The sequence below is a fragment of the Mangrovimonas sp. YM274 genome, from assembly GCF_030908385.1.
GTDB lineage: Bacteria > Bacteroidota > Bacteroidia > Flavobacteriales > Flavobacteriaceae > Mangrovimonas_A.
The window spans coordinates 1,005,858-1,050,000 of record NZ_CP133091.1; the positions used below are offsets into that span (position 1 = coordinate 1,005,858).

Sequence of the window (44,143 nt, forward strand, 5' to 3'; positions counted from 1 at the left end):
ACAAAATGTTGCACCAAGATCCGTTTAGTACTTGGTTGGGCATAGAAATTTTGGAATGCGAAATTGGTCGCTGCAAAGTAGGGATGACCGTTAGAAAGGAAATGCTCAACAGCATGGGCAAAGCACATGGAGGCATTAGTTATTCGCTTGCAGATACAGCCTTTGGCTTTGCAGCAAATACCCATGGTAGATTTTCGGTTTCCATTGAAACCAGTATCAATCATATCGAAGCCTTAAACGAGGGTGATTATTTGGTAGCGGAGTCCGTGATAGAAAAAGTAAATAACAAATTAGGCTTCAATATTGTTGAAGTAAAGCGAGGCGATGAATTGGTAGCACTGTTCAAAGGTGTGGTGTATCGCACTCAAAAAGAATGGGAATGAATTCCTGCAAAGGCAGGAATCTCTTAATTCAAAAGAAATATCGAAACCTAAACAGAACAGTATTGTTTAGGAATGAGAAAAAATATAATAGTAAATAGAATTCACACTTTAGTGAGAATTAAACTGAAAAGATACCCACTTTTGTGGCCATAAATATGAAAGAAGCATATATCATAGATGGAGTTCGTACTCCAATAGGAAGTTACAAAGGCACTTTGTCGGCTGTGAGAACGGACGATTTAGGGGCTTTGATAATTGAAGAAATAGTCAAACGAAATCCAAACATTCCAAAAGAGGCTTACGATGATGTGATTTTGGGCTGTGCTAATCAAGCCGGGGAAGACAACCGCAACGTCGCGAGAATGTCTTTGTTGTTGGCTGGCTTGCCATATACGGTGCCGGGAGAAACGGTGAACCGTTTGTGCAGTTCAGGATTGTCGGCGATTATTCATGCCAATAGAGCGATAAAAGCTGGAGATGGCGACATTTTTATTGCAGGCGGTGTTGAAAATATGACACGTGGACCTTTGGTAGTTTCAAAGCCGTCATCAGGTTTTGGAACGGATTCCAAAATGTACGATTCCAGTTTTGGATGGCGTTTTGTAAATCCAAAAATGCACGAGATGTATGGAACAGATGGTATGGGAAATACGGCAGAAAACTTGGTAGAACTGCACGGCATTTCCCGTGAAGATCAAGATAAGTTTGCCAACTGGAGCCAAATGAAGGCGACCAAAGCCCAAGAAAATGGGAGATTGGCAAAAGAAATAATGACGGTTGAAATTCCACAACGCAAAAAGGACCCGATTCTGTTTTTAAAAGATGAATTTGTAAAACCAACAACCACTATGGAAGTGTTGGGAAAATTGCGTCCGGCCTTTAAAAAGGATGGAAGCGTCACAGCTGGGAACTCCTCTGGATTGAATGATGGAGCAGCTGCAACAATCATTGCATCTTCAGAAGCGGTTGAAAAATACAACCTTAAACCATTGGCTAGAATTGTAAGTTCGGCAGTGGTCGGCGTTGAGCCCCGCATTATGGGCATTGGTCCCGTAGAGGCTTCCAATAAAGCTTTAGAAAAAGCAGGTTTAACCATGGACGATATGGATATTATTGAACTTAATGAAGCTTTTGCAGCCCAAGCCTTGGCATGTACACGTGCTTGGGGATTGGCTGACGACGACCCTAGATTGAACCCAAATGGAGGCTCTATTGCTATAGGACATCCACTGGGAGTGACAGGCGCACGTATCGCTTATTCGGCAGCATTGGAATTACAGGAACAAAATAAGCGTTACGCTTTGGTGACCATGTGCATTGGTGTCGGGCAAGGTTACGCAGCAATTATTGAAAGAGTGTAATATGAAAAAAATACAACATTACGTTCAAGGTCAATGGACCGAAGGTAAAGAAGAAGGAATTCCGGTTTTAGATGCTATTACAGGGGAAGCTTTTACCAGTGTTGCCATTGAAGGTTTGGACATTCCAGAAATATTAAACTACGGAAGAACCAAGGGGGGGGAGATTCTTAGGAAAATGACGTTTCAAGAGCGTGGGAACATGCTTAAAAAGTTGGCCTTATATCTTACCAAACGCAAAGAGCAATTTTACGAATTAAGTTACCGTACAGGAGCTACTAGAATAGATAGTTGGATAGACATTGAAGGAGGTTTTGGGAATCTTTTTGCTAATGCGTCTTTAAGAAAATTATTTCCTAATCAACCTTATCACGTTGAAGGGGACCCAATCGATTTATCTCGTGGAGGCCGTTTTATGGCACACCATATTATGGTTCCTAAAAAAGGGGTAGCGGTACATATCAACGCCTTTAATTTCCCAGTTTGGGGAATGTTGGAAAAGTGTGCGGTAAATTGGATGGCAGGGGTTCCTGCCGTCGTGTTGCCAGCCCCATCATCATCTTATTTGGCAGAGGCTGTAGCTAGAGAAATCATAGCCTCTGGTATTTTGCCTGAGGGAGCCTTACAAATTATTAACGGAACCGTAAAATCCATATTGGATACGGTAGAGTCTCAAGATGTGGTGACCTTTACAGGGTCTGCGGCAACGGGACGTTTGTTAAAAGCCCATCCTAGATTGATACAGGAGGCTGTGCCATTTACTATGGAGGCAGATTCTTTGAATGCTTCTATCCTTGGGGAAGATGCTGTGCCAGGGACTCCAGAATTTGATCTGTTCATAAAGGAAGTTCGAAATGAAATGACAGTGAAAGCAGGACAAAAGTGTACGGCTATCCGTCGTATCATTGTGCCTGAAGGTATTGTGGAGGATGTGCAGATTGCCTTAGGAAAAGCGCTGGATAAAGTTACCATAGGAGACCCAAGGTTGAAAGACGTGAGAATGGGATCTTTGGTGAGCAAACAACAGGTGGAAGCCGTGAAGAATTCCATTTCGGATATTGCCAAGGAAGCAGAAATGGTATACGGGAATTTAGATACATTGGACACCATTGGCGCCGATGCCCAGAAAGGAGCGTTTATTAGCCCAGTATTGTTCCGTACGGATAATCCGTTGCAAAACACGGTGGTTCACGAACGCGAGGCTTTTGGTCCGGTAAGTACCATAATGCCATATAAAACTATGGACGAAGCGGTTACTTTGGCCCAAATGGGGAAAGGATCTCTTGTGTCTTCCATAGCGACAAATGATGATAAGATTGCGAAGGAATATGTGATAAATGCAGCTTCGCATCATGGCCGAATATTAGTGTTGAATCGTGAAAGTGCCAAACAAAGTACGGGACACGGTTCTCCATTACCATATTTGGTTCACGGTGGTCCAGGACGTGCCGGAGGTGGCGAAGAAATGGGAGGTATGCGAGGTATCAAACATTATTTGCAGCGTACCGCAATTCAGGGCTCACCAACTACTTTGACAGAAATAACAGGGATATATCAGCAAAAAGCGGCCTATAAGGAAGCAGAGCAGCATCCGTTTAAATACCATTGGGAAGACATCCAACCAGGAATGTCACTTAAAACCCATAAACGAACCTTTACAGATACCGACATTATCAATTTTGCGAATTTGACTTGGGACCATTTTTATGCCCATACAGACATCACCTCGCTCGATGGAAGCATTTTTGAAAAACGCACGGCCCATGGATATTTTATCATTTCCGCAGCAGCGGGATTGTTTGTGTATCCAAACAAAGGCCCTGTGGCAGCAAACTACGGTTTGGAAGAATGTCGCTTCCTACGCCCCTTGTACCATAACGATACGGTATATGTTCGCTTGACTTGTAAGCAAAAAGTAGATCGCGATGTGGCAGGAGCCGAGCATCCTAGTGGGATTGTAAAATGGTTTGTTGAGGTATTTGATGCCAATAATGATGAAATGGTGGCTTTTGCAACCATTTTGACCATGGTTCAGAAGAAACAAGAAACTTTGGTGGAAATGACCGAAGCTAAAATTGCAGAATGTATCAATAAGCTTACCGAAGAGGATAAAGCAAAGTGGGGGAATTTAACACCTCAGTTAATGTTGGAGCATTTGGAATATACCTACAGAATTGCTTCTGGGGAAATTCAGGATTTTGATATAGCGACACCTGAAAAGATTTTGGAAAAAGTGCACGCCACGCTATATAATTATGATAAAATGCCAAGTGGTTATGATTTTCCATTGGCAGAAAGATCTCGAATTACCGATTTAAAATATGCCAGTTTAGAAGAGGCTAAAGATAAATTGAAAGAAGCTCGTGAAGCCTATTTGGCCTATTTTAAAGAACATCCAGAAGCTAAAACCAAAAATGTTGTTTTTGGAGAGTTGAATAGATACGAGTGGTATTTATTGGAGAGAAAACATTTAAATCATCATTTCGAGCAATTCGGATTGATATAATTATAAAAGAAATTGAAGATGGAAAATAGTCCATACGTAAAGTTAAGCATCGAGAATCATGTAGGGTATGTGGAGTTTTTTCACCCAGAACATAATTCGTTGCCAGGAAATGTATTGGCCGATTTAGCCCAAACTATTACCGATGCAGGAAATAATGATGATGTTAAGGTCATCGTTCTTAAAAGTGGAGGCGATAGAACCTTTTGTGCTGGAGCAAGCTTTAAGGAGTTGATCAATATCAATGACGATGCCACAGGAAAGGTATTCTTTTCTGGCTTTGCCAATGTAATCAATGCCATGCGCAAATGTCCAAAGTTTGTCATTGGGCGTATTCAAGGGAAAACCGTTGGTGGTGGTGTTGGTCTGGCAGCAGCAACTGATTATTGTATGGCGACCAAATTCGCCGAAATCAAACTAAGCGAACTTAATATCGGGATTGGTCCGTTTGTGGTTGGTCCTGCCATAGAGCGTAAAATGGGCGTGAGTGCCATGTCGCAAATTGCTATGGATGCTAATAGTTTTTATTCTCCAGAATGGGCTACAGACAAAGGTTTGTTTACTCAGGTTTTTGATACGACTCAAGACATGGATGAAGCGATAAAAGCTATGGCTGAAAATTTGTGTACTTACAATCCAGAGGCCATGAAAGAAATGAAAACTATGTTCTGGCAAGGAACCGAGCATTGGGATGAATTGCTTTCGGAACGTGCTGCGATTAGTGGACGTTTGGTGTTGGGCGAGTTTACAAAGGAAATTTTGAAACGTTTTAAGTAAACCATGATTTACAGTTTTAAAGGATATACGCCAGTAGTACACGAAAGTAGTTTTGTGCACCCTTTGGCTGCCGTAACCGGAAACGTTATCATTGGGAAAAACTGCTATATAGGTCCTGGAGCTGCCATTCGTGGCGATTGGGGACAAATCATTTTGGAAGATGGTGTGAACGTTCAGGAAAACTGTACGGTGCACATGTTTCCGGGGAAATCAATTACACTTAAAGAAAGTGCCCATGTTGGTCATGGAGCCGTGATTCATGGTGCTAATTTGGGACGAAATTGCTTGATTGGGATGAACAGTGTCATTATGGACGATGCCCAAATAGGGGATGAATGCATCGTTGGTGCTATGGCCTTTGTAAAGGCAGAAACCATCATTCCAAACCGAAGTCTTGTTGTTGGAAACCCAGCCAAAGTTGTCAAGGAAGTTTCCGATGACATGATTGCATGGAAGACCAAAGGGACGCAATTGTATCAGCAATTACCTGCAGATTGCCATGAGAGTTTGAAGGAGGTTGCACCTTTAAGGGAGATTCCAGAAAACATGAAAGTTCAGGAGGGTGCCTATGACACGCTTCGTGATTTTATGAAAAAGTAAGTTTAATAAACTAACAAACATTAGTTCATAAGAATGTCGAAATTCGAATTGAAAATGCCCAAAATGGGCGAAAGTATAACAGAGGGAACCATTATCAATTGGTTGGTGAATGAAGGGGATAGCTTTGAGGAAGGGGATATTCTTTTAGAAGTTGCTACAGATAAGGTTGACAATGAAGTGCCAGCAACGAGCTCGGGGACTTTGGTGAAAACCATGTTCCAAGCTAAAGATGTGGTGCCAGTCGGAGAGGTGATTGCTGTTTTGGAAGTTTCCGAAGCGGTAAAATCTTCTGAAAATACGAAGAGTACATCTGATAAGCCAAAGACCGTTACATCCAAAAAGGAAACGAATTCTCAACCTAAAAAAGTAAAGAATATACAGCCATCAGTAATTGATACGGCTAGTTTTTCGGTCAATAACACCAATACATTTTTTTCGCCTTTGGTAGAAAAAATTGCAAGGGAACACCATATCAGTTTTGAGGAACTCTCAAGAATTCCTGCTACTGGTCATGAAGGCAGGTTACGAAAAAGTGATGTCTTCAATTATATCCAAGAAGGCAGACCTTATAAGTTTGCGCAGCCTGTAGTTCAAGATCCAACAGCGTATCGCATTCCGCAGTTAAGTTTTGACAAAGGAAAAGGAAAGATTGTTGAAATGGATCGTATGCGTCAAATGATTGCCGACCATATGGTGTATTCAAAGCACACGTCCCCACACGTGACTGCCTACGTAGAGGCCGATTTGACCAATATGGTGCAATGGCGCAATGACAATAAAAAGGCCTTCCAGGAAAAGTACGGAGAGCGATTGACCTTTACACCTTTGTTTGTGGAAGCTGTTGCCAAGGCTGTTAAGGATTTTCCAAATATCAACGCTTCGGTGGATGGTAAAAACATCATTGTAAAGGAGGATATCAATATTGGGATGGCAACTGCACTGCCTTCAGGAAATTTAATTGTTCCTGTAGTGAAAAATGCCGATACCAAGGATTTGCAAACGCTGGCTCAAAACGTCAATGAAATGGCAGGCAAGGCAAGAGAAAATAAGCTGGGAGGTGACGATATTAAGGGAAGCACCTTTACGATTTCCAATGTGGGAACCTTTGGAAGCGTTATGGGAACGCCAATTATTAACCAGCCAGAAGTAGCCATTTTAGCTTTGGGGATTATTAAAAAACGTCCTGAAGTCATCGAAACCGAAAATGGCGATGAAATTGCTATTAGAAGCATGATGTACCTTTCCCTGTCTTTTGACCACCGCGTGGTTGATGGCTATTTGGGAGGTAGTTTTGTACGTCGCGTAGCCGATTATTTTGAACAGTTTGATACGAATAGAAAAATATAAGTCATGTCTTATAACATACATATAACAACAGTAGAAAAGTCGAAAGTTGATACGGTAGACTTTAACAATATCCCTTTGGGAACCACCTTCACCGATCACATGTTTATCTGTGATTATGAAAATGGGCAGTGGGTTAACCCAAGGATAGAGCCTTTGGCTCCCATAGCAACTCATCCAGCCGCTATGGCCTTGCATTATGGACAGGCCATTTTTGAAGGTATGAAGGCAACAGTAGGCGCCGATGGTTGCCCAAGATTATTCCGTGCCGACAAGAATGCCGCTCGTTTAAATACCAGTGCCGATAGAATGGGAATGCCTCATTTTCCTGAAGATTTATTTATTGAAGGTTTGAAGCAGTTGGTTGCTTTGGAACATAATTGGATTCCGCCAGCCGAAGGAAGCGCTTTGTATTTACGCCCATTTATGTACGCCGATGAACCTTTTATTGGAATGCGTGCCGCAAACCATTACAAGTTCATTATCATGGCATCGCCGTCAGGTCCGTTTTTTAGCAAACGTATCAAGTTGTGGGCAGAGAAAAAGTACGTGAGAGCTGTTGAAGGGGGAACGGGAGAAGCCAAAGCCGCGGGTAATTATGCTGCGGCGATCAGGCCAACAGAACTTGCCAAGGCTAAAGGTTACGATCAAGTACTTTGGTTGGATGCTGTGGAGCATAAATATATTCAGGAGGTGGGTACCATGAACATCTTCTTCAAAATAGATGGGAAATTTATCACACCAAAACGCGATGGAGCCATTTTGGACGGTATCACCAGAATGAGTGTGATGGATGTTTTAAAAGCTAAAGGTTTTGAAGTGGTGGAGCGTCCAATAAGCATAGATGAAATCAAGGAAGCTGCGAAATTAGGAACTTTGGAGGAGGCTTTTGGAACAGGAACGGCTGTAGGAATTGCCTATATCCAGGAAATTGGAATGGGAGATGAGGTAATCCATGTTTCCGATGAAAGCCCTGTTGGTTTGGATGTGAACGATACGCTTAATGCTATCAAAACAGGAAAGATTGAAGATCCTTTTAACTGGATCATTAAAATTGAAAAGGAATTAGTTTAATGAACAAGGATATTTTAGAAAGAGGATTTTCAAATTTATGTACGGCCAAAGCCATGGCCGAATTGTACGAAGCCAATTTTAAGGTCGTTTCCAAATATGTACATGCAACATCAAGAGGGCATGAGGCGGTACAGACGGCTTTAGGGATGCAATTATTACCGCAGGATTATGCCTTTCCATATTACCGAGATGATGCCATGTTGCTTTCGTTTGGATTACAGCCATACGATTTAATGCTACAGGTACTAGCCAAAAAGGACGATCCATTTTCTGGGGGAAGAACTTACTATTCGCACCCTAGTTTAAAGGATTTGGATAAGCCCAAAATCCCTCACCAGTCTTCGGCAACGGGTATGCAGGCCATTCCTGCAACAGGTGTTGCTATGGGGATGCAATATTTGGAAAAGCAAGGGTTGAAAAATCCTGTTCTTGGTGATGTAGAGCTTTCGGATGACGCACCTATTTCGGTATGTAGTTTGGGAGATGCCTCGGTTACCGAAGGAGAAATTGCCGAAGCCTTTCAAATGGCAGCTTTAAAGCAAATGCCAATTCTGTATTTGGTGCAGGACAATGGTTGGGATATTTCCGCCAATGAAGCGGAGACCCGTGCCCAAAGTGCTTTTGAATATGCCCAAGGGTTTAATGGTTTGGAAGCCATTTCTATTGATGGCGCCAATTTTATTGAGAGTTACGAGGCTATTGAAAAGGTAATTGCTACCATTCGTAAGGAACGTAGACCTTTTTTGGTGCACGCCAAAGTACCGTTGTTGAATCACCACACATCTGGGGTGAGAATGGAATGGTATCGCGATGATTTGGAAGAAGCCAAAACAAGAGATCCATACCCTGTGTTGAAACAGCAATTGTTGGATCATGGATTTTCTGCAGAAGAAATTGAGGAAATAGAAGCTGCTGCGAAAGCAAAAGTTGAAGCCGATTATGAAAGAGCCCTACAAGCCGAAGATCCGCAACCGGAAGACTTGTTTACAAACGATTTTGCTGCCGCACCAATCACCGAAGAAAAAGGAGAGCGTACACCAAAAGGGGCCGAAAAGGTTGTGATGGTAGACTGTGCTTTGTTTGCGGTGGAAGAATTGATGAAACAGCACCAGGAGTGTTTGTTGTACGGACAGGATGTTGGAGGAAGATTGGGAGGTGTGTTCCGTGAGGCTGCTACCTTGGCTCAAAAGTTTGGAGACGATCGTGTGTTCAATACGCCTATTCAGGAGGCCTTTATTGTGGGATCTACGGTTGGGATGAGCGCCGTTGGTTTAAAACCTATTGTTGAGGTTCAGTTTGCCGATTATATCTGGCCAGGATTGAATCAGTTGTTTACCGAAGTAAGTAGAAGCTGTTATTTGTCCAATGGAAAATGGCCTGTAAGTATGATTTTACGGGTGCCTATTGGAGCTTATGGTAGTGGAGGACCTTACCACTCGTCTTCTGTGGAGAGTGTGGTAACCAATATCCGTGGGATTAAAATTGCCTATCCAAGTAATGGTGCCGATTTAAAAGGGTTGATGAAGGCAGCCTATCACGATCCAAATCCAGTGGTTATTTTTGAGCACAAAGGATTGTATTGGAGTAAGGTAAAAGGAACGCAAGGAGCTACTTCGGTGGAGCCTGCCGAGGATTATGTGTTGCCTTTTGGGCAAGCTTGGGTACTTCAGGAAATATGGAAACAGGAGGAGGTTGAAACCTTAACAATTGTGTCCTATGGAATGGGAGTGCATTGGGCGATGAATGCTTCGGAAGAATTGGGGATGCAAGACCAAATTGAAGTGATTGATTTACGTACGCTATATCCTTTGGATGAAGAGACCATCATGAAATCGGTGAAGAAGACCGGTAAGTGTTTGGTGGTTACTGAGGAGCCTTCCAACAATAGTTTTGCTAGGGCTTTATCAGGGAAAATTCAGGAGGAATGTTTTAAATTTTTGGATGGACCTGTGATGACCATTGGTAGTGAAAACATGCCAGCCATTCCATTGAACAGTACTTTAGAGCAGACCATGATTCCGTCTACAGAAAAAGTGAAAGAGAAAATTATTCAGTTATTGGAATATTAAAAATAAAAAAGCGACTCGATTGAGTCGCTTTTCTTTTATAGGTTGTATTCTGAGAGTGGTTTAGTAAATTTCTCTGGATCGGCGGCCAGATAATATCTAGGATCGTCGATGTCTTCAATCACCACATCTTTAAATTTAGGATTGGCTTTATATAGCAAGGTTTTGCAATCTTCGCTTAAGTGTTTTAGTTTGATGGATTTCCCTTCAGCTTCATATTTGTTCACCAAATTTGTGATGGCTTCCAAAGCAGAGTGGTCGCTTACTCGAGATTCCACAAAATCAATTTCTACGTTATCAGGGTCGTTTTTTACATCAAACTTCTCGTTGAAATTTTGAATGGACCCAAAGAATAAAGGTCCCCAAATTTCATAAGTTTTGGTACCGTCCGGTTGCATGCGTTTACGAGCTCTAATCATGGTGGCATTTTTCCACGCAAATACCAAAGCCGATAAAATAACTCCAATAAATACCGCAATTGCCAAATCAAAAATAACGGTTACCGCCGATACAATAATCAATACAGCGGCATCTGCCACAGGGATTTTTCTGATAATTCTAAAACTGGACCAAGCAAAAGTTTCAATAACCATCATAAACATAACCCCTACCAAAGCAGCAATTGGTACTTGCTCAATATATTGCGCGGTAAATAGGATGAAGGTCAACAATGTTAAGGCCATCATGATTCCGGAAAGTCGTCCTCTTCCGCCTGCATTAATGTTAATGACAGTTTGTCCAATCATACCACAACCCCCAGTGCCTCCAAACAGACCACTTACAATATTCCCTGCTCCTTGAGCTACACATTCACGGTTTCCGTTTCCTCTGGTTTCTGTAAGTTCATCCACCAAGTTCATGGTCATCAATGATTCAATAAGCCCCACAGATGCCGCTAAAAAAGCATATGGAAGGATAAATTTCAGAGTGTCTAAATTGAAAGGTAGGTTTTGCCAAAGTTCAAGATTTGGAGTCGGGAACTCGCCTTTTAGGCCTTCACCTCCCCCTTCTACGATATAAGAACCAACAGTACTCACATCAAGGTTAAAGAACACTACAATACCCGTGGTAACAAGAATTGCGGTTAGGGCCGCTGGGATTTTGGAGGTCACTTTAGGCAACAACCAAATAATGGCCATCGTAAGTCCAACAAGGCCTAGCATCGTGTAAAGTTCCATGCCTTGCATTGGGATGTCAATATATTTTTTTAGGCCATCGGCCCCAATTTCCAATTGTTTGTGAGAGAACATGCGGACTTGTGCCAAAAAAATTACGATGGCTAATCCGTTTACAAATCCCATCATTACGGGGTGCGGTATCAAGCGTACAAAACGCCCCAATTTAAACACACCAGCCGCTATTTGGATAATTCCCATTAAAATGACGGCAGCCAATAGATAGAAATAGCCCATATTTTCAACAGGCGTATCAAACAACATTCCTTTGGCATGTCCTTCAGAAATAAGATGAACAAAAATAACGGCAACAGCTCCCGCTGCGCCAGAGATCAATCCTGGTCTTCCACCAAAAATTGCGGTGATCAATCCAATAATGAAGGCACCGGACAATGCTACCAAGGGGTCTATCTGTGCCACGAAGGCAAAGGCAACCACTTCGGGAATCATCGCCAATGATACTGTAATACCAGCGAAAATGTCGTTTTTAGGATTTTGGGTAAAGTTCTTGAACATCTTTAAACCGAGTTTCTTGATTTGTTTCTACTAAAAGTCGGCAAAGATAGGGTTTTATAAACGAACACTAAAATAGCTTGTAGAACCCTGATTCATAAGTTGTAAAAAAAGGCGCTGATTATAAATGTCAGCGCCTTTAAGTTTTGCGTGAGGTTATCTTACTTAATCATTTCCGGAGGATATTTTTCCATGATTTTGGCAACAAACTCATTGATGCGTTCTTCTTTTTTATTGATATTTTTAGATAGGTATCCAGTGCCTTGTCCTTGCCAAACTAACTCTTTTTTGGCGTTATCAATAAGATCTATGTACAAAACACCTTCAGTGTTAACAGAGACAGAGTTGTAATTGTTCCAATAGTAAGGGCTCCACCCCCAGCCATAACCGTAAGGTCCAAAGCCATTATTATAGACATTTACTTGTTCCCTCGATTTGGTGAAAATGCTTACCAGCATATCTGGATTTTCAGATTTGGTATAGCCCTTGGCCAGGAGTTCGGCTTCAATGGCTCTTAGGATGCGTTTTTTGTCCAAATCGTTAATTTCGGCTTTGTCAATCCCTGTTTTGAAAAAGGCAAAGGTTTTGTATTGTGCGAAATCTACCTTTTTATCGTAATCGGAAGCAACCTGTACAGAACTACAGGAAGTCGCTGTCAATACTATAATGGCAAGTGTGAGCGTAGTTAAAAAATTTTTCATAGTGTTCTCAATTTTAATTTGGTAATATGGTATTTTGAATGTTCCCAAAACAGAGTTAGTCACTTTTGGTTCAACATTAAACTAATCAATAATCATACCAGTATTTTAATGCAAATATTGGAATATTAGTGATTTATAAAACTAAAATTACGAAATAAAAGGATTTATTTTTTAGTGGTCCCCGTATTTTTATTGTAACCATAGGGGCAGTGTCTACAGCCACTTTGGCAGCAGTAGCCACGTTTTAGATGGTATTGTTCTGTAAAGCAACGGTAGCCTTCCGGGGTGAGGTAGTAATCTCCTTCTTCAATAGGAATTATTTTCTTCATGTGGCAAAGATAATGTAATTTGGAGTGATTTTTGAAAGGGTAACTTCTATGATTTTTGTTTCCAAATATTTAGTTCCGAAAGGTTATACAGGGATGACAATGTACCCTTTTGTATTTTTGAAGGAGAAAGCCTTGAAGTCCGATATAGTTTTGATTAACCATGAATATATTCATTTACGGCAGCAATTGGAATTGTTGATTTTGCCTTTTTATGTATGGTATTTTTTGGAGTATGTGTTCGGATTGATAAAATACAGAAACCACAGAAGAGCCTACCGGAATATTTCTTTTGAACGCGAAGCCTTTTCACAGGAATGCAATATGGAATACCTTAAGACAAGACCTTTTTTCGCCTTTTTGAAGTACCTTTGCAAACATGAAATTTAAACTGGAAGATGCCGTGATTCAAAAGGTGCTGTTGCCACCCGAATACGGTTCTGTTCAATTGTTTGTAAAGCGTGAAGATAGAATTCATGAGCATGTTTCTGGCAATAAATACCGTAAGCTTTTATATAATTTGAAAGCTGCTAAGGATGGGGGATTTGATACCTTGCTCACCTTTGGAGGTGCCTTTTCAAACCATATTGCTGCAGTTGCGGCTGCTGGACAAGCACAAGGATTTAAAACCCTAGGGGTGATTAGGGGAGAAGAGCTTGCCTATAAAGTTGCCGATAACCCCACCTTAAAATTTGCTGAGGAATGTGGCATGCAGTTTCAGTTTGTCACCAGGGAGGATTATAGGTACAAAACTTCCCCTGAGTTTATTCAGCAATTAGAAACTAAATTTGGATCGTTCTATTTAGTTCCAGAGGGAGGTACCAATGAATTGGCGGTGAAAGGCAGCGAAGAAATTTTAAAGGACGTCCAAGAGGATTTTGATTATATCTGTTGTGCCGTGGGCACAGGAGGCACTATTTCGGGTCTCATTAATGGCAGCACTTCAACCCAAAAGATTCTGGGATTTCCCGCCTTGAAAGGTGGTTTTTTGTCCAAGGATATTAGTAAGTTTGCAAGAAATACAAACTGGTCGTTGATTGAGGATTACCATTTTGGAGGATACGCCAAAATAAATGAAGATTTAATCAGTTTTATTAATCAGTTTAAGAAACAATATCAAATTCCTTTAGATCCTGTTTACACGGGTAAAATGATGTATGGTATTTTGGATTTGATCAAAAAAGGATATTTCCCAGAGCCATCCAAAATATTGGCCATCCATACGGGCGGTTTACAGGGCATTGAAGGAATGAACATTAATTTAAAGCGAAAGCAATTACCGATAATAGATTAAATAGTATATGAAGCGCATAGTTTTAGTAGCCTTGACAGGAATGTTTTTAGTAGGATGTGGGTCCAAAAGGACTGTGGTTACCAAAAAGAAAGATGTACCACCAAGAACCGTTTCTGTTCAGGTGGATGTGAAACCTGAAGAGCCTAAAAGTACTCAAGAAACCAGTACCAAGACTCCTCCTAAAACCTACGCCAGTGCTACCGAAGCTTACATAGCTAATTTTAATGCCATTGCTATGGAAGAAATGCGTAAGTATAAAATTCCAGCAAGTATCACCTTGGCACAAGGTATTTTGGAATCTGGTTCCGGTCAAGCACGATTGGCAGTTGAGGCTAATAACCATTTTGGTATCAAATGCCACGGATGGAAAGGGCCAAAAATTTACCACGACGATGATGCTTCACAGGAATGTTTTAGAAAGTATTCGCATGCGGAATCTTCTTTTGAAGACCATTCGGCGTTTTTGACGTCTAGAAGTCGCTATGCCAAATTGTTCGACTATAAACAGGACGATTATAAATCTTGGGCAAGAGGGTTGAGAGCAGCAGGCTATGCTACTGATAGAAAATATCCAGAGAAACTGATCAGTTTGATTGAACGTTACCAATTGTACAAATATGATGAGCAAGTTCTTGGGAAAAGAGGGAGTTACGCACCTCCAACCAAAGAGGTTGTAGCAAGCAATGACAATGTTACCACTCATGAAGTGGTAAAAGGAGATACCTTATATTCAATTTCCAAGCGTTATAATACAACGGTGGAATCCATCAGGGAATTGAATGGTATGAGAAGTAACGATTTAAGTATTGGTCAAATGTTAATTATAAAAAATAACTAAAGATGTTATATCAACGAAGCAGTACACTGTTTAAATTGGCGGAGGAAGTAATTCCTGGTGGGGTGAATTCCCCAGTACGGGCTTTTAAAGCGGTAGGAGGAACGCCAATTTTTGCCAAATCCGCCAAAGGTGCTTATGTATATGATGAAGATGACAATCGTTATATCGATTATATCAACTCATGGGGGCCTATGATCTTAGGGCATGCACACCCACCGGTAGTTGAGGCGGTCATTGACAAAGCTAAAAAAGGGACTTCTTTTGGGATGCCCACGGAGATAGAAACTACAATTGCTGAATTGGCAGTTTCTATGGTGCCTAATATTGATAAAATTCGTTTTGTAAATTCTGGAACCGAAGCTTGCATGAGTGCGGTGCGTTTGGCAAGAGGGTTTACAGGAAAGGATAAGATTATAAAATTTGCAGGTTGCTACCACGGCCATAGTGATTCATTCTTGATCCAAGCAGGAAGTGGTGCAGTCACTTTTGGCAGTCCTAACAGTCCAGGAGTAACGCAAGGCACGGCAAAGGACACGTTGCTGGCAAAATATAATGATATTGAGAATGTAAAAGCGCTTATTGAGGCCAATGCAGGAGAAATAGCCTGTATTATTTTGGAGCCTGTCGCCGGAAATATGGGCTGTGTGCCACCAAGGGATAATTTCCTTCAGAAGTTGAGAGCACTTTGTGATGAACATGGAATTCTGTTGATTTTTGATGAGGTCATGACTGGTTTTAGATTGGCCAAAGGAGGCGCTCAGGAATTATTCAATGTAGATGCCGATATCGTGTGTTTTGGTAAAGTAATTGGAGGTGGTTTGCCGGTAGGTGCCTTTGCAGCCAGAAACGAAATTATGAATTACTTGGCGCCGTTGGGAGCCGTTTATCAGGCTGGAACCTTGAGCGGAAACCCGCTGGCAATGGCTGCTGGTTTAGCTATGCTATCGGAATTGAATGGAACCCCAGAAATATTCACAAGATTAGAAGAAAAGACGGCCTATTTACATAAAGGGATAGCCGAAGTGTTGGAACAACATGAAATCGTGCATACCATCAATAGAGTGGGGTCTATGATTTCGGTGCATTTTGCGGAAGATGCTGTAGTGGATTTTGAATCCTCTGCTAAGGGCAATAACGATACGTTTAAGGCCTTTTTCCATGGAATGCTTAATGAAGGGGTGTATATAGCGCCTAGTGCCTTTGAAACATGGTTTATAAGTGATGCACTTTCTTATGAAGATTTGGATGCCACTATAAAAGCGGTGGATAAAGTAGCCGCAACATTAAAATAAAGCACAAAAAAAGCGATTCAATTTGAATCGCTTTTTTTTATAAATATTCTTGCGTGAAAATTAATTAGCCGAGAGATTTTTATATTGGAAATATTGATCTTCGGTTAATAAGTTCTTCATAGATTGATCCAATTCTTTGTCAATTTTAACTTTAGCTTCCCAGTTGGCTTTCAGGTCGGAACTGATAGCTTGGTACTTAGTCTCATAATCTTTATAAGCTTGGTATACTTCTTCAAGTGTGTCTGTATCAAACTTAATAACCTTTCTAAGGGATTCTGCTTTTTCAGAGGCTATTTTATTAATTTCAATAGTGTTTTGGGCAGCAAGATTTCCTGCTCCAAATAATAGGGTGCCCATAAAAAGGCAAAGCGTAATTATTTTTTTCATAGGTGTGTTATGTTAGTTCAAAATTGAAAATCTAAAGTAATAAAATTTCAAACTTAAAAACAAACAAAAAGCATTGACTTTAAAATCAATGCTTTTTCACTAACTAAAACTAATTAACCAACCAAAAATTATCTATTCCTAGGGGATTTTCCTCTTTGAGCGAGCATTTGTTTTTGATTTTGCCCTCTAATGGTTTCCCATTTTTCATACTGTTCATCGGTCAAAATGCGCTTAACTTTTTTCTTATATTCAATTTGACGGTCCAATCTTTCGTTCATTCTAGCGGCCATGACATCACTGGATGGGCATTGGCCTTGTTGTCTCATGCTTTGTCTGGCAGTCATTTTAGCCTTTCTATATTTGGCTTCTTCCAGATTTATAGCTTGTAGTTCTTTTTGCTGAGCTTCTGTTAAGTCCAAATTAAGGGTCATTCTTTTGGTACGTAATTCTGAAGCCTGCTCGGGTGTTAAATCTTGTAACATGCCCATGCGGTCTCCTCGATTTCCGTTTTGGAAGTTTCTAGGGCCTTGTTGTGCGCTGACCTGAAATGCAATGATTGCAAAGGCCATTAAGAATATTGTTTTCATGGTATTACGTTTTTACGTTACTCTGCTTTTTAGACTTAAGGGTTGGTGGATGGTTTAATGGAGTTGTCAATTTTAACTACTTGTTAACATGTTGGGCCTGCGCTATTAAGTTGAGTGTTGTAGGGTAGAGCGGGGTGGTTTCCATTTTATAATAAACTGTTTCAGACTACACTTTAGAAACGAGAAGCTGTTTTGGACAATAATCAGCCAATTGCCAATTATGTTGAAAACTAATCAGTAATTAGCTAACTTTGGCAGTAAATAAATTCTCTAAACTATATGAAAAACATTGTTACAATGTTAGCACTTATGGTGTTGGCATCCTCATGTAAAAATGAAAAAACAAAAGAAGAAGTAGTCCAAGAAGAACCTCAGGAAGTTACTCAGGTTGATATGACTAAAAAGTTGGGTAAATATGTTTCAGTGAAACTTACTTCGGATATTTCCAAGCTTACCGAAAGCGAGCAAAAAATGATCCCTATTTTAATTCAGGCAGCTGAACGAATGAACGACCTGTTTTGGTACGAAGCCTATGGTGACAAAGACGCTCTACTTAATTCCATTTCAGATGCCGACACTAAAACCTTTACTATTATCAATTATGGGCCTTGGGACCGTTTGGACGGTAATAAGCCTTTTGTAGAAGGTGTTGGGGAGAAACCTTTAGGAGCAAACTTTTATCCGAAGGATATGACGCCAGAGGAATTCAAGGCAGCTCAAATTGACGATAAAAATAGCATTTACAACTTTGTACGTCGTGATGAGAATGGGAAGTTGTATTCCATTCCTTACCACCAACAGTTTGAAGCCGAGTTGAAGGACGTGGCGGCTTTATTGATGGAAGCATCAACATTGGCCGAGGATGAAGGTTTGAAGAAATATTTGGAGTTGAGAGCCGATGCCTTATTGACAGATGACTACCAACCAAGTGATTTGGCGTGGATGGATATGAAGTCCAATACATTGGATATCGTAATCGGGCCTATTGAAACTTATGAAGATCAAATGTTCGGGAACAAGGCGTCTCACGAGGCTTATGTGTTGATTAAAGATCAGGATTGGAGTGCTAAATTGGCGCGTTTTGCAAGCTTTTTACCGGAACTACAAAAGAATTTGCCAGTGGAAGAAGCCTATAAAAAAGAAACTCCTGGAACCGATAGCGACCTTAATGCCTATGATGTTGTTTACTACGCTGGTGATTGTAATGCCGGTAGTAAAACCATAGCAATTAATTTGCCAAATGATGAAAAGGTGCAATTGGAAAAAGGAACAAGACGTTTACAGTTGAAAAATGCTATGCGCGCCAAATTTGATAAGATTTTGGTTCCTATTTCAGAAGTTTTGATAGACGAAAGTCAGCGTAACCACATCACTTTTGATGCCTTTTTTGCCAATACGATGTTTCATGAAGTGGCTCATGGATTAGGAGTTAAAAACACCATTAATGGAAAAGGGACCGTGAGGGAGTCGCTTAAGGAGTTGTCGAGCGCCTTGGAAGAGGGAAAAGCTGATGTATTGGGATTGTATATGGTTCAACAATTGCATGAAAAAGGTGAAATTGATGGGGATATGAAAGATTATATGACCACGTTTATGGCGAGTATTTTCCGCTCAGTGCGTTTTGGTGCATCCTCGGCTCATGGAAAGGCTAATATGATTCGTTTTAACTTTTTTAAGGAGCACGGCGCATTTACAAGGTCGGAAGATGGTACTTATAAAGTAAACTATGACAATATGATTGTAGCTATGAAAGACTTATCTGGTTTGATTTTGAAGCTTCAAGGTGACGGAGATTATGCTGGAGTAGGGGCTTTGGTAGCTGAAAAGGCTGCTATTTCAAACGAGCTTCAAAGTGATTTGGATAGATTGAGTGCTTCCAATATTCCTGTAGATGTTATTTACGAGCAGGGAACTGATGTTTTAGGATTGTAGAAAACAATTTATATAAACAAAAAAAAGCTTCAGAATTACTTCTGAAGCTTTTTCGTTTTGAAGATGTTCTTCGTTTAAGATTGTGGATTCACAATAGCATCGATACGTTCAAGCGCATCTTGCAAATGAATTTTGCTTAATTGGTCACTTGTTCTGTTTAAGCCAGATTTAATAGCGCTTTCCAAAGACTTTAATTCTGCTCTAACAACCGCTCTAATATCCGATTGACTTGTCGTTACAGCAGTCGATTTTTGATAGCCTCCAAAGGAAGGTGCTTTCTTTTGACTGTCGGCCGTCATTAAATAAGCCAATCTATCAATGTGCGCACGTTGTAAGTTGCGTCGGTAGGTTTCAATGGACTTACCGCTTCTTAATTCGCTCCAAACACCGTTTCTTAGATCCTTCATCATGTCGGTTAAAGCATAGGCAGAATTTCCATATAGCGTTTGTGTTTCAATCAAGCGTTGCATTCTACCCAAACTTAAAATGTCATCTAGGATGTCTGATTGCAGTTTTCTAATGCGTTCCACAGCTCCAGAATATTCTATTCTTCCAAAAATATCAGTATCAATTAGCCACTCAGGGGTTGCAAACAGTTGCTCGTTTACAAACTTAAGGGCGTTCTTTTGGTGTTCCTTAGGAACTGGAATGTACACGGGACCTTCTTGTTCTGAAGTTTTGTAGTATTCGTAAATACCTCCAATATTAACAGACACATGGCCCATGTAACGCTTAAACTGCGAAACCACATGACCGTACATTTCATCCAAATCGGAATAATTCTCGCCTGGTTCTGAAGTCCATTTAATTAAGTTAGGAACAATTCTTTTTAAGTTTTTGATTCCGTATTCACTAGCTAAAATTGCATCATCTCCCAAATCTTCTCTTTGCGAACTTGGGTCTACAATATCTCCTACTTGTTGGTGACCAAAACGGTATAAAGGATCACCTGCGTGCTCTAAAATCCATTGGTCTAGGGTTGCTTTTTCTTCCTCGGCAGTTTTGCCTAAGATTGGGCGGTACCCCCAAGAAATAGCATATTTGTCATAGATTCCAATATTAGGCATCAAGGCTACATCTCCGTCCTCTGGTTGTGCTACATAATTGAAACGTGCATAGTCCATAATGGAAGGTGCAGTGCTGTATTTTTTGGTGAATTCTGGATCTCTCAGTTTTTCAACTGGATAGGCTACACTGCTGGCCCAGTTGTGAGGTAATCCTAAAGTGTGTCCAACTTCGTGAGAAGATACAAAACGGATTAAACGTCCCATGACTTCATCTTTAAATTCTGGAGACTGGGCGTCTGGATTGATGGCTGCTGTTTGGACAAAAAACCAACCTCTCAACAGGGACATCACGTTGTGGTACCAGTTAATATCGCTTTCCAAAATTTCACCAGTTCTAGGATCGCTTACGTGTGGTCCGTTGGCGTTTGGAATAGGAGAGGCTAAGTAACGCACTACAGAATAGCGAACATCTTCAGGGCTCCACTCTGGGTCTTCTTCAGGCGTTGGAGGGTCTTTGGCAATGATGGCATTTTTAAAACCAGCGGCCTCAAAAGCTACTTGCCAATCTTCAATTCCTTGCTTGATGTATTTTCTCCATTTTTCAGGAGTGGCACGATCGATATAGTATACAATTTGCTTTTTAGGCTCCACTAATTCACCACGGTTGAATTTTTCGATGTCTTCATCTTTTACCTCCAATCTCCATCGGTCTAAAAACTCCACATCTTTACTTCTTTGTGCTTCTAAACCATAATCGGTTTGTGAAGAAGTAAACCAACCAACACGCTCATCAAAATAGCGACGTTTCATAGGGATTTCAGGCAACAGAATCATCGAATTGCTCAATTCAATAGAAATGGTTCCTGTGCTTGAGTTGGAAGGAGGGTTTCCTGCGTTATAGGTTTTTACATGTCGTACCTCTACGTTTTGCGGGTAACTTTTAACACTTTCAATAAACGATTTGTCGCCTTCTAATCTAGACACCTTATAGCGTTTCCTGGTCCCTTCAGGAAGGCCAAGGGCTTTTACATCCTTGTTGAATAGATCTGTTACATTGATTACTGTTGAGGTAGAGTCTTTTCCAATTGCTTTTATTGGAAATGTGTAAAGGATGGGTTCAAAATTGGAGTTCACAACTGCTTCGTGGACAGGAAGTGAATCAGCAGCCACTACATTGTACGAAACAACACGAAGCAGTACCTTATTGTCTCTTTTTTGCCAACGTAATACTTGTTCGTTTTGCTTACCGCCACCGAAGCCCAGGCCGCTAGCGGTTTTTGCAATACGGGTTACCATAAGCATTTCACGTTCAAATAGCGAATCTGGAATTTCGTAAAAATAGTCCTCGTCTATTTTGTGCACAGCAAAAAGACCTTCGTCTGTTTTTGCACTGCCTGTGATTACTTTGTCGTAAGGTTTCATGTCTCCATTGGATTTTTCCGGAGACGATACTGGCCCAGAAGATACTGTAGCCTTAGATTTACTAGCTTCTTTTGTGGAAGAACATGTCAAGACCATAAAGGCCGACACCACAGGAAGTAGTTTAAGGTAGAAATGTCTCAAAATATAGTTGTTTTAAATTGATCGTGTGAAAATAAGGATTAGCTTATAAAGTGTTAAATGCCAATAGGGTTTTAATATTTTTTTAACGGTCGAAAACTTTGGGTTTTCAAAGGTTTATGGATTCCTTTCAATTCAAAAATCACTCCATTGATTCCAAATATGGAATGATAAGGTCTAAAGCTTCCTGATGTGGTAATGATACGCCTATGTAAGGCATGCTGTATTGTGGTATGGAAGAAGGCAATCTTGTCATGATGCCATAACGTGATTCATATATCCCGGATTCTTCAAAAGAGGTTTCGTACCTAAGATCCATGGCTGCAAAGAAGTTGACGTTGTGGTAAGTGCCTGGCGAATGACAATGTGCACAATTCATATCGAAATAGGCTCTAACCCGCTCTTCTGTGGGGTGATTAACATCGGTCCAATCAATAAGCTGACCTATTTCAGAAGGTGAAGGTGATCCTGTTAATAACCCTTGGGAAATCATGTTCTGAAGTTGGTTGTTGCCAGCGACATCAAAATTCATACTGCGTAATTTGGGACCAATTGGCGTAATGTCTTCATAGGTTTTGTGACACATTACGCAATCTGTACCTGCAGGAATTTTATAATTGATGTTTTGCGGCGTTCCGTTTTGATCCACCCAAGTAATGGGGAGTTCTAGGCCGTTCCCATCCAAGGTGGCCTCTGTTTGGCTTTCGTTCCAAACGTAATTTCCTGTTAGCCATTCTCCATTTGCTTTTATTAGGATTCTTGTTTCTACGATTTGTTTGCCTAAGGATTCGTCCATTTCATTATTGAAGTAATAAAAGGTTTTGGCAATAAGCGTATTGTCTGGAAAAATGGGAAGGCCATCTCCGTCATATACCATACTTTCGCCTTCAGGCAATGCAATTAAACGTTGTTTATGCGCATAGTCGGTATATAACGGGGTGTTTAATTTGTATTCAAAAGTATACATGCTAGGGACGAGGTCTGTTAGCGGCCCACTATATAGGTTTAGCTCGGATAAGGTGGGTTTAAACTCTGCCACAACAAGAGGAGGAAGCGTTGTAAAGCTTTTAACCGTGGTTGGTAAACTAGAATTGTCCTCGGAACAGCTGGCCTCCAAATAGTAGTCGTATGTAGTATTGGCTTGAAGGTTGCTAAGTTCTATTGAAAGTCCATTTGAAGTTATTGTGGTTCCGGTACCCATTTCAAAGCCACTTGGGCCATATTCTAGACTAATGGAAGCACTTTCATTAGGATTGTTCCATTGCAGGGATGCGCTGTTGTGGGTAAGGTTGGTTTCGGAAAGGTTGGTCGGTTTTAAGCATTCTGCCACAGTTGGGGTATCATCATCTTTGCTACAGGCTGCACACAACATGACAAGTACCATCAAAAGAGTAAGCTTTTTCATGGATTTGGTTTTAAATTACTGATTAATAGCTGTTACTAATGTAGTGAAAATGTTGTTTTGGAGTGCAACTTATCGATATGCGGTCAATTTTTTTCCGTGTACAACGGAGATAAGACGCATTTAAATGAATTTCTATTTAGGATAGAGCCTTGAAATAAAGGCATAAAAAAAGAACCGCATTGGGGAACGGTTCTTTTTCGTGGACATTTTGATGTTGAAGCCGGATGTTAGCTAACGGCTTCTACAAAAAGTCCTTCTTCAGTTTTGTTTACTTTGGCCACGCCATGTTTGGTAAGACCTTTAATGGTTTTGTCCCATTTTTTATTGCTCAATCCAGACTTTACTTTTAAAGCGTTTAAATCTATTGGGGTTTCCTTTTTAAGGAGTTCCAATACGGCTTTTTCGTCTTCGTTCATTTCTGGACCTTTCTTCTCTGGTTTCATTTGCGGGAAGAACAATACTTCTTGAATGGATTGGTTGTTGGTTAAGAACATGATTAAACGATCCATTCCAATTCCCATTCCTGAAGTAGGAGGCATTCCGTATTCCAAAGCTCTTAGAAAGTCGAAATCAATAAATTGAGTTGCTTCGTCGTCTCCTTTTTCAGCTAATTTCAATTGGTGCTCAAAACGCTCTCTTTGATCGATCGGATCATTCAACTCTGAATAGGCATTGGCAATTTCCTTGCCACATACCATCAATTCAAAACGCTCCGTTAATTCAGGGTTGTCTCTATGCTCTTTACATAAAGGGCTCATTTCTTTTGGATAATCTGTAATGAAGGTTGGCTGGATGTATTTACCTTCACATTTTTCTCCAAATATCTCGTCGATAAGCTTGCCTTTACCCATGGTGTCATCTATCGCAATGCCCATGTCTTTGGCAGCTGCTCTTATTTCGTCTTCAGATTTTCCTGTAATGTCAAAACCGGTAAATTCCTTAATGGAATCTGCCATGGTAACACGTTTGTAAGGTGCTTTGAAATCTATTTTGTGTTCCCCGAAAGTAGCTTCGGTAGTACCGTTAACAGCAATGGCACAGTGTTCCAACAATTGCTCACAGAAATCCATCATCCAGTTATAATCTTTGTAGGCCACATAAATTTCCATAGCCGTAAATTCTGGGTTGTGGGTTCTGTCCATGCCTTCGTTACGGAAGTTTTTGGAGAATTCGTATACGCCATCAAAACCTCCAACAATTAAACGCTTAAGGTAGAGTTCGTTGGCAATTCGCATGTAAAGTGGAATATCCAAAGAGTTGTGGTGCGTGATGAATGGTCTAGCTGCAGCGCCACCCGGAATAGGTTGCAATACAGGAGTTTCTACTTCAAAATACCCTGAGTCATTAAAGAATTGACGCATGGCATTGAACAGTTTGGTTCGCTTCACAAACACATCCTTTACCTGTGGGTTTACCACTAAATCGGCGTAGCGTTGTCTGTAGCGTTGCTCTGGATCACTAAAAGCATCGTATACTACTCCATCCTTTTCTTTTGGAAGGGGCAACGGCTTTAGGGATTTGCTCAATATGGTAAAGTCTTTTACCATAATGGTTTTTTCACCTACTTGGGTAAGGAACAATTCGCCTTCAATTCCTATAAAATCTCCAAAATCCAATAGTTTTTTGAAGACGTCATTGTATTTGCTTTTGTCTTCACCAGGACAAATTTCGTCCCTGTTGAAGTATACTTGTATTTTGCCTTCAGAATCCTGTAACTGTGCAAAGGAAGCTTTACCTTGAACTCTCATAGACATTAATCTACCGGCCACTACGACTTTCTTGCCTTCTTCAAAATTGTCCTTCACCTGTTTAGAGGTGTGGTCTACAGGGTAGAGGTTGGCAGGATAGGGATTGATTCCCAATTCACGAAGTTTGGTTAATTTCTCTCTTCTTACGAGTTCTTGTTCTGAAAGTTGCATGCTAATAAATTTAGAACTGCAAAATTACATTATTTGTGAAAATTAGCATACAACTTTCAGTTTGATTTTTGTGAAAGGAAAATTTATGTAAATATTAAGAAATTAATGGGTAATGTCTTGTAACAAATAGCTTGTCTGTTAAGACATATAGTTGTAATAATAATAGTTTTTTAATGAGTATTTGGAGAGTTTTGGTATCTATAATTTGCCCTCCCTTGGCTGTTTTAGATAAAGGATGTGGTTCGGTTTTAATTGTCTTTTTGTTGTGGTTGTGCGGTTGGGTTCCAGGAGTGATTGCGGCTTTGGTAATTGTAAATAACCCTAAGCGGTAGTGCTATATTGTGGTGCTTTGGCTTGAAGGTATGTGCGATTTATAACGTATCTTTGTAGGGTAATCTAAATTTTCACCAATGAACAAAATTGTTTGGATCCTTTTGGGGATTCTTTTGACCACCGCAACCAGCTGCGAGTTTTCTGAGAACATCTACATCAATGAAAATGGTTCGGGGAAAATGGAGTTTACTTTTGATGCTTCTGAAATGATGAAAATGACGGGAGACGAATTGGCAAAGCAAACGGAGGAAAAGGTAGATTCAACATTCACGTTTAAGGAATTTTTTGAAGAAAAAAAGGATAGTATTTCACAGTTGCCTAAGGAAGAACAAGAGGCTTTGAGGAGTTTGGAGAATTTCTCTTTGCACATGCTTATGGATCCGGCATCCAAAACTATGGCGTTTGATTTGTTTACGGATTTTAAGGATGTAGACGAATTGCAGGATATGTTATCTGCTATGACCAAAATACAAAGTTTAGGTGATAAGGAAGCTGCAGGAGGTAGCAACAAATTTGCGTCCTTGGGTCAGGAAACTTCAGAGTTGAAATACAGTTTTAACGGACGAAAATTTACTAGAAAAACAAAAATTATCGATAAGGATTTATATCAGAGAATGGTTGATAGTTTAAGCGAAATGGCGATGATTTATGAATCTTCAACCTATAAATTAAACTATCATTTTCCAAGACCGATAAAGTCGGTTTCCAATGAAACAGCATTGTTTAGTGAGGACCGAAAAACAGTTACCGTTGAGTTTGGTTTTATGGAATATATTAAAAATCCAGAGGCCTTGAATTTAGAAGTAATATTAGAGAGATGAGTTTGAACAAAGTTGTACAAATACAGGATTTAGGATTAAAGGATTACAGAGAGACTTGGGATTATCAGGAATTGCTTTTTAAAGAGATTCTTGATTTAAAAATAAAAAATAGGCGGGAAGGGACCAACCAACCTACACCTAATTATTTTGTGTTAGTTGAGCATCCACATGTATATACTCTAGGGAAAAGTGGCGACTTGTCTAATCTTCTGTTAAATGAGGAACAGCTCAATGCAAAGGGAGCTACTTTTTACAAAATTAATAGGGGAGGTGATATTACCTATCACGGACCAGGACAAATTGTAGGTTACCCTATTTTGGATCTGGATAATTTCTTTACGGATATTCACAAATACCTAAGGTTTCTTGAGGAAATGGTGATTCTTACTTTAGATGAATACGGATTGAAAGCAGAGCGTAGTGAAGGGGAAACTGGTGTTTGGTTGGATGTTGGAACCCCGTTTGCTAGAAAAATTTGTGCTATGGGAGTAAGGGCTAGTCGTTGGGTGACCATGCATGGATTTGCCTTAAACGTTAACGCAGATTTGGGATATTTTGATAACATTATTCCATGTGGTATTAGGGGCAAGGCGGTTACTTCTTTAAATGTTGAATTGGGAGTAGATACAGTAGATGAAAATGAGGTAAAGGAAAGTCTTCTTAAGCATTTCAAACAGCTTTTTGAAGCTGAATTCGTCAGGGAGCAGCATACCGTTTGACAGCAGATAAAATAGAAGGTCTTAAGAAATAGAAAACCCCAAAGTATTAAAAAAATACTCTGGGGTTTATATATAGATAAGGGGCCTAAATTATAAGCTTATTTTACAATGCTTAATTCTCCAGATGCTAGTGCATTGTCCAAATTTGCAGATACTTCTTTGTATTGATTAAAGAACTTTTTGCCGTCCTGTCTTTTCAATACAGCAATAGTGTTGCCATTGCTATCTTCCTTGATTTCAGAAATTACAACTGCAATGTTATCTACACTATTATAGGAGGCAACTCCACCACGTTTAACGATAAGATTAAGTTTAGGGAAATCGATGTCCTTAAAGGATTGGTTGTCAGGTGTGTTGATGGTTAAAACATCTCCAACTGCCATGGAATCTTGAACATTAGACGTTGTGCTAAAAGCGTTAAAATTTAAAAATAACGCAAAAATTAGGGTGTAAATTGCATTTTTCATAATTAAAGTATTAAAATCGAGTGCAAATTTACAGAATATGTATTAATAAAAATCAGAATTCTTTGTTAAAAAACACTTTGTAGTAGTGCATTTTTTTTGCTTCATCATATCCGCGTTCTAAGTAGTCTTCGGAAGCATCTGGGGCATCAATGTCCAGTTTAATTTGAATGTTGGTGTCCAGTTTGATCTCACTTTTAATTTTTTGTTTCTGCTTTTTTAGAACTACTTCCGAAATGTCAAATTGATTGCGAATCACGATGTTGTGATCAGATTCGTAGTCCTTTTTAAAGTCGTCAAACAAAGTTTTGTGCTTTTCTTCTTCAAAGACTTCTTCTTTAAAGTTTTCGACGTTTGCAATTTCCCGCTCTTTAAAAAAATCGACAGTTTTTGCTAGAAAATTACTGTGTTCTTGGCCACCAAAATTAGGCTGTACCACTTCCTTTGAAAATTCACGGCACATCTCGATGTAGTTTTTGGTGTGTTCATTGGAATCGTCAGGATATTTGACGTTTAAAAAACTTTTGATCCAGTATTGAGTATCGTAGTTGTTGTGGTCTACGCTTAATACAATTTTGCCTTCTGCGTCGGCAGCATTAAGAATCAAGCAGCCCTTGTCTACTTTTTTGGTCTGAATTCCAGATTGCACGTAAATATCGTAGCTGCCATTTTCCATATAGGTCTGGAAAAAGTTGGTTTTATTCTCAATTTTGAAAATCCCAACAGCATCAGTCGTATAATCTTCGTACTGAATGTCGTGAAACATGCATACAATTACATCTCCTGTTTTTATTTGAGCAGAATTTGATTGTTCGAACAAGTGATTAACCACGTGTTTTGAAACGTCAATAAAGTCAGTGTCATCAACTAAAAGTTGAGAGGCATAACTGTTTATTTCGTTTAGCTCTATGTTGGAGTGATGGTTAAAGCGGTAGGTTTCGGCTATACTTCCAAAAGGGCGGAGCAAATAGGGAAGCAGAAGTTCGTAACTAGCTTCGTCAAATTCTAAAAGGCTTTCTGAAAAGGCATTTTTGGTGCTGTTAAACTTGTTGCCCACTTTGTGGATGATGCATTTGGATATGGATGCTTTTGTGCGTTTAATCATGATTTGGAACTCTGAATTTTCAAGCTGCAATACTACTAAAATTTGAAGAGATTAGGTCATAAAAAAACGCCAAAGCTGACTTTGGCGTTTGATTTAAGGGGACTTGTAATTTGGCTGCCTTGGCGTATATTATAGTGCTCTAGGCAAGAGGTGTGTCATTTTGTATCTACTAAAGATACTTAAAAAATATCTCTTTTCAAAACCGTTGTAGCTATGGTTAATGGATATTAACGGGTTTTTTAGTTTATTTTATAGATAATTAAACTGTTCGATTCTCCCTTTGTAACGATTTCAACATTTTTATCCTTGTCAATTGAGTCTAAATCGATGGTTGAGTTTCCGTAGATTGGAAAGTTGGGTATAGATTTTCCTTGGCTATCAAAAAGGTAGATTTTTTTGGATTGTAAATCTGTAGTGGAAACATAGATCTTGTCGTTTACGTAAAATATTTTTGGTTCGGTATAATCACCATAGTCCAATTCAATAGAATGGGATTTAATGGTCAACTTATTTTCTGAAAGCGTTACCAGGGTTTTACTAGTGGTTGTTAAATGATGCGATTGACTTAGGTTTAAATCGGCACTATTTATTTTTCCGCTTTGATTTACTTGAAGCAGCACTCCTTTGTTTGTAGTGGTTGTGAATTTATCGTCATAGAGATAAATGTTGTTGCTTGAAAAATTTATAGCATCGTTTACTCGAACCCTTGTTTTGCCTACTCTGTCCAATATTTGGAGTTTGGTTCCTTCGGCAAATACTATGTAGTCCTTTCTGCCTATCCTAAAGTGTTGGGGTTGTGTGTTTATTGTATGAGCTGCTTTCTTAAATGTAAATCCCTTTACGGTTTTTCCTCTTTGGTCATACATCAACACCTCTTTGCCTTGGGTTACCAATAAGCGATATTTTTTCTTTTTATCATAATCAAAAACGGAGAGGGGTTGGGTAATTTCATCTTTAAAGTTTAATGGGAATGGCGAAACATCTTTACCGTTTCTGGCAATAACATATACGCGGTGGGGCGTTGCAAAGGCCAGTTGCAAACGTCCGTTTTTATAAATGTCAATTTGTTCAATTTTGCCTAAAATTTTTCCTTGAAGTTGTTTTTTCCAATGAACTTTCCCCTCATTGGAAATAAGGTATAAATTGTTTTTTACGTCCTGAACCACAATATCCTTTTGTTTGGTAATGTGATTGGTTACAAATTGAGGCGTTGTTAATAAATCATTGTCCAGGGTAATGGTGAACTCTTCGGAAACGGCATTGGAACTTTGTTTTGCTTTGTGTTTTTTGATACTGGCATTTACGTGTGCAAAATCTGAATCGTAAATGAATTGCATGGCGGAAGCTTTGTATTCATTGGTATTGAATTCAATGTCGTTGGTAAAGTTTTGTTTCAGGACAGAAAATAGTTCTTCATTATTACCGTAAATGAGCAAAGAAGATTCATCACTTAATTGTTCAGTTAAATTTTTGTAGTAACCCTGAGAGGATAGTGTATGATCATTTTGGTAGTTGGAGATGATGTCTTTTAAAAGCTCTAGGTTATCGCTAAACACAAAGTAATCGTCAAGAGTGATATAGTGGGAAGCATTTTCAACGGTGATAAGCGGTGAAAATTGCTCCTTAAAAATAGTTTGGAAATCAAAGTTGTAAATAGAAATGTCTCTATAGGTTTCTATGGGATTGCTCTCTTTTAGCTGCTCTAGGGTAGAAGTCTGGTCGATAGAATTAAGAAAGATAGCTTTTGAGTCCTTATTATATATAAGGCCAATTTCGTTGATGTTTTCAAAAAGGGCGTTTGGTGCAGTAAGGGAGTCTTTTTTATTAAAGCGATTGAGTTGTTCTTGAAACGTTTTGTAATTATTGTAGGTAAAACTTAAGAATGCTTCCGTGTTTGGCGGACATACATTACTAATTTTATTTTCTTGGGGAACTGTGTTCTTGAAAATGTTAATTAAACTTTTTGAGGAGTCAATCGCTTTCGTAATTCCATTAAGGGAAATGTCGTCCTGTGATAGCGTGACATCCAACATTAAGTAATCGGATAATTTCGCGCTAGATAATTCTTCTGTTTTGAAAACCTTTGGGAATTGATCATTGGATTTGTAAATAACGGAAAAGGTTTTGTCTGAAGAAGAAGCGTTAAGGGCTTTTTGTAATTCCAAATCTGTTGAGATTTTTGGTCTAGCCAATTCCACCAGGTGTTTTGAATTGGAGGCAAAAAATATGCTATCTATAATGGTGCTGTAGAAAACTTGATCCTCTAAGGTTGTTTTGTAGATGGATTTACTTTTGGTTTTTATAATGTCCTCTGTGTGTTTGATAAGCGAATCAAATTTTATTAAGGATGGCAGGTTTTTGGTAATTACCGCAAATTTCAAACTGTCGTTTTGATTCTGGCTGAAAGCTATGTAAACAGGGTGGTCTGTATTTAAATATGATAAAAAACCGAGATCTTTAAAGTTGGCAGCGGCATTATTGTTTTTTGACAGCGCTTTAATTAAATCATTATTATTTAAACTGCTTCTCAGGTTTTCTAGATTCGAAGTTTTTAAAATAACTTCAGTTTCTTCCGGAATTAATTGGTTGGGTTGGGGTTGTTCCGTATAGTTGGTGTTGCAGCTAAATAGAAGAGCTATGAAGAAACTTGCAAAAAAGTATTTCATATATAAAGAGGGGTTTTGATAAAATGAACTTTGCAAGGCAAATATACTTAATCGGAATCAAAAAAATGAAAAGAGTGTTAACGGTTATAGCTCTAGTTTTAATTGTTCGGGGAGTAACCGAAAGGATTTACGGTGGTATTTGGTAATGCCGTATTTTCTTATCGCTTCCCTATGCTCTTTAGTGGGGTAGCCTTTGTTCTTTTTCCAATTGTACATTGGGAATTCTGCATGAATTCGTTCCATATAGGCGTCCCGCTCTGTCTTGGCTATAATTGAGGCCGCTGCAATACTCAGGTATTTACCGTCTCCTTTAACAATAGTTTCGAAAGGGATGTCATTAAAAGGCTTGAATTTGTTGCCGTCCACAATGATAAATTCCGGTTGAGGCTGGAGTTGAAGGATGGCCTTGTGCATGGCAAGTATGGAGGCGTTTAATATATTGATATTGTCAATCTCTTCTGGCCAAATATGTGTAAATGCATAGGCGGTAGCTTTGTCTTCTATAACAGGTTTGAGCAGTTTGCGCTTAAGTTCTGTAAGCGCTTTGGAGTCATTAATTAAGGTGTTTTTTAGTTGTTTAGGAAGGATTACTGCAGCGGCAGTAACGGGGCCTGCTAGGCAACCTCTACCTGCTTCGTCAGTACCGCATTCTATTGAGAATTTCGAAAAATTGGATAAAAGCATTAAAATGTTAAATTTTCAGCAAAGTTAAAATTTTAACGCAACCAAATTGAATTTTATGCATCTATTGGTTGTTATACCGTGTTGAAACAGCAATTATTGCGCCTTTTTTTAGCCTGTTTTGCGTTAACACTTTTTTAATAAAATAACTTGCTTATTTAATATATTATTAAGATGTTTGCGCAAGACTAACTCAAATAATTGTTTTATGAAATTAAAGTTAACATGGTTAATGACGCTGTTTATGGCGTTAGTGATGCAGTTTTCCTATGCGCAGGAAAAAACGGTCACAGGAACAGTTATATCAGAAGCGGATGGTTTGCCTCTGCCTGGTGTAAATGTAATTGTAAAAGGAACTACCAGAGGTGTTCAAACTGACTTTGATGGTAATTATACTATCACAGCGAGTACAGGAGAAACTTTGGTGTTTTCGTTTGTAAGTATGAAAACTGTTGAGATGAAAGTAGGCTCAAGTAGTTCTATAAATGTTTCTATGCAGGAAGATGTTGCTGCTTTGGAAGAAGTAGTGGTTGTAGGGTACTCTTCAAGAGATGAAACAAAGGTTTCTGGAGCGGTTTCAGTTGTAAAGGCTGAAGCTATCGAGCAGGTGCCAATTGCTTCTTTTGATCAGATTCTTCAAGGTCAGGCTCCTGGGGTTCAAGTGTCTGCAGGGTCAGGTCAGCCAGGGCGTTCTGCAAGAGTAAGAATTAGAGGTAACGGGTCTATTAATGGTAGTAACACGCCATTATATATTGTGGACGGGATTCAAGTAGGTGCAGGTGATTTTGCAGCATTGAACCCTAATGATTTTGAAAATATTTCGGTGCTTAAGGATGCCAGTGCTACTGCACAATATGGTTCTAGAGGTGCGAATGGGGTTATTGTAGTAACAACTAAAAAAGGTGCTTTTGGAGAGAAGACAGAGTTTAAATATAGAACTCAGTATGGTATCTCTAAAGTAGGAAACTCGCGTTTTTCTATGATGAATTCACAAGAATTATTGAATTTCCAAAGGTTGATTGGTAGTGGTTTAGGTGCCGATAAAACGGATGCTGAAATTGCGGAATTGGCTCAGGTAGATACTAATTGGGAGGATTATTTCTTTAGAACAGCACAAACTGTTTCTCATGAAATTTCTATGACTGGAGGTTCTGAAAAATCAAGATACTACAGTAGTTTGAGTTATTTTGATCAAGAAGGTATTTCTGTGAGATCAGATTTTAAGCGTTTTACATTTAGAAATAACTTCGAGTCAAGACCTAATGACAAGACGAAAATTGGATTCAACTCTTTAGTGGCTTATTCAATTGATCACGGTGTGGATTCTGAGGCATCGGTTACATTACAAAACCCTTATGCTGCGGTGTATTTAGCCTCTCCTTACGACGCCCCTTATAATGCCGATGGAACATTTGCTACTGGTAATGGAAGAGTAGGAGCAAATGCATTGGAAAACCTATACGATAACGGTAGAGAAGGTAAACAAATCAGATTTACTGGGTCTGTTTATGCCGAGCGTGAATTATTTAAAAATATTAGCGCTAGAACTGATTTAGGTGTTGATTTTACGCAGGATAATGCTTTTAGATATGCTGATCCTAGTACGCATTATGGAAGTACAACAACTCCTGGTAATGCCGGTTTTTACACGGAGTCAAATAACTATTTCGCAAACATTACGTCTACTACAAGATTGGTATATGACAATGTGTTTGCAGATAAGCATAGCTTAACTGCTGGAGTTTATATGGAGTATGTTAAAACACACTCTAGATCTAGTGGATTTACTGGTTACGGAATTAATCCTACTTTGCCAGGTGTACCTGCAGGGATTAGTGAAGGAACACCAGATAACGAATTAATTCCAACGGTTTCAGGAAGTGTTCTAGAGCGTGGTTTGTTCTCATATTTTGGATTGGTTAACTATGATTTTGACGGACGTTTTGGTATAGATGCTTCTATAAGACGAGATGCTTCTTCTAAGTTTGCTGATGAAAACAAATGGGCTACATTTTACTCTGTTGCTGGTAGATGGAACATATCTAATGAGGAATTCCTTGCAGGAAACAAGACTATTAATAACTTGAAACTAAGAGCGAGTTACGGTACTTCTGGTAACCAAGATGCTGTTGCGGATTATTCTGAATCTACGGCCTATGGACAAACTTCTTATAATGGTAACACTGGAATTGCCTTTGGAAGAATTGGAAATCCAGAGTTGAAATGGGAGGTGTCTAACCAATTTAATGTTGGTTTGGATTATGACTTGTTTAATTATAGATTATCAGGTTCTGTTGAATATTATAACAATAAAACAACAGATTTATTTGTAACCTATAATTTATCTCAGGCGTCTGCTGGTGTAGGAAGTATCCAAGCAAATGCTGGATCTATGAGAAATGCTGGTTTTGACGTTAGCTTAACTGGAGTTTTAGTGCGAACTGACGATTTCCAATTTGAATTGAATGGAAATTTCAACTATAACGAAAATGAAATCTTAGATTTAGGACAAGTTAATGAATTTGAGCAAGGAACCTCTATTATTAGGGAAGGTTTGCCTCTTGGGTCTCATTATATTGTTGGTTGGGCAGGTGTAAACCCAGCGAATGGACAACCTTTGTACTATGATTTGGATGGTAATGTTACTAATGTATATAGTGAAACTAATTCTGTTGCAAAATATGGAAGTTTTAACCCTGTTTGGACTGGTGGTTTTGGAGCTAGAGTGACTTATAAAGCTTTTGAATTGTCTACATTATTTACTTTTGCAGCTGATTATTACAGGTTTAATAACCAAACGTTTTTCCAAGAAAATCCTAACTTTGCCCAGTACAACTTGTCTACAGCAATGTTAGATATGTGGCAACAACCTGGCGACATTACTGAAATCCAAAGTAGTGATTTCAACAGAGAATTCTCTTCTAAAGATATTGAAGATGCCTCGTTTACTAAGTGGAGAAATTTGACAATAGCCTATAATCTTCCTCAAAGATACATTGACAGTATCGGTTATATCAGTGGCTTAAGATTATATGCTCAAGGACAAAACCTTTATACTTGGACTGAGTTTACCGGTTTCGATCCTGAAGATGATAATAATATTGCTCAGTACGAGTATCCTACACCAAGAACGTTTACGATTGGTTTGGATGTTAAATTTTAAAAAAAAATGACTATGAAAAAAATATCAAAATATCTATGCATGGCCCTATTAATGGGTGGTATATATTCTTGTGATAATGCCATTAATGTAGCGCCAGACGATGAGATTTTAGAAGAAAATGCCTTTACCAATGTTGATGATTTAGAAAGAGGTATCTATGGTGTGTATGCCGGTATTTCAGGTTCTAATATCATTCAGTGGTCATCGCGCTTTACTGATGATTTAAGAATTGCTGAAACAAACAGAGGACAGGGAATACAAGTTCACAGATGGTCTATTAACCCAGGTACTGATGAAGTGGGTGGTTTATGGGGCAATATGTACAACGTTATTGCTAGAGCCAATAGAGTTTTAGACGCAATGGAAAGCATTACGCCTCTTAATGAAGAGGAAGAGGCAACTATGCAACGCATTAAGGCAGAGTGTTTGGCGATTAGAGCTATGGAGCATTTTGATTTGTTGAGATTGTTTGCTCAAGATTATGAAAATGGGTCTTTAGGAGTGCCAATCATTGACGATGTATATGTATTCGAGCAATTTCCGCGTAACACTGTAGGTGAAGTATTTACTTTTGTGAATGCCGATTTAACAGAAGCATATAATTTATTGAGTGCATCGTATACTGACAATACTCGTTTAACAAGGACTGGTATTAATGCTTTGAGAGCGCGCGTTGCTTTATATCAAAAAGATTATGCTTCAGCAATAAGTTATTCAACACAAGTTATTAATGCATCGCCTTTGGCAATGGGTGCAGAATATTTTGGAGTTTGGACTGATGAGGTGGAAACAGAAGTTGTATTTAAATTAGCCAGAACTTCAGGAGATGGTGCTGTTGGTACTATATTTACTGATACGAATGACGATCGTTTCTTTAATATTTCATATAGCTTATTTGACTATATGGCTGCTAATGGCTGGACTAATGACATCAGAACATTCATTACAATTGACACTGATAATTTTGATGTTGATGATTTAAGAGTTGGTAAATATTTAGGAAGTGATGCTAATCCTGGCTTAAATGATATCAAAGTGTTCAGAACAGGGGAGCAATACTTAATTAGAGCAGAGGCATATGCTAGGACTGGATCTTTGGATTTGGCAGCTCAAGATGTTGAAGCGTTACAAAACGCTCGTGTGTACCAAGGAGGTCCTGTAACGCCAGTATCATATGGTAGTCTTAGCAATGCTTTGAATGATATTTTAGCAGAAAGACGCTTTGAATTGGCGTATGAAGGACATAGATTCTTTGATTTGAAAAGATTTGGATTAGGTGTAAACAGAGGTGCTGATGATTGTGCAGATTCTGCAGATCCTTGTTCATTGGATAGTACTGACTACAGAATGGCATTACCAATTCCTTCGGCTGAAATTTTTGCCAATGACGTAATCCAACAAAACACTCAATATTAATTTTTGAAATTATAAAAAAATGAAAAAGTATTTATTTATACTGTCTATATTTACGCTTTTCTTGACATCGTGTGATGAGCAAGATCCGGAATTATACGACGGGCCTAGTTTGATATATTTTACAGAGGGGACTTCAGGTAGATTTTTCGTAGAGGATACTCCTGAATCAAGCACACAAATTGTGGTTGGAGTTACGAAGGCAGCCTCTACTGATAGAACGTTTACTGTGGCGGTAAATGAAGAGCTAACTACAGCTACGCCTGATCAATATGAATTCCAATCTTATACATTTACAATACCTGCCAATGAGTATCTTGGTTATGTTGAAGTGTTTGGAAATTTCGATGCCATTTCAACGCAAGGTTCTACTTTAGCAATTGAATTGGTAGATATTCAAAATGCAGAAGTTGCTAATTTTGATACTACATTCCTTTTAGGATTAAACCAATATTGCCCTGTAGATTTGCCAGGTACCTCATTTAATGGCTCTGCTTTCATTGGTACGTCTTTGGTAAATAATTTCCAAGGAGAATTGGTACCTACCGGAGGATTGAATGAGTATTCAATTGCTAATGCTTGGGGAGAGTTTGTAGCGGCTGCTACAGGTGATGACTCATACCTTGGTCAATATTATTACCCAGTGGTTATCCAAATTGGTTGTGATTATAATGTTAGTCTAACTCCGGCTAATACTAACGGTATCCCTGGTGCTGGTGGTACTGGTGTTTATAATGATGGAGCTGGAGTAATTAGCTTGAGTTTAACTCAAGGTTTGTTTACAGAACCTTTTAATGTTGAAGTGGACTTGGTTTTAGTACCATAAGCATATAAAATTCATTTAAATTAAAGGCCAGAAAGTTTTAAATTTTCTGGCTTTTTTTATGGAATTTTTTTGTCCTCATAAAGATAAATTGTTTAGTATTTGTGTCTTTAATTAAGATATTTTCTAAGAAAACCTCAAATAATGTTAAATGGAGTTGTGAAAGGAAGAGTTAAATGCTGTTCCTTTTTTGTTTTATATGCTGTATAATGCTATATTTGGCCGCGATAAAAAAATCACAATGAAAAAAATTACAATAATGTTGGCCATGTGTTTGACCATTAATGCAATGGGGCAGACTAAAAATCAAGTGTCGAAGTATATAAGTGACGAAGACAAAGCTAATCTTACGCTGTTGTCAGAACGATTCCAGGATGAGTATGAAAAGTCTTTGAAAGCGGCATTGGAAAAATACCCTAGGATTATTGAACATGATGGGAAAATTAGTTACTTACAAGGTTTGAGAATGGATGGCTCTCCTATATATGTTACTTCTTACAATGCGGGAGCTGCGGAAACTGTGCAAGCCGATGATTTGTATACTGGAGGTGCTTTAGGTTTAGATCTTTCTGGTGCAGGTTTAAACTTAGGATTGTGGGAAGGTGATGCTGTTAGAAGTAACCATCAAGAATTGACGGGAAGAATTGATCAGCAAGATTTTCTCATTTTCTTTAATTCTAATGATGAAACAAACCATGCAACTCACGTAGCTGGGACTATGATTGCTTCGGGAGTAGATCCTGAGGCTAAGGGTATGGCTTACGGGGCCTCTATAATAGCTTATGATTGGGATGGTGATTTGCCTGAAATGGCTAGCGAAGCGGCTTCAGGAATGTTATTGTCAAATCACTCTTATGGATTAAATGTGTTTAATGATGATGATGAGCTTGTAATTCCAGTTTATTGGTTTGGTAAGTATGATAATAAATCTAAAGCTTTGGATGAATTATTATATGAAGCTCCCTATTATCTACCGGTGTTAGCAGCTGGAAATGATAGACAATTGGCCTCTGCTGCGACAAATAAAGGAGGGTTTGACATGCTTCAAGGTTTTTCTAACGCTAAAAATGCTATTACCGTTGCTGCTGTAAATGAAGTTATAGATTATACCAGCGAATTTAGTGTTCAGATGAGTAATTTTAGTAATTGGGGGCCTACAGATGACGGAAGAATTAAGCCGGACATTTCCGCTAAGGGGGTAAGTGTGAAATCTTCAGTATCTACAGCCAACAATGCCTATGCTTATATGCAAGGAACTTCCATGGCCACTCCAAGTGTTACTGGAACTTTAGCCTTATTACAAGAACATTATAATAATGTAAATGACATTTATATGAAGGCAGCTACCGTAAAGGCTCTTATGGCTCATACTGCCTTGGAAGCTGGTTTTAATGATGGTCCTGACTATAAGTACGGGTGGGGATTGTTAAATGCTAAAGATGCTGCAAATTGTATTACCAATAATGGAGTGTCATCTATAGTTGCGGAAACAGAATTGGCTAATGATGAAACATATACTACTAATGTAACGGCCGTTGGAGGAGAACCTCTAGTGGTTACTATTAGTTGGACTGATCCAGAGGGGACTGTGTATACATCTTCTAATCCTGATGATTTGGAAGATAATCCAATCGCTATATTGGTGAATGATTTAGATGTTCGTGTAACAAATACAGACAACACATATCTGCCATGGAAATTGGATCCCGCTTTTCCAAATGGAGGGGCTACTAAAGCCGATAACACCGTAGATAACATTGAGAAAATTGAAGTAGATAATCCTTCAGGGGAATACACTGTTACCGTATCGCACAAAGGTACATTAGAGGGGGATGTACAAGATTTTTCTATTGTAATTACTGGAATTGACGCCACTTTAGGAGTTGATGATAATCAAGCACAGAATGTTGCTGTTTGGCCAAACCCAGCTAAAGATGTTATTAATCTTAAATTAACATCCGTAGAGAATAATTCTAACGTTAGCTTGTATGATATCCATGGACGTATGGTATATCAATCTGAATTAAAATCATCTAGTTTGTTGCATACTATAAACGTTAAGGAATTTGCTTCAGGTGTTTATTTCTTGAATGTTGAAAATGGAGCACAAACCTTTAACAAGAAGATTGTTATTGAATAATATTTAGTTGTAATTAAACTTATCTACTTACTTAAGATAGGTTTTATTAAAATGACCGCAATAAGGATTCCTTTATTGCGGTTTTTTTATGATATATTTTCTCGTAATCATGACTTTTGGTATAAGATCAAGCCTCTATTTTAAGCTTTTTTTGCATATAATAATCTCTCATTAGTTTCGTTTTAAATACTTACTTTTGCTGCATATTTTACAATAGGTATGAGGAAATTACTTTTGCTGGTTTTTATTTTTTTTGTTCAATTAATGACCGCTCAAATTAAAAAATTTGATAAGCCATTAGGGAGAGAACGTAATACCACTATTGATACCACTTCACAATCCTCGAGTGTAAGGGACAGTAAAAGAACTTCAAAGGATAAAAAGGCAACCATTGATATGTATAAAATGGTATCTCATGATTTGGACACGACCTTGGTGGATACTTCGCTTACCATAAAAAAGGATTATAAATTTAATTACCTTAGAAAAGATAATTTTGAACGGATTGGTTTTTTAAATACAGGCCAAACATTTAATTCCTTAAGTTACGATCTTTCCAATACGGATGTTATGCCCATGTTTGGAGCTAGAGCAAGGCATTTTAATTACATGGAAATAGAGGATATTTATTATTACCAGGTTGCTACGCCGTTTACAGAACTTTTTTACAAAACAGTTTTTGAACAAGGACATCTTTTGGATGCACTGTTTAGTGTAAATACCTCTAAGCAATTTAATATGACTATTGCCTATAAGGGATTGCGTTCGTTGGGGAAATACCAACATCAACTTACTAGTACCGGTAATTTTAGATTTATTACTAATTACACCACCAAAAATAATAGGTATAAATTGAGAGGGCATATAGTTATGCAAGATCTGCTTAATGAGGAAAATGGAGGTTTAAGGGATATTGACTTGGTAAATTTTGAATCAGGAAACAAGGAGTTTAAAGATAGGTCTGTGTTTGATCCAGTTTTTGAAAATGCCGAAAATATTTTGGAAGGGAAGCGATTTCATTTAGAACACCAATACCAAATTACCAAATCAAATGATTCTTTGCAGAAGGCTGTGCTCAATGTTGGACATGTTATTTCTTTTGAAGATAAATACTATCAATTTGTTCAGAGTAGACAAAATGAATTTTTTGGCGAAGCTTTTCTAAGTAACCAAATCAACGATAAGGTTACACTTGAGGATTTTAGGAATCGTTTTTTTGTCAACTTCAAGGAGCGAACTTTGGGAAATATTAAAGTAAACTTGGATTATTATAATTATAATTATGGGTATAATGCTTTGGTAATCTTGGAAGGAAGCACTATTACCAATCGCTTAAAGGGTGATGTAGTAGAAGCAGGAGGGGCGTATGAGAATACTTTTGGAAAGTTTCAAGTAAAAGGAGAGTTTGGTATTAATGTGGCAGGAGATTTGAAAGGCAATTTTTTTAAGGGTTCTGCAGGCTATAGTTTTTCAGATGATATTAAATTGGGGGCTACTTTTAATTCAAGCTCCAAGGTGGCAAATTACAATTACCTGTTGTACCATAGTGATTACCTTAATTACAATTGGGATAATTCTAATACATTTAACAATGTTCAAACACAACAATTAGCTGTAGAATTGAAGTCTGAGAAGTTTGCTACTATTTCCTTGGACTATTCCAATATTACAAATTACACATATTTTGCGGAAGATGATACCTCCGGCGGTATAAAACCATTTCAAACAGATAATATAGTAAATTATTTAAGGTTGAAATTAAACAAAGAAATTGGGTTCGGTAAATTCGCTTTGGATAACACCATCATGTATCAAAATGTGTTGAATGGCGATAATATTTTAAATGTTCCTCAGTTTATTACCAGAAATACCTTTTACTATTCCAATCATTTCTTTAAAAAGAAGGCATTGTTTTTACAAACAGGGATCACTTTTAAATATTTTACCGAATATAATATGAATGGATACGATCCACTGCTTGCAGAATTTTATGTTCAAAATGACACGAAAATTGGAAACTTTCCTATGTTGGATTTTTTCGTGAATGCAAAAGTGAGAACAATGCGAATATATTTGAAGGCCGAACATTTCAATTCTGCATGGACAGGTTATAAATTTTATTCGGCTCCCAATTACCCGTATCGTGATTTTATAGTTCGTTTCGGTTTGGTCTGGAACTTCTTTTTGTAGCAGGCTATAGAATTTATATTAAACAGAAGACATGCCAAGGCATGTCTTTTTTGTTTTGGACTATCCTTTATATATATGACAAAGGGCTATTTTGTATTTATGCAGGCTGTACACAATATATATAGTATGTATTCAAAAAGGGGGTGTCTAGAACAGCTCAACACACCACTTCCTATAAACCATGAAACATTTCCACAATCAAACACTTCAATTTCAGACTTCTAAAATTCCTATCTCAAAATATTTTTCAAAAACACAAAAAAAGAGTTGCACATATCCAAAAAGGCGGTATATTTGCACCCGCAAAAACAGCGAGTGCTGTTGTAGCGGAAGGAGTTCATTGAGAGTATCGGTTATAGGGGTTTTGAGAGGTGATTGCGCCACGAAAAAAAACTTTTTAAAAAAAAAAACCGAACTGTTTGTGAGACTCAAAAAAGGGTTCTATATTTGCACCCGCTTAAGCGCTGAGCTTAAGAAAAACAAAGAAGACAAGTTCATTAACATATTGAATTGACAGCGTAAGATTGGATCTTTAATAAGATTTGGTCGAACAAAGAACAAGCCATTTTGAGAACCAAGAAAATTCCGTTTCGGGAGTCTGAATAATATTTAAGATTTAACGATGAAGAGTTTGATCCTGGCTCAGGATGAACGCTAGCGGCAGGCCTAACACATGCAAGTCGAACGGCAGCGGGGAAAAGCTTGCTTTTCCGCCGGCGAGTGGCGCACGGGTGCGTAACGCGTATGCAACCTACCTCTTACAGGGGGATAGCCCAGAGAAATTTGGATTAATACCCCGTAGTATACCGATGTGGCATCACAATGGTATTAAAGTTTCGGCGGTAAGAGATGGGCATGCGTTCTATTAGCTAGTAGGTGTGGTAACGGCACACCTAGGCGACGATAGATAGGGGCCCTGAGAGGGGGATCCCCCACACTGGTACTGAGACACGGACCAGACTCCTACGGGAGGCAGCAGTGAGGAATATTGGACAATGGGCGGGAGCCTGATCCAGCCATGCCGCGTGCAGGAAGACTGCCCTATGGGTTGTAAACTGCTTTTGTACGGGAAGAAACACTCCTACGTGTAGGAGCTTGACGGTACCGTAAGAATAAGGATCGGCTAACTCCGTGCCAGCAGCCGCGGTAATACGGAGGATCCAAGCGTTATCCGGAATCATTGGGTTTAAAGGGTCCGTAGGTGGACCGGTAAGTCAGGGGTGAAAGCCTGCAGCTCAACTGTAGAACTGCCCTTGATACTGTCGGTCTTGAGTCGTTGTGAAGTGGTTAGAATATGTAGTGTAGCGGTGAAATGCATAGATATTACATAGAATACCGATTGCGAAGGCAGATCACTAACAACGTACTGACACTGATGGACGAAAGCGTGGGGAGCGAACAGGATTAGATACCCTGGTAGTCCACGCCGTAAACGATGGTCACTAGCTGTTCGGACTTCGGTCTGAGTGGCTAAGCGAAAGTGATAAGTGACCCACCTGGGGAGTACGTTCGCAAGAATGAAACTCAAAGGAATTGACGGGGGCCCGCACAAGCGGTGGAGCATGTGGTTTAATTCGATGATACGCGAGGAACCTTACCAGGGCTTAAATGTAAGTTGCATGATCTGGAAACAGACTTTCTTCGGACTACTTACAAGGTGCTGCATGGTTGTCGTCAGCTCGTGCCGTGAGGTGTCAGGTTAAGTCCTATAACGAGCGCAACCCCTGTTGTTAGTTGCCATCGAGTAATGTCGGGAACTCTAACAAGACTGCCGGTGCAAACCGCGAGGAAGGTGGGGATGACGTCAAATCATCACGGCCCTTACGTCCTGGGCTACACACGTGCTACAATGGTAGGTACAGAGGGCAGCCACTGCGCGAGCAGGAGCGAATCCACAAAACCTATCACAGTTCGGATCGGAGTCTGCAACTCGACTCCGTGAAGCTGGAATCGCTAGTAATCGGATATCAGCCATGATCCGGTGAATACGTTCCCGGGCCTTGTACACACCGCCCGTCAAGCCATGGAAGCCGGGAGTGCCTGAAGTCCGTCACCGCGAGGAGCGGCCTAGGGTAAAATTGGTAACTAGGGCTAAGTCGTAACAAGGTAGCCGTACCGGAAGGTGCGGCTGGAACACCTCCTTTCTAGAGAAAGACGACGAAACTGGAAAAAGGAGCTTAAGGTGCGCCTGTTCTTTTGCTGTTAATTTAAAAATGACCTATTAAGTAGAGTCTCATAGCTCAGCTGGTTAGAGCGCTACACTGATAATGTAGAGGTCGGCAGTTCGAGTCTGCCTGAGACTACAAATTAATAAAGGAAATTCTGGAGGTTGAGCAGTGGTTAGTCACTAACTACTAACTACTATGTACTAACATCTGGTATATGGGGGATTAGCTCAGCTGGCTAGAGCGCCTGCCTTGCACGCAGGAGGTCATCGGTTCGACTCCGATATTCTCCACGAGTCCCATAGGGACAGAAGTTCATTGACATATTGGAAAGATATACATGAAAAATAAAATGTTATTGTAACGAGCAATAACGTAACTCATTAAAAAGACAAAAAGTACAATAAGCTAAACAAGGG

The 44,143-nt window shown here is 39.2% G+C and carries 33 protein-coding genes, 2 tRNA genes and 2 rRNA genes (2 of these 37 only partly in view); 25 read left to right on the top strand and 12 right to left on the bottom strand.

Features of this window, described 5'->3' with window-relative positions:
* From RBH95_RS04390 to RBH95_RS04425, 8 genes are all read left to right on the top strand, one after another.
* Window positions 1-383, top strand: the 3' portion of a protein-coding gene (locus tag RBH95_RS04390) for a PaaI family thioesterase (RefSeq protein WP_053978431.1). It extends 22 nt beyond the left edge of the window; 383 of the gene's 405 nt are visible here — the last part of the coding sequence; its start codon lies beyond the left edge, outside the window; it ends in the stop codon at window positions 381-383.
* Between the two features lie 155 nt (window positions 384-538).
* Entirely contained in the window at window positions 539-1,744 is a 1,206-nt protein-coding gene (gene pcaF, locus RBH95_RS04395) for a 3-oxoadipyl-CoA thiolase (protein WP_307901507.1), read from the top strand.
* A gap of 1 nt (window position 1,745) precedes the next feature.
* Window positions 1,746-4,247 (top strand): phenylacetic acid degradation bifunctional protein PaaZ, encoded by a 2,502-nt coding sequence (gene paaZ / locus RBH95_RS04400; protein ID WP_307901508.1) that lies wholly within the window; start codon window positions 1,746-1,748, stop codon window positions 4,245-4,247.
* A gap of 18 nt (window positions 4,248-4,265) precedes the next feature.
* On the top strand, window positions 4,266-5,021 hold the full coding sequence (locus RBH95_RS04405; protein ID WP_076663287.1) for an enoyl-CoA hydratase/isomerase family protein: 756 nt from the start codon (window positions 4,266-4,268) through the stop codon (window positions 5,019-5,021).
* A gap of 3 nt (window positions 5,022-5,024) precedes the next feature.
* Window positions 5,025-5,621 (top strand): transferase hexapeptide repeat family protein, encoded by a 597-nt coding sequence (locus RBH95_RS04410; RefSeq protein WP_307901509.1) that lies wholly within the window; start codon window positions 5,025-5,027, stop codon window positions 5,619-5,621.
* 63 nt (window positions 5,622-5,684) lie between these two features.
* Complete coding sequence (locus tag RBH95_RS04415; protein ID WP_374047811.1) at window positions 5,685-6,968, top strand: dihydrolipoamide acetyltransferase family protein; 1,284 nt, start codon at window positions 5,685-5,687, stop codon at window positions 6,966-6,968.
* Window positions 6,969-6,971: 3 nt separating this feature from the next.
* Complete coding sequence (locus tag RBH95_RS04420; RefSeq protein ID WP_307901511.1) at window positions 6,972-8,039, top strand: branched-chain amino acid aminotransferase; 1,068 nt, start codon at window positions 6,972-6,974, stop codon at window positions 8,037-8,039.
* Window positions 8,039-10,108 carry a thiamine pyrophosphate-dependent enzyme gene (locus tag RBH95_RS04425; protein WP_307901512.1) on the top strand — a complete coding sequence of 690 codons (2,070 nt, stop codon included), beginning with the start codon at window positions 8,039-8,041 and terminating at the stop codon, window positions 10,106-10,108. Before RBH95_RS04420 ends, RBH95_RS04425 begins: the two co-directional genes overlap by 1 nt.
* Before the next feature lie 35 nt (window positions 10,109-10,143).
* Here RBH95_RS04425 and RBH95_RS04430 read toward each other — a convergent pair whose 3' ends face one another.
* The 3 genes from RBH95_RS04430 to RBH95_RS04440 form a co-directional block, all read right to left on the bottom strand.
* Entirely contained in the window at window positions 10,144-11,796 is a 1,653-nt protein-coding gene (locus tag RBH95_RS04430) for a SulP family inorganic anion transporter (RefSeq protein WP_307901513.1), read from the bottom strand.
* A gap of 158 nt (window positions 11,797-11,954) precedes the next feature.
* Complete coding sequence (locus RBH95_RS04435; RefSeq protein WP_307901514.1) at window positions 11,955-12,494, bottom strand: DUF4136 domain-containing protein; 540 nt, start codon at window positions 12,492-12,494, stop codon at window positions 11,955-11,957.
* 164 nt (window positions 12,495-12,658) lie between these two features.
* Window positions 12,659-12,823 carry a DUF5522 domain-containing protein gene (locus RBH95_RS04440; RefSeq protein WP_197276095.1) on the bottom strand — a complete coding sequence of 55 codons (165 nt, stop codon included), beginning with the start codon at window positions 12,821-12,823 and terminating at the stop codon, window positions 12,659-12,661.
* Window positions 12,824-12,871: 48 nt separating this feature from the next.
* On the opposite strand from RBH95_RS04440, the gene RBH95_RS04445 reads away from it, so the two are divergent.
* The 4 genes from RBH95_RS04445 to hemL are packed head-to-tail and all read left to right on the top strand — an operon-like array spanning window position 12,872 to window position 16,244.
* Entirely contained in the window at window positions 12,872-13,210 is a 339-nt protein-coding gene (locus RBH95_RS04445) for a hypothetical protein (RefSeq protein WP_307901515.1), read from the top strand.
* A complete protein-coding gene (locus RBH95_RS04450; protein ID WP_307901516.1) occupies window positions 13,200-14,114 on the top strand; it encodes a 1-aminocyclopropane-1-carboxylate deaminase/D-cysteine desulfhydrase in 915 nt (304 codons plus the stop codon). The genes RBH95_RS04445 and RBH95_RS04450 overlap by 11 nt, the downstream gene beginning before the upstream one ends.
* A gap of 7 nt (window positions 14,115-14,121) precedes the next feature.
* A complete protein-coding gene (locus tag RBH95_RS04455; protein ID WP_307901517.1) occupies window positions 14,122-14,952 on the top strand; it encodes a glucosaminidase domain-containing protein in 831 nt (276 codons plus the stop codon).
* 2 nt (window positions 14,953-14,954) lie between these two features.
* Window positions 14,955-16,244 (top strand): glutamate-1-semialdehyde 2,1-aminomutase, encoded by a 1,290-nt coding sequence (hemL, locus tag RBH95_RS04460; RefSeq protein WP_307901518.1) that lies wholly within the window; start codon window positions 14,955-14,957, stop codon window positions 16,242-16,244.
* 60 nt (window positions 16,245-16,304) lie between these two features.
* Here hemL and RBH95_RS04465 read toward each other — a convergent pair whose 3' ends face one another.
* On the bottom strand, window positions 16,305-16,631 hold the full coding sequence (locus tag RBH95_RS04465) for a hypothetical protein (protein ID WP_307901519.1): 327 nt from the start codon (window positions 16,629-16,631) through the stop codon (window positions 16,305-16,307).
* Window positions 16,632-16,759: 128 nt separating this feature from the next.
* On the bottom strand, window positions 16,760-17,218 hold the full coding sequence (locus tag RBH95_RS04470) for a Spy/CpxP family protein refolding chaperone (RefSeq protein ID WP_307901520.1): 459 nt from the start codon (window positions 17,216-17,218) through the stop codon (window positions 16,760-16,762).
* A 297-nt stretch (window positions 17,219-17,515) separates the two neighbouring features.
* Here RBH95_RS04470 and RBH95_RS04475 point away from each other — a divergent pair, with 297 nt between their 5' ends.
* Complete coding sequence (locus RBH95_RS04475) at window positions 17,516-19,150, top strand: Zn-dependent hydrolase (protein ID WP_307901521.1); 1,635 nt, start codon at window positions 17,516-17,518, stop codon at window positions 19,148-19,150.
* Window positions 19,151-19,224: 74 nt separating this feature from the next.
* Here the strand turns inward: RBH95_RS04475 and RBH95_RS04480 are convergent, their stop codons facing one another.
* The 3 genes from RBH95_RS04480 to lysS form a co-directional block, all read right to left on the bottom strand.
* The gene (locus tag RBH95_RS04480) at window positions 19,225-21,675 is read right to left on the bottom strand and encodes a zinc-dependent metalloprotease (RefSeq protein ID WP_307902226.1); all 2,451 of its coding nucleotides are present in this window, start codon (window positions 21,673-21,675) and stop codon (window positions 19,225-19,227) included.
* Between the two features lie 184 nt (window positions 21,676-21,859).
* Entirely contained in the window at window positions 21,860-23,122 is a 1,263-nt protein-coding gene (locus tag RBH95_RS04485) for a fibronectin type III domain-containing protein (RefSeq protein WP_307901522.1), read from the bottom strand.
* Between the two features lie 227 nt (window positions 23,123-23,349).
* Window positions 23,350-25,041 (bottom strand): lysine--tRNA ligase, encoded by a 1,692-nt coding sequence (gene lysS / locus RBH95_RS04490; protein ID WP_307901523.1) that lies wholly within the window; start codon window positions 25,039-25,041, stop codon window positions 23,350-23,352.
* 173 nt (window positions 25,042-25,214) lie between these two features.
* Between lysS and RBH95_RS04495 the strand changes: the two genes are divergently transcribed.
* The 3 genes from RBH95_RS04495 to lipB all read left to right on the top strand — a co-directional run bounded on the left by RBH95_RS04495 (window position 25,215) and on the right by lipB (window position 26,914).
* Window positions 25,215-25,373, top strand: a complete 159-nt coding sequence (locus tag RBH95_RS04495; protein ID WP_307901524.1) for a YqaE/Pmp3 family membrane protein — start codon at window positions 25,215-25,217, stop codon at window positions 25,371-25,373.
* A 78-nt stretch (window positions 25,374-25,451) separates the two neighbouring features.
* Window positions 25,452-26,195 carry a hypothetical protein gene (locus RBH95_RS04500; protein WP_307901525.1) on the top strand — a complete coding sequence of 248 codons (744 nt, stop codon included), beginning with the start codon at window positions 25,452-25,454 and terminating at the stop codon, window positions 26,193-26,195.
* A gap of 2 nt (window positions 26,196-26,197) precedes the next feature.
* Window positions 26,198-26,914 carry a lipoyl(octanoyl) transferase LipB gene (gene lipB, locus RBH95_RS04505; protein WP_307902227.1) on the top strand — a complete coding sequence of 239 codons (717 nt, stop codon included), beginning with the start codon at window positions 26,198-26,200 and terminating at the stop codon, window positions 26,912-26,914.
* A 98-nt stretch (window positions 26,915-27,012) separates the two neighbouring features.
* Here lipB and RBH95_RS04510 read toward each other — a convergent pair whose 3' ends face one another.
* From RBH95_RS04510 to RBH95_RS04525, 4 genes are all read right to left on the bottom strand, one after another.
* Window positions 27,013-27,381: a hypothetical protein gene (locus RBH95_RS04510; RefSeq protein ID WP_307901526.1), complete on the bottom strand. Its 369-nt coding sequence runs from the start codon at window positions 27,379-27,381 to the stop codon at window positions 27,013-27,015.
* A 52-nt stretch (window positions 27,382-27,433) separates the two neighbouring features.
* Entirely contained in the window at window positions 27,434-28,483 is a 1,050-nt protein-coding gene (locus RBH95_RS04515) for a nucleoid-associated protein (RefSeq protein WP_307901527.1), read from the bottom strand.
* A 239-nt stretch (window positions 28,484-28,722) separates the two neighbouring features.
* Complete coding sequence (locus RBH95_RS04520) at window positions 28,723-31,149, bottom strand: DUF3352 domain-containing protein (RefSeq protein ID WP_307901528.1); 2,427 nt, start codon at window positions 31,147-31,149, stop codon at window positions 28,723-28,725.
* 84 nt (window positions 31,150-31,233) lie between these two features.
* Entirely contained in the window at window positions 31,234-31,833 is a 600-nt protein-coding gene (locus RBH95_RS04525; protein WP_307901529.1) for a ribonuclease HII, read from the bottom strand.
* 205 nt (window positions 31,834-32,038) lie between these two features.
* Between RBH95_RS04525 and RBH95_RS04530 the strand changes: the two genes are divergently transcribed.
* The 9 genes from RBH95_RS04530 to RBH95_RS04570 form a co-directional block, all read left to right on the top strand.
* Entirely contained in the window at window positions 32,039-34,993 is a 2,955-nt protein-coding gene (locus RBH95_RS04530) for a TonB-dependent receptor (RefSeq protein ID WP_307901530.1), read from the top strand.
* Between the two features lie 12 nt (window positions 34,994-35,005).
* Window positions 35,006-36,409, top strand: a complete 1,404-nt coding sequence (locus RBH95_RS04535) for a RagB/SusD family nutrient uptake outer membrane protein (RefSeq protein ID WP_307901531.1) — start codon at window positions 35,006-35,008, stop codon at window positions 36,407-36,409.
* 19 nt (window positions 36,410-36,428) lie between these two features.
* Window positions 36,429-37,232, top strand: a complete 804-nt coding sequence (locus RBH95_RS04540; RefSeq protein WP_307901532.1) for a hypothetical protein — start codon at window positions 36,429-36,431, stop codon at window positions 37,230-37,232.
* A gap of 238 nt (window positions 37,233-37,470) precedes the next feature.
* Window positions 37,471-39,369: a S8 family serine peptidase gene (locus RBH95_RS04545; protein ID WP_307901533.1), complete on the top strand. Its 1,899-nt coding sequence runs from the start codon at window positions 37,471-37,473 to the stop codon at window positions 39,367-39,369.
* A gap of 264 nt (window positions 39,370-39,633) precedes the next feature.
* The gene (locus RBH95_RS04550) at window positions 39,634-41,559 is read left to right on the top strand and encodes a putative porin (RefSeq protein WP_307901534.1); all 1,926 of its coding nucleotides are present in this window, start codon (window positions 39,634-39,636) and stop codon (window positions 41,557-41,559) included.
* Between the two features lie 619 nt (window positions 41,560-42,178).
* A 16S ribosomal RNA gene (locus tag RBH95_RS04555) occupies window positions 42,179-43,703 on the top strand.
* Between the two features lie 85 nt (window positions 43,704-43,788).
* Window positions 43,789-43,862: transfer RNA gene (locus tag RBH95_RS04560), tRNA-Ile, on the top strand.
* An 81-nt stretch (window positions 43,863-43,943) separates the two neighbouring features.
* Window positions 43,944-44,017 (top strand) — tRNA-Ala (locus RBH95_RS04565).
* A 108-nt stretch (window positions 44,018-44,125) separates the two neighbouring features.
* Window positions 44,126-44,143 (top strand): 23S ribosomal RNA (locus RBH95_RS04570) (it continues 2,801 nt past the right edge of the window).
* The 16S and 23S rRNA genes sit together here with 2 tRNA genes alongside, the layout of an rRNA operon.

Excerpts from the sequence above, each read along its gene's own strand:
- RBH95_RS04420 (WP_307901511.1), top strand. The coding sequence starts at position 6,972 with ATGTCTTATAACATACATATAACAACAGTAGAAAAGTCGAAAGTTGAT.
- lysS (WP_307901523.1), bottom strand. The coding sequence starts at position 25,041 with ATGCAACTTTCAGAACAAGAACTCGTAAGAAGAGAGAAATTAACCAAA.
- RBH95_RS04495 (WP_307901524.1), top strand. The coding sequence starts at position 25,215 with ATGAGTATTTGGAGAGTTTTGGTATCTATAATTTGCCCTCCCTTGGCT.
- RBH95_RS04480 (WP_307902226.1), bottom strand. The coding sequence starts at position 21,675 with ATGGTCTTGACATGTTCTTCCACAAAAGAAGCTAGTAAATCTAAGGCT.
- RBH95_RS04445 (WP_307901515.1), top strand. The coding sequence starts at position 12,872 with ATGATTTTTGTTTCCAAATATTTAGTTCCGAAAGGTTATACAGGGATG.
- RBH95_RS04430 (WP_307901513.1), bottom strand. The coding sequence starts at position 11,796 with ATGTTCAAGAACTTTACCCAAAATCCTAAAAACGACATTTTCGCTGGT.
- RBH95_RS04545 (WP_307901533.1), top strand. The coding sequence starts at position 37,471 with ATGAAAAAAATTACAATAATGTTGGCCATGTGTTTGACCATTAATGCA.
- hemL (WP_307901518.1), top strand. The coding sequence starts at position 14,955 with ATGTTATATCAACGAAGCAGTACACTGTTTAAATTGGCGGAGGAAGTA.
- RBH95_RS04450 (WP_307901516.1), top strand. The coding sequence starts at position 13,200 with ATGAAATTTAAACTGGAAGATGCCGTGATTCAAAAGGTGCTGTTGCCA.
- paaZ (WP_307901508.1), top strand. The coding sequence starts at position 1,746 with ATGAAAAAAATACAACATTACGTTCAAGGTCAATGGACCGAAGGTAAA.
- RBH95_RS04535 (WP_307901531.1), top strand. The coding sequence starts at position 35,006 with ATGAAAAAAATATCAAAATATCTATGCATGGCCCTATTAATGGGTGGT.
- RBH95_RS04540 (WP_307901532.1), top strand. The coding sequence starts at position 36,429 with ATGAAAAAGTATTTATTTATACTGTCTATATTTACGCTTTTCTTGACA.
- pcaF (WP_307901507.1), top strand. The coding sequence starts at position 539 with ATGAAAGAAGCATATATCATAGATGGAGTTCGTACTCCAATAGGAAGT.
- RBH95_RS04520 (WP_307901528.1), bottom strand. The coding sequence starts at position 31,149 with ATGAAATACTTTTTTGCAAGTTTCTTCATAGCTCTTCTATTTAGCTGC.
- RBH95_RS04405 (WP_076663287.1), top strand. The coding sequence starts at position 4,266 with ATGGAAAATAGTCCATACGTAAAGTTAAGCATCGAGAATCATGTAGGG.
- RBH95_RS04465 (WP_307901519.1), bottom strand. The coding sequence starts at position 16,631 with ATGAAAAAAATAATTACGCTTTGCCTTTTTATGGGCACCCTATTATTT.
- RBH95_RS04550 (WP_307901534.1), top strand. The coding sequence starts at position 39,634 with ATGACCGCTCAAATTAAAAAATTTGATAAGCCATTAGGGAGAGAACGT.
- RBH95_RS04525 (WP_307901529.1), bottom strand. The coding sequence starts at position 31,833 with ATGCTTTTATCCAATTTTTCGAAATTCTCAATAGAATGCGGTACTGAC.
- RBH95_RS04515 (WP_307901527.1), bottom strand. The coding sequence starts at position 28,483 with ATGATTAAACGCACAAAAGCATCCATATCCAAATGCATCATCCACAAA.
- RBH95_RS04425 (WP_307901512.1), top strand. The coding sequence starts at position 8,039 with ATGAACAAGGATATTTTAGAAAGAGGATTTTCAAATTTATGTACGGCC.
- RBH95_RS04440 (WP_197276095.1), bottom strand. The coding sequence starts at position 12,823 with ATGAAGAAAATAATTCCTATTGAAGAAGGAGATTACTACCTCACCCCG.
- RBH95_RS04510 (WP_307901526.1), bottom strand. The coding sequence starts at position 27,381 with ATGAAAAATGCAATTTACACCCTAATTTTTGCGTTATTTTTAAATTTT.
- RBH95_RS04485 (WP_307901522.1), bottom strand. The coding sequence starts at position 23,122 with ATGAAAAAGCTTACTCTTTTGATGGTACTTGTCATGTTGTGTGCAGCC.
- RBH95_RS04415 (WP_374047811.1), top strand. The coding sequence starts at position 5,685 with ATGGGCGAAAGTATAACAGAGGGAACCATTATCAATTGGTTGGTGAAT.
- RBH95_RS04500 (WP_307901525.1), top strand. The coding sequence starts at position 25,452 with ATGAACAAAATTGTTTGGATCCTTTTGGGGATTCTTTTGACCACCGCA.
- RBH95_RS04475 (WP_307901521.1), top strand. The coding sequence starts at position 17,516 with ATGTTAGCACTTATGGTGTTGGCATCCTCATGTAAAAATGAAAAAACA.
- RBH95_RS04410 (WP_307901509.1), top strand. The coding sequence starts at position 5,025 with ATGATTTACAGTTTTAAAGGATATACGCCAGTAGTACACGAAAGTAGT.
- RBH95_RS04455 (WP_307901517.1), top strand. The coding sequence starts at position 14,122 with ATGAAGCGCATAGTTTTAGTAGCCTTGACAGGAATGTTTTTAGTAGGA.
- RBH95_RS04470 (WP_307901520.1), bottom strand. The coding sequence starts at position 17,218 with ATGAAAACAATATTCTTAATGGCCTTTGCAATCATTGCATTTCAGGTC.
- RBH95_RS04530 (WP_307901530.1), top strand. The coding sequence starts at position 32,039 with ATGAAATTAAAGTTAACATGGTTAATGACGCTGTTTATGGCGTTAGTG.
- RBH95_RS04435 (WP_307901514.1), bottom strand. The coding sequence starts at position 12,494 with ATGAAAAATTTTTTAACTACGCTCACACTTGCCATTATAGTATTGACA.